At 71.9% G+C, this 57,671-nt stretch carries 50 protein-coding genes and 2 tRNA genes (1 of these 52 running past the window's edge); 34 read left to right on the forward strand and 18 right to left on the reverse strand.

All coding sequences use genetic code 11. The features are described 5' to 3' along the window. Positions 1–569 precede the first annotated feature (569 nt). Positions 570–2,858 (reverse strand): transglycosylase domain-containing protein, encoded by a 2,289-nt coding sequence (locus tag AH6_RS30480; RefSeq protein ID WP_157431820.1) that lies wholly within the window; start codon positions 2,856–2,858, stop codon positions 570–572. Between the two features lie 687 nt (positions 2,859–3,545). Continuing rightward, positions 3,546–3,950, reverse strand: a complete 405-nt coding sequence (locus AH6_RS46965) for a DUF5318 family protein (protein ID WP_307190403.1) — start codon at positions 3,948–3,950, stop codon at positions 3,546–3,548. Between the two features lie 38 nt (positions 3,951–3,988). On the opposite strand from AH6_RS46965, the gene AH6_RS30485 reads away from it, so the two are divergent. From AH6_RS30485 to AH6_RS30500, 4 genes are all read left to right on the forward strand, one after another. Further along, positions 3,989–4,612 carry a PadR family transcriptional regulator gene (locus AH6_RS30485; RefSeq protein ID WP_067486885.1) on the forward strand — a complete coding sequence of 208 codons (624 nt, stop codon included), beginning with the start codon at positions 3,989–3,991 and terminating at the stop codon, positions 4,610–4,612. A gap of 74 nt (positions 4,613–4,686) precedes the next feature. Further along, complete coding sequence (locus tag AH6_RS30490) at positions 4,687–5,766, forward strand: inositol-3-phosphate synthase (protein ID WP_067486888.1); 1,080 nt, start codon at positions 4,687–4,689, stop codon at positions 5,764–5,766. Positions 5,767–6,010: 244 nt separating this feature from the next. After that, a complete protein-coding gene (locus AH6_RS30495; protein ID WP_083983629.1) occupies positions 6,011–7,795 on the forward strand; it encodes an ABC transporter substrate-binding protein in 1,785 nt (594 codons plus the stop codon). Positions 7,796–7,840: 45 nt separating this feature from the next. Then, positions 7,841–9,127, forward strand: a complete 1,287-nt coding sequence (locus AH6_RS30500; protein WP_067486891.1) for an MFS transporter — start codon at positions 7,841–7,843, stop codon at positions 9,125–9,127. Positions 9,128–9,196: 69 nt separating this feature from the next. On the opposite strand, the gene bioA is transcribed toward AH6_RS30500, so the two are convergent. Then, complete coding sequence (gene bioA, locus AH6_RS30505; RefSeq protein ID WP_067487014.1) at positions 9,197–10,495, reverse strand: adenosylmethionine--8-amino-7-oxononanoate transaminase; 1,299 nt, start codon at positions 10,493–10,495, stop codon at positions 9,197–9,199. 20 nt (positions 10,496–10,515) lie between these two features. Continuing rightward, complete coding sequence (locus AH6_RS30510) at positions 10,516–12,048, reverse strand: CCA tRNA nucleotidyltransferase (protein WP_067486893.1); 1,533 nt, start codon at positions 12,046–12,048, stop codon at positions 10,516–10,518. Between the two features lie 452 nt (positions 12,049–12,500). Here AH6_RS30510 and AH6_RS30515 point away from each other — a divergent pair, with 452 nt between their 5' ends. The 6 genes from AH6_RS30515 to AH6_RS30540 all read left to right on the forward strand — a co-directional run bounded on the left by AH6_RS30515 (position 12,501) and on the right by AH6_RS30540 (position 20,912). Then, positions 12,501–13,040, forward strand: coding sequence for an aminoacyl-tRNA deacylase (locus AH6_RS30515; RefSeq protein WP_067486896.1), 540 nt, complete (start codon positions 12,501–12,503; stop codon positions 13,038–13,040). A gap of 184 nt (positions 13,041–13,224) precedes the next feature. Next, positions 13,225–15,759 (forward strand): DUF6049 family protein, encoded by a 2,535-nt coding sequence (locus AH6_RS30520; protein ID WP_067486899.1) that lies wholly within the window; start codon positions 13,225–13,227, stop codon positions 15,757–15,759. Next, positions 15,683–17,446: a murein biosynthesis integral membrane protein MurJ gene (gene murJ / locus AH6_RS30525; RefSeq protein WP_083983630.1), complete on the forward strand. Its 1,764-nt coding sequence runs from the start codon at positions 15,683–15,685 to the stop codon at positions 17,444–17,446. Before AH6_RS30520 ends, murJ begins: the two co-directional genes overlap by 77 nt. A gap of 197 nt (positions 17,447–17,643) precedes the next feature. Next, entirely contained in the window at positions 17,644–19,230 is a 1,587-nt protein-coding gene (locus AH6_RS30530; RefSeq protein WP_067486905.1) for a protein kinase family protein, read from the forward strand. A 243-nt stretch (positions 19,231–19,473) separates the two neighbouring features. Further along, the gene (sigM, locus tag AH6_RS30535) at positions 19,474–20,097 is read left to right on the forward strand and encodes an RNA polymerase sigma factor SigM (RefSeq protein WP_067486908.1); all 624 of its coding nucleotides are present in this window, start codon (positions 19,474–19,476) and stop codon (positions 20,095–20,097) included. Continuing rightward, the gene (locus AH6_RS30540; RefSeq protein ID WP_067486911.1) at positions 20,094–20,912 is read left to right on the forward strand and encodes an RsmA family anti-sigma factor; all 819 of its coding nucleotides are present in this window, start codon (positions 20,094–20,096) and stop codon (positions 20,910–20,912) included. Before sigM ends, AH6_RS30540 begins: the two co-directional genes overlap by 4 nt. A 79-nt stretch (positions 20,913–20,991) precedes the next feature. Here AH6_RS30540 and AH6_RS30545 read toward each other — a convergent pair whose 3' ends face one another. Then, complete coding sequence (locus AH6_RS30545; RefSeq protein WP_067486914.1) at positions 20,992–21,567, reverse strand: dienelactone hydrolase family protein; 576 nt, start codon at positions 21,565–21,567, stop codon at positions 20,992–20,994. A 204-nt stretch (positions 21,568–21,771) separates the two neighbouring features. Between AH6_RS30545 and trxB the strand changes: the two genes are divergently transcribed. Next, positions 21,772–22,749, forward strand: coding sequence for a thioredoxin-disulfide reductase (gene trxB / locus AH6_RS30550; RefSeq protein WP_067486918.1), 978 nt, complete (start codon positions 21,772–21,774; stop codon positions 22,747–22,749). A gap of 74 nt (positions 22,750–22,823) precedes the next feature. Then, positions 22,824–23,138 (forward strand): thioredoxin, encoded by a 315-nt coding sequence (gene trxA, locus AH6_RS30555; RefSeq protein WP_067486921.1) that lies wholly within the window; start codon positions 22,824–22,826, stop codon positions 23,136–23,138. 87 nt (positions 23,139–23,225) lie between these two features. Here trxA and AH6_RS30560 read toward each other — a convergent pair whose 3' ends face one another. Further along, a complete protein-coding gene (locus tag AH6_RS30560; protein WP_245679533.1) occupies positions 23,226–23,828 on the reverse strand; it encodes a GNAT family N-acetyltransferase in 603 nt (200 codons plus the stop codon). 259 nt (positions 23,829–24,087) lie between these two features. Here AH6_RS30560 and AH6_RS30565 point away from each other — a divergent pair, with 259 nt between their 5' ends. After that, on the forward strand, positions 24,088–25,323 hold the full coding sequence (locus AH6_RS30565) for an aminotransferase-like domain-containing protein (RefSeq protein ID WP_083983635.1): 1,236 nt from the start codon (positions 24,088–24,090) through the stop codon (positions 25,321–25,323). 71 nt (positions 25,324–25,394) lie between these two features. Beyond that, a complete protein-coding gene (locus tag AH6_RS30570) occupies positions 25,395–26,360 on the forward strand; it encodes a D-alanine--D-alanine ligase family protein (protein WP_067486930.1) in 966 nt (321 codons plus the stop codon). A gap of 517 nt (positions 26,361–26,877) precedes the next feature. Here the strand turns inward: AH6_RS30570 and AH6_RS30575 are convergent. The 3 genes from AH6_RS30575 to rsmG all read right to left on the reverse strand — a co-directional run bounded on the left by AH6_RS30575 (position 26,878) and on the right by rsmG (position 29,680). Then, complete coding sequence (locus AH6_RS30575) at positions 26,878–27,891, reverse strand: ParB/RepB/Spo0J family partition protein (protein WP_067486933.1); 1,014 nt, start codon at positions 27,889–27,891, stop codon at positions 26,878–26,880. Continuing rightward, positions 27,888–28,709: a ParA family protein gene (locus tag AH6_RS30580; protein ID WP_067487017.1), complete on the reverse strand. Its 822-nt coding sequence runs from the start codon at positions 28,707–28,709 to the stop codon at positions 27,888–27,890. The genes AH6_RS30575 and AH6_RS30580 overlap by 4 nt, the downstream gene beginning before the upstream one ends. Positions 28,710–29,026: 317 nt before the next feature. Next, on the reverse strand, positions 29,027–29,680 hold the full coding sequence (gene rsmG / locus AH6_RS30585; protein ID WP_067486937.1) for a 16S rRNA (guanine(527)-N(7))-methyltransferase RsmG: 654 nt from the start codon (positions 29,678–29,680) through the stop codon (positions 29,027–29,029). Between the two features lie 169 nt (positions 29,681–29,849). Between rsmG and AH6_RS45080 the strand changes: the two genes are divergently transcribed. Beyond that, positions 29,850–30,305 carry a DUF6458 family protein gene (locus AH6_RS45080; RefSeq protein WP_067486940.1) on the forward strand — a complete coding sequence of 152 codons (456 nt, stop codon included), beginning with the start codon at positions 29,850–29,852 and terminating at the stop codon, positions 30,303–30,305. Positions 30,306–30,781: 476 nt separating this feature from the next. Here AH6_RS45080 and AH6_RS30595 read toward each other — a convergent pair whose 3' ends face one another. The 5 genes from AH6_RS30595 to rpmH are packed head-to-tail and all read right to left on the reverse strand — an operon-like array spanning position 30,782 to position 33,203. After that, positions 30,782–31,267 (reverse strand): Jag family protein, encoded by a 486-nt coding sequence (locus AH6_RS30595; protein WP_067486943.1) that lies wholly within the window; start codon positions 31,265–31,267, stop codon positions 30,782–30,784. Positions 31,268–31,304: 37 nt separating this feature from the next. Further along, positions 31,305–32,261 carry a membrane protein insertase YidC gene (yidC, locus tag AH6_RS30600; RefSeq protein ID WP_067486946.1) on the reverse strand — a complete coding sequence of 319 codons (957 nt, stop codon included), beginning with the start codon at positions 32,259–32,261 and terminating at the stop codon, positions 31,305–31,307. Further along, positions 32,254–32,667 carry a membrane protein insertion efficiency factor YidD gene (gene yidD, locus AH6_RS30605; protein WP_083983631.1) on the reverse strand — a complete coding sequence of 138 codons (414 nt, stop codon included), beginning with the start codon at positions 32,665–32,667 and terminating at the stop codon, positions 32,254–32,256. Before yidD ends, yidC begins: the two co-directional genes overlap by 8 nt. Further along, a complete protein-coding gene (gene rnpA / locus AH6_RS30610; protein WP_067486952.1) occupies positions 32,664–33,053 on the reverse strand; it encodes a ribonuclease P protein component in 390 nt (129 codons plus the stop codon). Before rnpA ends, yidD begins: the two co-directional genes overlap by 4 nt. Positions 33,054–33,065: 12 nt before the next feature. Further along, positions 33,066–33,203 carry a 50S ribosomal protein L34 gene (gene rpmH / locus AH6_RS30615; protein ID WP_019633682.1) on the reverse strand — a complete coding sequence of 46 codons (138 nt, stop codon included), beginning with the start codon at positions 33,201–33,203 and terminating at the stop codon, positions 33,066–33,068. Between the two features lie 972 nt (positions 33,204–34,175). Here rpmH and dnaA point away from each other — a divergent pair. The 10 genes from dnaA (at position 34,176) to AH6_RS30665 (ending at position 48,490) form a co-directional block, all read left to right on the forward strand. Further along, positions 34,176–36,290: a chromosomal replication initiator protein DnaA gene (gene dnaA / locus AH6_RS30620; protein WP_067486955.1), complete on the forward strand. Its 2,115-nt coding sequence runs from the start codon at positions 34,176–34,178 to the stop codon at positions 36,288–36,290. 570 nt (positions 36,291–36,860) lie between these two features. Continuing rightward, positions 36,861–37,988, forward strand: coding sequence for a DNA polymerase III subunit beta (gene dnaN / locus AH6_RS30625; protein ID WP_067486958.1), 1,128 nt, complete (start codon positions 36,861–36,863; stop codon positions 37,986–37,988). 91 nt (positions 37,989–38,079) lie between these two features. Then, the gene (gnd, locus tag AH6_RS30630; RefSeq protein ID WP_067486961.1) at positions 38,080–39,000 is read left to right on the forward strand and encodes a phosphogluconate dehydrogenase (NAD(+)-dependent, decarboxylating); all 921 of its coding nucleotides are present in this window, start codon (positions 38,080–38,082) and stop codon (positions 38,998–39,000) included. Positions 39,001–39,267: 267 nt separating this feature from the next. Continuing rightward, positions 39,268–40,392 (forward strand): DNA replication/repair protein RecF, encoded by a 1,125-nt coding sequence (gene recF, locus AH6_RS30635; RefSeq protein ID WP_067486964.1) that lies wholly within the window; start codon positions 39,268–39,270, stop codon positions 40,390–40,392. Between the two features lie 28 nt (positions 40,393–40,420). After that, on the forward strand, positions 40,421–40,960 hold the full coding sequence (locus AH6_RS30640) for a DciA family protein (RefSeq protein WP_083983632.1): 540 nt from the start codon (positions 40,421–40,423) through the stop codon (positions 40,958–40,960). Between the two features lie 425 nt (positions 40,961–41,385). Beyond that, complete coding sequence (gyrB, locus tag AH6_RS30645) at positions 41,386–43,326, forward strand: DNA topoisomerase (ATP-hydrolyzing) subunit B (protein ID WP_083983633.1); 1,941 nt, start codon at positions 41,386–41,388, stop codon at positions 43,324–43,326. Between the two features lie 181 nt (positions 43,327–43,507). Then, positions 43,508–46,036 carry a DNA gyrase subunit A gene (gyrA, locus tag AH6_RS30650; protein ID WP_373861820.1) on the forward strand — a complete coding sequence of 843 codons (2,529 nt, stop codon included), beginning with the start codon at positions 43,508–43,510 and terminating at the stop codon, positions 46,034–46,036. Next, positions 46,033–47,025: a DUF3566 domain-containing protein gene (locus AH6_RS47210; RefSeq protein WP_067486972.1), complete on the forward strand. Its 993-nt coding sequence runs from the start codon at positions 46,033–46,035 to the stop codon at positions 47,023–47,025. The genes gyrA and AH6_RS47210 overlap by 4 nt, the downstream gene beginning before the upstream one ends. 81 nt (positions 47,026–47,106) lie before the next feature. Next, positions 47,107–47,180, forward strand: a tRNA-Ile gene (locus AH6_RS30660). 107 nt (positions 47,181–47,287) lie between these two features. Next, complete coding sequence (locus AH6_RS30665; RefSeq protein ID WP_083983638.1) at positions 47,288–48,490, forward strand: RNA-guided endonuclease InsQ/TnpB family protein; 1,203 nt, start codon at positions 47,288–47,290, stop codon at positions 48,488–48,490. An 86-nt stretch (positions 48,491–48,576) separates the two neighbouring features. Here AH6_RS30665 and AH6_RS30670 read toward each other — a convergent pair whose 3' ends face one another. After that, positions 48,577–48,843 (reverse strand): cell division protein SepF, encoded by a 267-nt coding sequence (locus AH6_RS30670; protein WP_169807944.1) that lies wholly within the window; start codon positions 48,841–48,843, stop codon positions 48,577–48,579. Between the two features lie 412 nt (positions 48,844–49,255). Between AH6_RS30670 and AH6_RS30675 the strand changes: the two genes are divergently transcribed. Further along, entirely contained in the window at positions 49,256–50,461 is a 1,206-nt protein-coding gene (locus AH6_RS30675) for a GDSL-type esterase/lipase family protein (protein ID WP_218005971.1), read from the forward strand. A 51-nt stretch (positions 50,462–50,512) separates the two neighbouring features. Continuing rightward, positions 50,513–51,223: a bleomycin resistance protein gene (locus tag AH6_RS30680; protein ID WP_067486976.1), complete on the forward strand. Its 711-nt coding sequence runs from the start codon at positions 50,513–50,515 to the stop codon at positions 51,221–51,223. A 551-nt stretch (positions 51,224–51,774) separates the two neighbouring features. On the opposite strand, the gene AH6_RS30685 is transcribed toward AH6_RS30680, so the two are convergent. Next, positions 51,775–52,410 carry a methyltransferase domain-containing protein gene (locus AH6_RS30685; RefSeq protein WP_067486978.1) on the reverse strand — a complete coding sequence of 212 codons (636 nt, stop codon included), beginning with the start codon at positions 52,408–52,410 and terminating at the stop codon, positions 51,775–51,777. Here AH6_RS30685 and AH6_RS30690 point away from each other — a divergent pair. The 4 genes from AH6_RS30690 to AH6_RS30705 all read left to right on the forward strand — a co-directional run bounded on the left by AH6_RS30690 (position 52,409) and on the right by AH6_RS30705 (position 55,155). Next, the gene (locus tag AH6_RS30690) at positions 52,409–52,900 is read left to right on the forward strand and encodes a helix-turn-helix domain-containing protein (protein WP_245679534.1); all 492 of its coding nucleotides are present in this window, start codon (positions 52,409–52,411) and stop codon (positions 52,898–52,900) included. The two genes, AH6_RS30685 and AH6_RS30690, sit on opposite strands and share 2 nt — an antisense overlap. A 78-nt stretch (positions 52,901–52,978) precedes the next feature. Further along, complete coding sequence (locus AH6_RS30695; protein ID WP_067486981.1) at positions 52,979–53,212, forward strand: hypothetical protein; 234 nt, start codon at positions 52,979–52,981, stop codon at positions 53,210–53,212. Continuing rightward, the gene (locus AH6_RS30700; protein ID WP_245679535.1) at positions 53,169–54,149 is read left to right on the forward strand and encodes a helix-turn-helix domain-containing protein; all 981 of its coding nucleotides are present in this window, start codon (positions 53,169–53,171) and stop codon (positions 54,147–54,149) included. The genes AH6_RS30695 and AH6_RS30700 overlap by 44 nt, the downstream gene beginning before the upstream one ends. Before the next feature lie 37 nt (positions 54,150–54,186). Further along, positions 54,187–55,155: a DMT family transporter gene (locus tag AH6_RS30705; RefSeq protein WP_067487033.1), complete on the forward strand. Its 969-nt coding sequence runs from the start codon at positions 54,187–54,189 to the stop codon at positions 55,153–55,155. On the opposite strand, the gene AH6_RS30710 is transcribed toward AH6_RS30705, so the two are convergent. Together AH6_RS30710 and AH6_RS30715 are read right to left on the reverse strand one after the other, a co-directional pair. Further along, entirely contained in the window at positions 55,145–56,014 is an 870-nt protein-coding gene (locus AH6_RS30710; protein ID WP_067486987.1) for an aldo/keto reductase, read from the reverse strand. The genes AH6_RS30705 and AH6_RS30710 overlap by 11 nt on opposite strands. A gap of 161 nt (positions 56,015–56,175) precedes the next feature. Next, complete coding sequence (locus AH6_RS30715; RefSeq protein WP_067486989.1) at positions 56,176–56,382, reverse strand: hypothetical protein; 207 nt, start codon at positions 56,380–56,382, stop codon at positions 56,176–56,178. Positions 56,383–56,609: 227 nt separating this feature from the next. Between AH6_RS30715 and AH6_RS45460 the strand changes: the two genes are divergently transcribed. The 3 genes from AH6_RS45460 to AH6_RS30725 form a co-directional block, all read left to right on the forward strand. Further along, on the forward strand, positions 56,610–56,729 hold the full coding sequence (locus AH6_RS45460; protein WP_218005972.1) for a DLW-39 family protein: 120 nt from the start codon (positions 56,610–56,612) through the stop codon (positions 56,727–56,729). 210 nt (positions 56,730–56,939) lie between these two features. Next, positions 56,940–57,012 (forward strand) — tRNA-Ala (locus tag AH6_RS30720). A 232-nt stretch (positions 57,013–57,244) separates the two neighbouring features. Further along, positions 57,245–57,671: the 5' portion of a glutamate ABC transporter substrate-binding protein gene (locus tag AH6_RS30725; protein ID WP_067486992.1), read on the forward strand. Its footprint extends 389 nt past the window's final position; 427 of the gene's 816 nt are visible here — the first part of the coding sequence; the start codon lies at positions 57,245–57,247; its stop codon lies beyond the right edge, outside the window.

Consider the following 57,671-nt stretch of genomic DNA (forward strand, 5'->3'; position numbering starts at 1 on the left):
GGGCGGCCACCGCGCTGGGGCGGTCGCCCGCCGGGCCGGGCCGGGCGGCCGGGCGTGGGCGAACCGCCGGGAGCCTCGCCTTGCGCTCCCCTGCCACTGCGGGGCGTGCCTGACCCGCCGGGTCGGCGCGGGCCCCCGGAGCGGGGGCCGTCTCCGTTTTCCGGTCCGTACTGGCTTGGGTAACTCACGCGTCCTCATCAACTGGGGGTACGGCTGTGCGTCGTCCGAGAGTACTGCTCACGTCGGGGCGTGGGGGTCGGCAGCGGCCGGTGCGCGGGCGGCCCGGGGCGGCGCGGCCGGACCGGCGGGGGCCGCTGCGGCGTGTCGCACCTTATCCGGCATACCGGTACAACCAGCAGAAACGTGCGTCGTGCGGCCTCCAGCGCGTCGCTATGGAGGCGAGCGGCGCGCGAGGCGATCAGGACGACGGCGAGGGAGCGCCGCACGACCGGCGCCGCGCCGCCGCGCACCTGAAGGAAACCCGCACAATCTCTGCACAACACCGGCCGGAACGGCGGCGGCCGATCCCCCCGCCTGGGAGAGACCGGCCGCCGCCGTACCGCTGGACGTCAGTCCCGTGGTCTGCTCGGGCTGAACGCTATGCGCGAGCGTTCGGGAAGGGAGTTCGGCGTCACCGGCTCGTTCTGCCCCTGCTCCTGATTGTCGCGGCCGTTCTTGCGGCACGCCGGGTAGTCCGGGTGCATGCGGCACCACCAGCCGTTCTTCGGCGGGTTCGGCTGCGGCGGCTTGTTGGGGTCGCAGGTGGGGTTGGCGATCGGGCTCTGGCACGGCGGCTTCTCGCCGCCCGGCTTCGGCTGCTCGGGCTCGTTGCCGTCCTTGCACTCGGGGCGGTCCTTGAACATGGGCAGCCGGCAGTACCTGGGCTTGTCCTTGTTCTCGTCCTTCTTCTCTTCCTTCTTCTCCTTCTTCACCGGCGGCTTGGCCCACAGTTCGATCCGGCCCGCGTTGGCGGGCGGCGGGAACTGCTTGACCTCCATGCCCTTGGTCGCGTCGACCATGTAGGCCCGCCAGATGCGCGCCGGCACGCTACCGCCCTCGACCTCGCCGATGCCCGGCAGGATCAGCGACTTCTTGCGCTTGGCGACCTTGTCGAACTCGTCGTTGTAGAGCGTCACCGCCGTGGAGAGCTGCGGGACGTAGCCGACGAACCAGGTCGCCACGTTGTGGTCGGTGGTGCCGGTCTTGCCGGCCACGGGACGGTCGGGCAGCGCCGCCGCCTGCGCGGTGCCGCGCAGGACCACCTGCCGCATGGCGTGGGTGGCGTCCGCGGCGACGGCGGAGGAGAAGACCTGGCGCTCCTTCTTGAACTTCAGCCCGGAGAACTTGGGCGTCCGGTACGGGATGAGCTTGGTCTTCTTCTTGTCCTTGTTGTTCTCGTCGCGGACCATCACCTTGCGCAGCACGCGCGGCTCGTGCCAGGTGCCGCCGTTGGCGAACGCCTGGTACCCGGCGGCCTGCTCGACCGGCCGGATGTTGTTGATGCCGAGCGCGATGCCGCCCTGCCCCTTGTAGGGCTTCACCAGGTCGGGGGAGATGCCCGCGTCGGTCTCGGTCTTGATCAGCGCCTCGTGGCCGACCTTGAAGCCGAGCTGCACGAACGCGGTGTTGACCGAGTCGGCGGTGGCCTCGGTCATGGTGACCGTCGGGCCGCTGGTGTGGCCGTTGGGCACCTTGATGACGCCTGGGGTGTTGGGCGACACCACGTTGCCGTTGCCGTCGATCGGGGCCATCGACCGGCCTTCCAGCCGGCTGTTGAGGTTGTAGCCCTGCTTCAGCGCGGTGGCCAGCACGTACGGCTTGACCGCCGACCCGGCCTGCGCCGAGCCGCTCCAGACGTTGTCGAACGCCTGGGTGAGGTAGTCGGGGCCGCCGTAGAACGCCTCGACCTCACCGTTCTCGGTCCGGACCGAGATGAGGCCGACCCGGATCTTCGACTTGCGCGCGAGCTGCTTGGGGTGCACCTGCGGGACGGAGTGCTCGGCCGCCTGCTTGGCGTCCCTCATCTTCTGCTCGTCGAAGGTCGTGGTGATGCGCAGGCCCTTGGTGGTGAGCTCCTGCTCGGTGATGCCCTGGCGCATCAGCTCGGTCTTGGCCCGCATCAGCATGTAGCCGCGCTGCCCGGCGTAGAGCTGGCCGCGCTTGCCCGGCTTGTTGATGGACGGCAGCTTCGTCTTGAGCGAGTCGGCCTCGGCCTGGGTGATGGTGTTCAGCCCGACCATGCCGTTCAGGGTGTAGGCGTAGCGCTCCTTGAGCCAGGGCTGGCTCTCCTTCTTGGTGATCTCCCGGTTGGGGTCCTGGATCATCCCGCCCAGCACCGCCGCCTGGCTCTTGTTGAGCTGGTCGACGTTCTTGCCGAAGTACTCGCGCGAGGCGGCCTGGATGCCGTAGGTGTCACGCCCGAAGTAGATGGTGTTCAGGTAGAGCTTGAGGATCTCTTCCTTGTCGTACTTGTCCTCGAGCTTGATGGAGATGAACATCTCCTTGACCTTGCGGCCGTAGGTCCGGTTGAACGGGTCGGAGTAGTAGTTCTTCGCCAGCTGCTGGGTGATCGTCGAGCCGCCGCCCTTGCCGCCGGTCAGGTTCAGCCAGACGGCGCGGCCGGTGCCCTTGACCGAGATGCCGCCCTTGTCGGTGCGGAAGGTGCGGTTCTCCGCCGCCAGCACCGCGTCCTGGACGTGCCGGGGCACCTTGGCCAGCTCGACGCTCTCGCGCGCCTTGCCCATCCGGCCGATCTCGGTCTTGCCGTCGGAGTAGTAGAAGATCGACGCCTGGTCCTCCACGCCCTCGACCGAGGGCTCCTCCGGCACCGGCGTGCCCGCGTAGGCCATGCTGACCATCGCCGTGAGGCTGCCGAACAGCAGCACGAACAGGGCGGCGACGACCTTCCACGACGGCAGGAAGCGGCGCCAGCCGGTCGTGCGCGACAGGAAGTGGCGCTTCCAGCCCCGCTTCGACGGGTCCTGCGCGCCGCGCCGCCCGCGGCCTCCGCCGCCAGGGCCACCCGGACCACCGGGACCGCCGGGGCCACCCGGTCCCCCGGGCCCGTTCGGGCCGCCGGGGCCGCGTCCACCCGGGCCGATGGGGCCGCCCGGTCCTCCCGGGCCCTGTCCACCGAATCCGCCCGGACCGCCCGGACCGCCGGGGCCACCGGGACCGCCTGGGCCCCCCGGCCCGGCCGGTGCTCCCGGTCCGACGGAGCGGTGCGCCCCGGGTACGTTGCGCTGCCCGCCCGGGGCGCCTGGAGGCACGTCCGGACGGCCCGGCGCCGGGGACCCCTGCGGGGGTCCGGAGGGGCCGGGACCGTTGGACGGACCGGGACGGGAGAAGTTCTGCCCGCCCGGCCGCGGCGACCCGGGTACCGGTCGGGGCTGGCTTGGATGACTCACGCGACCTCGATCAACAGGGGACTGGATTTCCCGAAGATTACTGTGCGGGGTGGTGAGCGGGGGAGGGACGGGCCTTGCGGGGCCGCCGGAGGCAGTGTGCCACGAACCCGCCCATCTCGCCCGCACCGGGGCGTGTCCTCACAGGTCAGAGGGCTGATCCCGCAGGCCGAGGACAGCGGACACCGTCAGGTGGTTCCAGCCGCAACCTTGGCACACTTCCACCACATACACCCTGAATTCACCGTATTCCTGCGCCATCCGCACAAGCTCCGCAGGGCCCGCGCGCCCTTCGTGACGGCCCGGTTCCGCCCCGTAGGTGTAGGTCGCGCGGGTGGCCGCCCGCGCCGACGGACCGAGCGGGCGCGCGCCCGGCGGGTTCACCGTGGCACCGGCCCACATAACAGCAGGCCAGGCCGCCCGCACCCGCCGAGAGAGGTAGCGAAAAGGGCGTACCAGGAGCCTTCGTGACGAGGCCGACTTGCCAGGAGCGATCGCGGTACGTATCTTGGCGATGTATCGAACCGATACATTCGCTCGATACATCAAGACGAGACATCGGCTCTGCGGAAGTGGGACGCGGCATGGCGGGCAAGAAGGGCGCAGGCGTTCTCGAACTCGCCGTCCTCGGCCTGCTGCACGAGTCCCCGATGCACGGGTACGAGCTGCGCAAGCGGCTCAACACCCTGCTGGGGATGTTCCGCGCCTTCTCGTACGGCTCGCTCTACCCGTGCCTCAAGCTGCTCCTCGCCAAGGGGCTCATCGTCGAGGACCGGCCCGAGGAGCCGAACGTGCCGCTGGCGCTGCAGAGCCGCCGCTCGAAGATCGTCTACAAGCTCACCGCCGAGGGCAAGGAGCGGCTCCAGCAGCTCCTGACCGAGGCCGGGCCGGCGTCGTGGGAGGACGAGGGGTTCGGCGTGCACTTCGCCTTCTTCTCGCACACCCGCGCCGACGTGCGGCTGCGGATCCTGGAAGGCCGGCGCAGCCGGCTGGAGGAGCGGCTGGAGCGGCTGCGCGCCGCGCTGGCGCGCACCCGCGAGCGGGTGGACAGCTACACCCTGGAGCTCCAGAACCATGGGCTCGAATCCGTCGAACGCGAGGTCCGCTGGCTCAACGAGCTGATCGGGCGCGAGCGGGCGGAACAGGAACTGCAAGCCAACAAGACTTCTAATACGACTCAGGACATGCCTCGGGAGACGGGCCGCTGACGCAAGGCGGCCCACCCCCCTCGGGGTCGGGTGACGAAACACCACATGTTCCGCAAGAGAGAAGGAGCAACCGGATGGGTTCGGTGCGCGTAGCCATCGTGGGTGTGGGCAACTGCGCCTCTTCACTCGTCCAGGGTGTCGAGTTCTACAAGGACGCGGCGCCCGAGACCCGCGTCCCCGGCCTGATGCACGTTCAGTTCGGCGACTACCACGTGGGCGACGTCGAGTTCGTGGCGGCCTTCGACGTGGACGCCAAGAAGGTCGGCATGGACCTCTCCGAGGCGATCCACGCCAGCGAGAACAACACCATCAAGTTCGCCGACGTGCCGCCGAGCGGCGTCGTCGTGCAGCGCGGCCACACCCTGGACGGGCTCGGCGAGTACTACCTCGACATGGTCGAGGAGTCGGACGCCGAGCCGGTCGACGTGGTGCGGGCCCTCAAGGACGCCGAGGTCGACGTCCTGGTGTCGTACCTGCCGGTGGGCTCGGAGGAGGCCGACCGCTTCTACGCCCAGTGCGCCATCGACGCCAAGGTCGCCTTCGTCAACGCGCTGCCGGTGTTCATCGCCTCCGACCCCGAGTGGGCCCAGAAGTTCACCGACGCCGGTGTGCCGATCGTCGGCGACGACATCAAGTCCCAGGTCGGCGCGACCATCACGCACCGCGTGATGGCCAAGCTGTTCGAGGACCGCGGCGTCGAGCTGCTGCGCACCTACCAGCTCAACTTCGGCGGCAACATGGACTTCATGAACATGCTGGAGCGCAAGCGCCTGCAGTCCAAGAAGATCTCCAAGACCCAGTCGGTCACCTCCCAGATCCCGCACGAGATGGCCAAGGCCGACGTGCACATCGGCCCGTCGGACCACGTGCCGTGGCTGGACGACCGCAAGTGGGCCTACGTCCGCCTGGAGGGCCGCTCCTTCGGCGACACCCCGCTGAACCTGGAGTACAAGCTGGAGGTCTGGGACTCCCCGAACTCCGCCGGCGTCATCATCGACGCGGTGCGCGCCGCGAAGATCGCCAAGGACCGCGGCGTCGGCGGCCCGATCCTGTCGGCCAGCTCCTACTTCATGAAGTCGCCGCCGGAGCAGTACAACGACGACCAGGCCCGCGAGGCCGTCGAGGCGTTCATCCGCGGTGACATCGAGCGCTGAGCGAGCGATGGGTGCTGAGCGCTGAGCGAGCGATGCGCGCTGAGCGCCGGGCCGGTGAGCCGCCCCGGACGGTAAACATCTGAGAGCCTGCTCACAAAAGCTCGCCAAGGAAGCCCTGACAGTGGACACACTGTCAGGGCTTCCTTATTCCTAGACAAGAAATGGTGATGTAGCGGCCGTTGTCACGTTCTGGCCCTACTCTGACACCTCCAGTGACGGTCGGATCGCCGAGCGGAGGAGATGCATGGCACCGGTGGCGCTCAGGCTGACGGCGGGGTTCGCGGGAGCCGTGGTGACCGCGGCGGGCCTGTCCGCGTGCGGCGGGGACGACCGTTCGGTGGGCGCCGCGACCGGGCCGCCGCGCGACGGCGGCACGCTGCGCGTCGTGGGCTCCGCCGACGTCGAGCACCTCGACACCGCCGCCGTCAACAGCGTCGGGTCCTACGGCCTGACGCGCGTCTTCGCGCGGGCGCTGTTCGGCACCCGCGCGTCCAACGTGTTCAGCGAGACGATCCCGGTGCAGGCCGACGTCGCGGCCGAGATCCCGACCCGCGAGAACGGCGGCATCAGCAAGGACCGCCGCACCTACACCGTGCGCCTGCGGCAGGGCGTGCGGTGGAACACCTCCCCGCCGCGCGCGGTCACCGCGCACGACTTCGTCCGGGGCCTCAAGCGGCTGTGCAACCCGGCCGCCCCGTCCTCCAGCAAGGGCTACTACATCTCCACGATCAAGGGGATGGACTCCTACTGCCGGGGCTTCGCCGGCGTGGCCGCCAAGGACGCCGCCGCGCAGGCCGCCTACCAGGACCGGCACGAGATCGAGGGGCTGAGCGCCAAGGACGACGACACCCTGGTCTTCAAGCTGCGCCAGCCCGCCAGCGACTTCCTGAACCTGCTGACGCTCCAGCCGTCGGCCGCCGCGCCCAAGGAGTACGACAGGTACGTGCCGGACTCGGCCGAGCTGCGGCGCAACACCGTCTCCAACGGCCCGTACCAGATCACGGGCTACCGGCCCGGCCAGTCCTACACGCTGGGCCACAACCCGGCGTGGCGCGCCGGGAGCGACCCGCTGCGGTCCCGGCACGTCGCCAAGATCGAGATCACGCTCGGGCAGGACTCGGCCGAGGCCGTGCAGCGCCAGATCGAGCAGGGCGGCGCCGACCTGGCCTGGGACCAGCCCGTGCCGACCTCGGCGCTGCCCCGGTTGCGCCGCGACGCCCGGTTCGCCATCCGCGACGTGCCCAACACCAATCCCTACCTGGTGTTCAACACCCGCAGCCCCAGCAACTCCGGCGCGCTCGGCAAGCGCGAGGTGCGGCAGGCGCTGGAGTACGCGGTGGACCGCTCCGCCCTCATCAAGATCGTCGGCGGGCCGGACGTGGCGCAACCACTGCACACGGTCATCCCGTCCGGGCTGCCCGGCTACTCGGCGATCCCGCACTACCGCACGCCCGGCGAGGCGGGCGACGCCGCCAAGTGCCGCGACCTGCTCGCCAAGGCCGGGCACTCCGGCCTCAAGCTGCGCTTCCCCTACCGCACCAACGGCCTGCACAAGCTCATCGCGCAGTCGATCGCGGCCGACCTCGACGCGTGCGGCGTCGAGACCGAGCTGTCGGCCGACGCCGGGAACACCTTCTACAGCGGCACCATCTCCGACCCCGGCAGGGCGCGGGCGGGCCAGTGGGACATCGCCGCACCCGGGTGGACGCCGGACTGGTACGGCAACAACGGCCGCTCGGTGATCCAGCCGCTGTTCGACGGCCGGCTGTACGGGCCGGGCTCCACCAACTACGGCGGCTACGACAACTTCCAGGTCAACGGCACCATCGACGCCGCGCTCACCGCGAGCGACCCCAACCAGGCCGCCGGGTACTGGCAGCAGGCCGACCAGAAGATCATGGAGGACGCGGCCATCGTGCCGCTGATGGAGCGCGCGGTGACCACCTACATGTCGGCGCGCGTGCGGGGCCTGCGGTTCCTGCCGACGGCCGCCTCCTACGACTACACGCACGTGTGGCTGGCCCCCTGACGCACGACCGGCGAAGGTTCTCGGACGGCCGCATAGGGTGATCGGGTGAGAGCGAGCGAACTGCGTGCGATCGTGCGGGGCCGGGACTTCCGGCGGCTGTACGCGACGCGGCTGACCTCGCAGCTCACCGACGGCGTGTTCCAGGTCGCGCTGGCCGGTTACGTCTTCTTCTCCCCCGAGCGGCAGGCGTCGGCGGGCAAGGCGGCGGCCGCGTTCGCGGTGACGCTGCTGCCGTACTCGGCGCTGGGCCCGTTCGCCGGGGTGCTCATCGACCGCTGGTCGCGGCGGCGCATCCTGATCTGGACGCCCGTCCTGCGGGCGGCGCTGGTCGCGGTGGTGGCCGCGCTGGTCGCCGGTGGGTACGACGGCGCGGGGTTCTTCCTGATGGTGCTGCTGGTGCTGGGAGTGAACCGCTTCTTCCTGGCGGCGCTGTCGGCGGCGCTGCCGCACGTCGTGCGGCGCGAGCACCTGGTGACGGCCAACGCGTTCGCCGTCACCTCCGGGACGGTGATCGCGTTCGTGGGCGCGGGCGTCGGCTACCTGCTGCGCGCGGTGTTCGGCGCGGGCGGCGACGGGACGGCGCTGATCCTGCTGTGCGGGGCGGCCCTGTTCCTGCTGGCCGGGCTGACGGCGACGACGCTGCCGCGCCGCACGCTGGGCCCGCACCTCGCCGAGGCCCCCGAGCAGACCCGGCGGGCGCTCGGCAACGTGCTGCACGGCCTGGCGGACGGGGCGCGGCACCTGGCCCGGCGGCGGCAGGCCGCGCTGGCGCTGGGCGCGATCTCGGTGCATCGCTTCCTGTACGGCGTCATCCTGATCATGACGTTGCTGCTGTGCCGCAACCGCTTCACCGCCGACGCCGAGGACGGGCTGGCAGCGTTCGCGATGATGCTGGGGGTGTCGGGCGCGGGTTTCTTCGCCGGCGCGCTGGCGACCCCGCTCGTCGTGCGGCGGATCAGCAAGCAGGCGTGGGTCACGCTGCTGCTGGGGGCCGGGGCGGTGTCGCTCCTGCTGCTGGCGACGCCGTTCGCCGAGCTGCCGTGGGCGGCGGGCGCGTTCGCGCTGGGGGTGGTGTCGCAGGGCGTGAAGTTGTGCGTGGACACCGTGCTCCAGGAGTCGATCGACGACGCCTACCGGGGCCGGGTCTTCGCGGTGTACGACATGTTGTTCAACGCGGCCTTCGCCGCGGCGGCGGCCGTGGCGGCGACCTGGCTGCCCGCCGACGGCGTCTCCTACGCGACCCTCGCGCTGGTGATCGCGGCCTACGCCGCGAGCGCGCTGGTGTACCGGACGTTGTCGGGCCGCGCCGGAGCGGCCGTCCCGGCGCACTGAGGCGGCCAGACGCAGCACGACGGCAACGACGGCGCGACGCCCAGCGGCGGCGCGGCGGCTCCCGCCGCGTCAGTCCTCGGTCAGCGAGACGGCCGCGGCGTACATGGCGTCGGCGATGTGCTCAAGGTCGTCCTCGGTGCTGACGTACGGCGGCATCGTGTAGATCAGCCTGCCGAAGGGCCGCAACCACACGCCGTGCTCCATCACGACCTCCTGCACGGCCGCCACGTCGACCGGCTCGCGGGCCTCGATGACGCCGATGCCGCCGAGCACCCGCACGTCGGCGACGCCCGGCAGCTCGCGCGCGCCCTCCAGCCCGGCGGTCAGCACGGCCTCGATGGTGTCGACCTCGGCGTGCCAGTCGCGCGACAGCAGCAGATCGATCGACGCCGCCGCCACGGCCGTCGCCAGCGGGTTGGCCATGAAGGTGGGCCCGTGCATCAGCACCTGGGCCTCCCCGGTGGAGATGACGCGCGCCACCTCGTCGGTGCAGAGCGTGGCGGCGAGCGTCATGTAGCCGCCGGTCAGGGCCTTGCCGACGCACATGATGTCGGGCACGACCTCGGCGTGGTCGCAGCCCCAGAACTCGCCGGTGCGGCCGAAGCCGGTGGCGATCTCGTCCAGGACCAGCAGCAGCCCGTGCTCGTCGGCGATCTCGCGCAGCGCGCGCAGGTACTCGGGCGCGTAGAAGCGCATCCCGCCCGCGCCCTGCACGACCGGCTCGACGATGATCCCGGCCAGCTCGCCGGAGTGCTCGGCGGCCAGCCGCTTCAGCTCGGCGAGGTACTCCTCGTCGGGCTCGTCCAGGTAGCCGCCGGGCGGGCGGGGCGCGAACACGTGCCGCGCCAGCACGTCACTGAACAGGTGGTGCATCCCGTTGACCGGGTCGCACACGGCCATGTCGCCGAAGGTGTCGCCGTGGTAGCCGCCGCGCACCGTCAGCAGCCGGTGCCGTTCGGGCCGCCCCTGCGAGCGCCAGTACTGGAGCGCCATCTTGATCGCGACCTCGACGGCGACCGACCCCGAGTCGGTGAAGAACACCTTGGTCAGCGGCGCGGGCGTCAGCTCGACCAGCTTCTCGGCCAGCCGCACGGCGGGCGGGTGGGTCAGCCCGCCGAACATGACGTGCGCCATCTTGCCGAGCTGGGCGGTGACCGCCGCGTTGAGCTTGGGGTGGTTGTAGCCGTGGATCGCCGACCACCACGACGACATGCCGTCGATCAGCTCGCTGCCGTCGGCGAGGGTCAGGCGCGTCCCGGCCGCCGACACGACCGGTTGCACGGGATCGGTGGCGGGCATCGGCGCGTAGGGGTGCCAGACGTGCTCGCGGTCGAACTCCAGCAGCCGTTCGGCCTGCTGGGGGCTCATCCGGCCCAGCCTGAGGTCGATCACGCCGCACCGCCGCCCGTGCCGGAGTCCGTGCCGGAGTCCGAGGCGTCGCCCGTGCCGCCGTCGGCCGCCGTCAGCCCCTCCTCGGCGGCCCAGCGGCGCAGCTCGGCCGCCGCCGCCTCCTTGCCGACCATGCCCTGGTCCAGGCGCAGCTCCAGCAGGAACTTGTAGGCGCGGCCCACCGCCGGGCCGGGCCTGATGCCCAGGATCTCCTGGATCTCGTTGCCGTCGATCTCCGGGCGGATCGAGGCCAGCTCCTCCTCCTCGGCGAGCCGGTCGATCCGCACCTCCAGGTCGTCGTAGGTGCGGCGCAGGCGGTCGGCCTTGCGCTTGTTGCGGGTGGTGCAGTCCGCGCGGGTCAGTTTGTGCAGCCGCTTCAGCAGCGGGCCCGCGTCGCGCACGTACCGGCGCACCGCCGAGTCGGTCCACTCGCCCGTGCCGTACCCGTGGAACCGCAGGTGCAGCTCCACCAGCCGCGACACCTCCGCGATGACCTCCTTGGGGTAGCGCAGCGCGGTCAGCCGCTTGCGGGTCATCTTCGCGCCGACGACCTCGTGGTGGTGGAACGACACCCGGCCGCCCGCCTCGAAGCGGCGGGTGCGGGGCTTGCCGATGTCGTGCAGCAGCGCCGCCAGCCGCAACACCAGGTCCGGGCCGTCCTCCTCCTGCGCGATCGCCTGCTCCAGCACGATCAGCGAGTGCTCGTAGACGTCCTTGTGCCGGTGGTGCTCGTCGATCTCCAGCCGCAGCTTGGGCAACTCGGGCAGCACGTGCGCGGCGAGGCCGGTGTCCACCAGCAGCGCCAGGCCCTCGCGCGGGTGCTCGCCGCAGACCAGCTTGGACAGCTCGTCGCGCACCCGCTCGGCCGACACGATCTCGATGCGGTCGGCCATGTCGGTCATCGCCCGCACCACGTCCGGGGCGACCGCGAAGCCGAGCTGGGACGCGAAGCGCGCCGCGCGCATCATCCGCAGCGGATCGTCGCTGAAGGAGTCCTCGGGGCGGCCGGGCGTGCGCAGCACCTTGCGGTGCAGGTCGGTGAGGCCACCGAACGGGTCCACCAGCTCATAGCCGGGCAGCCGCGCCGCCATCGCGTTCACCGCGAAGTCGCGGCGGCGCAGGTCCTCCTTCAGCGAGGTGCCGTAGGACACCTCGGGCTTGCGCGACTTCGGGTCGTAGGACTCGCTGCGGTAGGTGGTGATCTCCAGCTGGTCGTCGCCCTTGCGCAGGCCGACCGTGCCGAACTCGATGCCGATCGTCCACACCGCGTCGGCCCAGCCGTCGATGATCTCCAGGATCTTCTCCGGCGGCGCGTCGGTGGTCAGGTCCACGTCCTTGGTGGGGCGGCGCAGCAGCGCGTCCCGGACCGGGCCGCCGACCAGGGCGAGCTCGTGCCCGGCGGCCGCGAAGCGGGCCCCCAGCTCGTCGGCGACGGGCGCGACGCGGCGCAGCAGGTCGGCGACGGCGGCGCGCTGGGCCGTCGAGGGGGCAGCCTGCGGCTCGGGGGACACGTTCTGGTTGGGCACGGCCATCGAGCGTATTTCCTTGGTGGTTCGCTGACAAAGGACTTTGCGCGCGCGGGCGCGCGTCCGCCCGAAGACGGGATTGAAGGCTCTTCACATCCCGCGATCCCCGGGTTACGTTCTGGATATCCCGGTGAACACCCGCGCGGCCGCCGGCCGAGCCTCCCCTGACCCCCAACGGTAGCGGGACGCCGCCGCAGCTCGGGCCACCGCCCGGCCGGGCCGGCCCGCGGCGGGGGTGCCGGAGCGCGCACGGGACACGCGGCGGGCGACGGAGGCGACCGGCGCGCCCCCCATGGATGATCTCCGTTTCGGCGGGTATGTGACCAGACCCGCCGTGCGGGGGCCACGCGACAGGGGGGACGGCCGGGGGACGGCCGGTGGCGCGGCACGGCCACGGGGCGCGGAACAGCCAACGGGGGTTGCGAGCGGGGTCACGACCCCGCGGAACGGAGCCGGACATGAAGGACGCCCTCACCATCCACCGGACGTTGCTGGAGCAGGAGACCCTGCACGAGATCGTGCGGCTGCCCCTCGCGATCGCGCACGCCGACGAGCTGCCCCGCGCGCTCGGCCTGCCGGCGGACCGGTGCCTGGTGACACGCGTCTACGCCTGCAACGACGTGTACCGGGGGCAGCGCTTCCTGGCCGGGGTGATCGTCGCGGCGGGGGTGCGGCCGCCGACGGAGGTCGTGCGGCACGCCGTCGGCGCGCGGCTGATCCGCCCGGCCCGCGCCGACCTGGTCAACAAGGTCACCGCCTACGCGGCGGGACTGGTGTGCCCGCTGCTGCTGCCCCAGGGCATGCCGCTGCTGGTCGACCAGCGCGTCATCGACGGGTTGCCGTCCGACGAGGTGGTGTACACCGCGACCGGCGAGGCGTCCACGGCGCTGGGCATCCGGGCGCTCGACCTGTACGCGCTGAGCGGGGCCAAGCCGGTGGAGCTGTTCGGCCCGGGACGGCTCCCCGACCGTTCCGGCGCGGGCTCGGCCTCCTTCTGACGCCCGCCCCGCGCCCCGGGAAGATCGCCGGACCGCTGCTGGGCGGAGGTTTCGGACGCGCGGACGCCCGGGAGGGGTCCGAGGGCGGCGGCGACGCGACTACCATCGAGCCCGTGGTGCGGGAATACGACGCCCGCCGCCCCCAAGCGGTCCCGGTAGCGGGCCGCCCCCGGGCGGGCATGGCGTGAGACGGGTCGAACGCACGGCCGCGCTGGCCGCTCTCCTCCCCTGCCTCCTGGCCGCCATGACGCCCAGAACCGCCGCCGCGGCCGCCACCACCGTCGCGGTCCCCGGCACCTCCGTGGCGGCACTGGCGGTCCCCGACACCACCGTGGACGCCGCCCTTGCCGCCGCGCCCGACGTGGCGCTGCCCGACGAGCCCGCGACCGCCGCCGCGCCGCACCGCGACCGCCAGCAGGTCGCCCTCTCGCTGACGTACATGTCGGCCAAGGCCGACCCCAAGTCCAAGATCACCGTCAGGGGCGTGGTGCAGAACCGGTCCGGCCAGGCGCTGCCCGGCCTGTCGGTGCGGCTGCGCTACAACGGCACCCCGGTGTCCAGCCGGGGCGAGCTCGACCAGTACGCCGCCGCCCCGCCCGGCAACCTGAACGGCCAGCCGCCGAACGCCGTCTGGCAGCTCCCGCAGACCGCCGCCGCCAACGGGCGGCAGACCTTCTCGCTGAGCGTGGACACCGCGGTGATGGGCCTGGAGCGGTACGGGTTCGGCGTCTACCCGGTCGGTGTCGAGGTGGTGGACGGCTCCGGGCAGGCGCTCGCGGGCGTCACCTCGTTCGTCACCTACGTCCCCAAGCAGAACAGCTTCAAGCCGGTGCAGGTCAGCTGGGTCTGGCCGCTGGTCGACCGCATGCACCGCGCCGACGACCGCACCTTCACCGACGACAAGCTCGCCACCGACATGGCCGCCGGGGGGCGGCTGCGCGGCCTGGTGGACGCCGCGCAGAGCACCAGGACGCCGGTCACCTGGGCGATCGACCCCGCGCTGCTGGACGACGTCACCACGATGACCGCCGCCGGCGGCTACAACGTGCAGGAGCAGCGGCCCCGCAAGACCGTGCACAAGCAGAAGAGCCAGACGGCCGTCGACTGGCTGAAGTCGCTGCGCGAGGCGTCCAAGGGCGACCCGTACTTCACCCTCCCCTACGCCGACCCCGACGTGATGGCGCTGGTCCGCTACAAGCAGATCGGCCCCCTCAACCAGTCCTACGCCCACACCGGCGTCGCCGCCGACGTCCTCGGCCGCAAGCCCACCACGCAGATCGCCTGGCCGCCGTCGGGCCTGGCCGGGTACGGCACGCTCGGCCAGCTCGCCCGGCTGAACCTCAAGGGCGGCGGGTCGTTCCTGCTGAGTGACACGATGTTCGAGCCGCAGAACGTCACCACCGTCGCCCGCACCAACGTGCAGACGGGCCTGGGCGTCAAGCCCGTCCTGGCCTACGACCAGAAGCTCAGCACCATCGTCTCCCAGAGCAGCGCCAAGTCGCCCGGCGGCGAGCTGCTGGCCCAGCAGCGCTTCCTCGCCGAGACCGCCATGATCACCATGGAGAGCCCGAACGCGCAGCGCACCGTGGTGGTCGCGCCCAACCGGCACTGGAACCCCTCGCCCAAGCAGGCGCAGATGTTGCTGGACTACACGCAGAAGGCGCCCTGGCTGGCCGAGAAGCCGCTGGCCGCCGTCGGCGCGACCGCGGCGCAGCCGCGCGTCTACCGCGGCTACCCCGACGAGTACCAGCGCTTCGAGCTGGGCGACCGGTACCTGGACCAGGTGTACGCGATCGGCCACCGGGCCCGCGGCTTCGCCGCGATCATGGTGGCGCCGATCACCATGAGCTACGACCGGGCCGTCCTGCGCCTGCAGTCGGCCGCCTGGCGCGGCCGTCCCGGCCCCGCCCAGCGGGCCCGCCAGGAGCTGGCGCTGGAGCTCAAGGAGCGGATGGACAAGATCCGCCTGCTGTCCAAGAGCGCGCCGCTGGCCGGCGGCTCGGGCCGGCTGCTGCTCACCCTGGCCAACGACCTGCCCGACCAGAAGGTGCGGTTCCGGCTGCGGGTCAGCGCCGAGTACCCCGCCAAGCTGAAGGTGGGCGAGCTCCAGGCCAAGGACGAGGTGATCGAGCTCGGCCCGGACCAGAAGGAAACCCCGCGCGTCCCGGTGCAGGCGATGGGCAACGGCTCGTTCCGCCTGCACGTGGAGCTGCTGACCGTCGACGACGGCAAGAAGTACGGCGACACGCAGGTCATCACCGTGCGGACCACGGGGTACGGGCGCGTCGCGGTGCTCATCACCGGCGGTGGACTTGCCGTACTCTTCGTGGGCGTCGGAGTGCGGGCCATCAGAGCAAGGCGCCGCCGGGAAGCGGAGGCAGCCGGTGTCGGAAGCGGAATGGAACCAGCGGCGGCCGGAGCCATGGGACCAGGGACCCCCGGCGCCGGATCGGCGGGGTTCTGGCCGACCGGCCAACCCACCGGGCCCGCCTCCCCAGGGCCCGCCCCCGGCGAACCCGCAGGGACCTCCCCCGGGACACCCGCAGGGACCGCCCCAGCGGCACCCCCAGGGGCCACCCCCGTCGCGGTACCAGGGCCCGCCGACGGGTCCGCCCCAGACGCCTCCGCCGCCGAGGGCCCCGATGCCGGCGCAGCCCCCGTACCCGGGGACCCCGCAGACCGTGCCGGGGGCGAATATCGCGGCGGAAACAGCGGTTGACCTGCCCCTCCCCGACGCCGTAGCCCCGCCTTCCGCTCCGGAGGGCGGCGGTAAGGGCGGCGGCGCGTCGGCGCTGCTCCGGTCGAGCGCGGTGATGGCCGTGGGCACGCTGGCGTCCCGCGTCACCGGCTTCCTGCGCACCGCGATGCTGGTGGCGGCGCTCGGCGTGGGCGCGCTGGCCGACGCCTACAACACCGCCAACACCGTCCCGTTCATCGTCTACGACCTGCTGCTCGGCGGCGTCCTGACCGCCGTGGTCGTCCCGCTGATCGTGCGGGCCCGCGACCGCGACGCCGAGTACGGCGCGCGGTACGAGCAGCGGCTGTTCACCCTCGCCGTGCTGGGCCTGGCGGTGATGACCGCCGTGGCGGTGGCGCTCGGTCCGGTGTTCATCAGCATCTACGGGGGCAGCTTCCACGGCGCGCAGCGCGACCTCGCCGTGCTGTTCGCCCGCCTGTTCGCGGTGCAGATCTTCTTCCTGGGCGTCAGCGCCTTCTCCGGCGCGATCCTCAACACGCGCAAGCGGTTCGCCGCGCCGATGTGGGCGCCGGTGCTCAACAACATCGTCATCTGTTGCACGGCCGGGGCGTTCTGGTTGCTGGCCACCGGCGAGGTGAGCCCCGACAACATCTCCGACGGGCAGATCGCGCTGCTGGCGGGCGGCACCATCGGCGGCATGGCGCTCCAGACCGTGGCGTTGTGGCCGTCGCTGCGCGGCTCGGGCTTCCGCTGGCGGCCCCGGCTGGACTTCCGCAAGGGCGAGCTCGGCCAGATCGGCCGGATGGCGGTCTGGACGTTGTCCTACGTGGTGATCACCCAGATCGGGTTCGCGATCACCACCCGGCTGGCCAACGCGGCGGGCGTGCGGGGCCGCGCCGAGCACCTGGGCGACGTCGGCTACACCCCCTACTTCAACGCCTACCAGCTGTTCCAGCTCCCCTACGCGATCATCGGCGTCTCGGTGATCACCGCGCTGCTGCCCCGGATGAGCGAGCACGCCGCCGCCGGGCGCATGGCCGAGGTCCGCGACGACTTCTCCGGCGGCCTCCGCCTGTCGTCGGTGGTGATCCTGCCCGCCGCCGCGCTGATGGGCGTGCTGGCCCCCGAGATCACCACGGTGCTGTTCGCGCACGGCAACACCAGCGTCGCCGACGCGCACGTCATCGCCGAGGTGTTGCGCATGTTCGCGATCGCGCTGGTGCCGTTCGCCGCCTACCAGCTCATGTTGCGGGTCTTCTACTCCATGCAGGACACCCGCACCCCCGCCTTCGTCAGCGTCGCGGTGGTCGCCGCCAACATCGCCGCCGCGCTCACCGTCTCGGCCGTGCTGCCCACCGACAAGGTCATCGTGGGCATCGCCGGGGGCTTCGCGCTGGCCCAGACCGTCGGCGCGCTGGTCGGCTGGCTGGTCCTGCGCCGCCGCCTCGGCGGGATGGACGGCCGCCGCGTGCTCACCAGCTACGTCAAGCTCGCGATCGCGCTGTGGCCGCTGCTCGGCTTCGGCTACGCGGTGCACGCCGTCGTGGAGGCCGGGCTCGGCGTCGGCCTGTGGCAGGGACTGGTCGCGCTGGTGGTCGGCAGCGCGGGCGGCTTCGCGCTGTACCTGCTGTTCGCCAAGCTGCTGCGGGTGGGCGAGGTGCAGACGATGATCTCGACGTTCGCGCGGCGCATCCCCGGCCGGGGGTGATCTGCGATCGGCCGGGTAAAGCGTGGCAAAGTACTCGGGACGCGCGGCGATAAGGGGGCCGCCCCTCCGCGGAACCACTACCATGTGGGAGACCACGGCTTGCGGGGCGACACCCTGGGGAACGCAAAGAGGAGGGTCGGAGGCGTAAGCTGCCACGCCACGAACATGGGACCTGACCACCTGCGCAGGACGGTGCCGTGAGCACGTCTGTCATCGAGCCCGGCACACGACTCGCCGGCCGCTACCGCCTCGAAGAACGCATCAGCGACTCCGGCGGCTCCTCGCTGTGGAAGGCCGTCGACGAGATCCTCGCCCGCGCCGTCGCCGTGCGCACCTTCGACCCGGAGTTCCCGCGCATCGCCGAGGTGATCACCTCGGCGCGCGCCGCCAGCCGCCTCACCGACCCGCGCCTCACCCAGGTCTTCGACGCCGACGACTCCGGCGAGAACGCCTACGTGGTCAGCGAGTGGGTGGTCGGCGAGACCCTGGAGCAGATGCTCGGCAAGGGCCCGCTGGAGCCCGGCCGCGCCGCCACCCTGCTGTACGAGGCCGCCGAGGCCATCGCCGCGGCCTACACCGCGGGCCTCACCCACCTGTGCCTGTCGCCGCGCGACCTGGTGTGGACGACCGGCGGCACCGTCAAGCTGCTGGGCATCGCCACCGACGCCGCGCTGCGCGACTGCCGCGCCGACGACCCCGACGTCCAGGACGTCCGGGGCCTCGGCGCGATGTTGTACGCGGCGCTGACCGCGCACTGGCCGGGCGACCCGGCCCGCTCCGCGCTGCCCGCCGCGCCCGCCACCGACGACGTGCCGCACGCGCCCCGCCAGGTGCAGGCGGGCATCGCCCAGGGCGTCAACGACATCGTCTGCCGCTGCCTGGGCATCGGCGACGGCGAGCCCATCACCACCCCCGCCGGCCTGGCCACGGCGCTGCGCGGCGTGCCGCGCACCCCGCTGCCGCTGTTCGCGGGGCTGGGCGGCGGCACCCCGCCGCCGCCCCGGCGCACGGCCGTGCGGCCGGCTCCGGCCCGCCCCGCGCCCCGGCCGCACGAGTCGCAGCCCCAGCCGCACTCCCAGACGCGCTCCCAGCCCCAGGCGCACCACACCCCGGCCCCGCCCGCGACCGCCCCGGTGGGCGCCCACCGTTCCGGCGGCAAGGGCAAGGGCGGCCGCGGCCTGCTGCTGGGCGTCGCCGCCGCCGCGCTGACCGTGATCGTCGGCCTCGGCGCGTGGGCCCTGGCCGGCGACGACAAGGACGACCCGGGCACCGGCGGGAACACCGGCGCCCGCGGCCAGACCGGCGGGCAGCCCGCGCAGCCCACGGCCAAGCCGTCGGTCGACCGGCTGAAGGCCGACAACGCGATCGCCGCCGAGGACCCCATCGGCGGGCACCTCGACCCGACGATCAAGAAGAACCCCGGCGCCGTGATCGACGGGCGCGACTCCACGGTCTGGAGCACCCAGACCTACGCCGACGTCAACTTCGGCCGCTACTCCAAGGGCCTCGGCGTCGTGCTCGACATGGGCCGCCCGGTCAAGGTGCAGAGCGTCAAGGTGGCCGGCGTGGAAGGGGGCGGCACCCTCCAGGTCCGGATCGGCGACTCGCAGACCCCCACCGACCTCACCTCGATCGGCCGCAACGACACCGTGTCCGGCGAGACCACAATCAACGTCTCGGCGCAGAAGGCCGGCCGGTACGTGCTGGTCTGGTTCACCAAGCTGCCGCGCTCCTGCAAGGGCAGGATGAGCGAGATCACGGTCCTCGGCGCCTCCGCGGGCTGATCTTCCAGGATCGTTCCGCTGGTCGCGGGCCGGTCACCGGGCGCGCCACGACCAGCGTCACAGGTCGGTGGCGATCCGGTCACCGGCGAACGGGCTGTGACGTGGGGCTGGATCAGTCTGTATCGTGCCTGTGAGCAGAATTGTCCCCTCCCCCCAGGAATCTGTGGTGCGCACCCCAGCAGGCGTTTCCGGCCGACGACGTCCGCCGCTGAACGGCCCCGCCGCGCTCGAAGGCCGTCGCCCATGGCGTCGGTGAGCACGCGCCCGGTGGACGAGACCCCCGACAAGGAACTGCTCGCCCGGCACGCGGCGGGGGACCCCCATGCCTTCGCCGAGCTGGTCAACCGGCACCGCGACCGCATGTGGGCCGTCGCGGTGCGCACGCTCGGCGACCCCGAGGAGGCCGCCGACGCGCTGCAGGACGCCTGCCTGTCGGCCTTCCGCGCCGCCGGCCGGTTCCGCGGCGACGCCGCCGTCACCACCTGGCTGCACCGGATCGTGGTGAACGCCTGCCTGGACCGCATCCGCCGCAAGTCGGTGCGGCCCGCCACGCCGATGGGCGACGACGCCACCTTCGACGCCGTCGCGCCCAAGGCCCCCGACCCCACCGACGCGCACGGCGTCGCCCTGGACGTGCGCAGCGCGCTCGCGGTCCTGCCGTTCGAGCAGCGGGCCGCGCTGGTCCTGGTCGACATGATGGGCTACTCGGTCGACGACGCCGCCCGCGTGCTGGAGGTGCCGCCCGGCACCATCAAGAGCCGCTGCGCGCGCGGCCGCGCCCGGCTCGCGCCGCTGCTGACCCACCACCGGAACCGTCCGGGGCCCCGGAACGTCGGAGGTGTGGAAGGAGGTGGCACACCCAGATGAAGAACCCCGCACATCTTGACTACGACACCCTGGCCGACCTGGCCGAGGGGCTGCTCGAAGACGACCACGCCGCCTCCGTCAACGCGCACCTCGAATCCTGCGCCGACTGCCGGGACCGCTCCGCCGACCTTGCGGACGTCTCCCGGCTCCTGGCGGAGGCACCGACACCGGCCATGCCCGCCGACCTGGCGTCGCGCATCGACTCGGCCATCGCGGCCGAATCGTTGCACAGCGCCCAGGTGGTGAGCCTGGAGCAGCGGCGCGGACGACGGCATTGGCGGCTCCTGTCGGCGGCGGCCGCCACAGCGATCGTGCTCGGCGGCGGAGCGATGGTCGGCAAGGCCGCGCTGGAGGGCTCCGACGGCGACGCCAGCACCGCGGCGAAGACACCCGTGATGGACGGGAGCGACGGCGGCGCCGCCATGCGCAGCTCCGCGCGGGCGCCCGGCGCGGCGACCGAGGGCTCGGGGCCGCGGCGCGACACCCTGGCCGCCCCGGTGACCTTCACCGTGGCCGCCAGCGGCACCGACTACCGCGCCTCGTCCCTGGGCCCGCAGGTCGGCGACCTGCTGGGCAAGGGGGGCGAGTCGCGCACCGAGGGCCGCGCTCCGGACGCGCGCCTGTCGGAGTGCGTCGCGAGCGTCACCCGGGGCAAGACCCCCGCGCTGGTCGACTCGGCCAGGTACGAGGGCGGCCCCGCGACGGTGATCGCCGTCAGGGCCGCCAAGCCCGACGCCTGGGAGATCTGGGTCGTCGGCCCGGACTGCTCGGCCCAGGACACGCGCGAGCTGAAGCACACGGTCGCCGGCGGCTGACGAACGCCCGGCCTGCACACATATATACGGAAGGGCCGCTCCCGGCCGGGAGCGGCCCTTCCGTGCGTCCGGTCCGACGTCAGCCCAGCTCGCGCAGGAAGTCCTCGACGATCGCCCACGCCTTCTCGGCGGCCTCGGCGTCGTGGTCGGGCAGGTCGGGGTCGGTGAACAGGTGGCCCGCGCCCCGGTAGCGGAACACCTCCACGTCCGCGCCCGCGCGGCGCATCCGCAGGTACCAGGCGTTCAGCCAGTCCACCGGCTCGTAGGTGTCGGGGTCGGCGACGTGGAGCTGCACCGCGATCTCGGTGGCGGCGTCGTCGGCGATGTCGGAGGTGCCGTGCATCAGCAGCAGCCCGCCCGCCTTCTCGTCGGCCAGCGCCAGGTTCTGCGCGATGGCGCCGCCCAGCGAGAAGCCCGCGTAGACCAGGCCGCCGTCGCCGACCAGGGGGGCGGCCGCCGCCACCGCGCGGCGCAGCAGCTCGTCCCGGCCGATCTCTTCTTTGATCTTGAGGCCGGCCTCCTGGCTGTCGGCGACGCGCCCGTCGTACAGGTCGGGGGTGTGCACCTCGTGCCCGGCCGCGCGCAGCCGCTCGGCGGCCTGGTGGACGGCGGGCCGCAACCCGTACATCGAGTGGAGGAGAAGGATTCGCGCCATGGGGACAAGCTTATGACCGGCCCTGTGACCGGCACGGCGACGGCCCGGGAATCCCTGGGGCCTAGGATCGGTTGACGCCACCGACAGGGCGGGCTGAGCCGGAGGCGGCGAGGCGCCGAGCGGTGAGGCGGCAGGGCGGAGGCGTCCCGGCGTGGGCCGTGGCGGGCCTTGGCACCGAAGGCGAACAAGGAGAAGGACAGTACTGTGAGCGACGTCCGCAACGTCATCATCATCGGCTCGGGCCCCTCGGGCTACACGGCCGCGATCTACGCCGCCCGGGGCGACCTCAAGCCCCTGGTGTTCGAGGGGTCGGTGACCGCCGGCGGCGCGCTGATGAACACCACCGACGTGGAGAACTTCCCCGGCTTCCCCGACGGGATCATGGGCCCGGACCTGATGGACGGATTGCGCAAGCAGGCCGAGCGGTTCGGCGCCGAGCTGATCACCGACGACGTCACCGAGGTCGACCTGACCGCCGACCCCAAGATCGTCAAGGTGGGCGAGGACGTCTACCGCGCGCACGCCGTGATCGTCGCCACCGGCTCGGGCTACCGCGAGCTGGGCCTGCCCGACGAGAAGCGCCTGTCGGGCCGCGGCGTGTCCTGGTGCGCCACCTGCGACGGCTTCTTCTTCCGCGAGCAGGACATCGTGGTCGTCGGCGGCGGCGACACCGCGATGGAGGAGGCCATCTTCCTGACCAAGTTCGCCCGCTCGGTCACCGTCGTGCACCGCCGCGACGAGCTGCGCGCCAGCCGCATCATGCAGGACCGCGCGTTCGCCAACGAGAAGATCCGGTTCGTGTGGGACAGCGAGGTCGTGGGGATCCACGGCGAGGACCGCGTCCAGGGCGTGCAGCTGCGCAACCTCAAGACCGGCGCCGAGTCCCGCCTCGACGTCACCGGCCTGTTCATCGCGATCGGCCACGACCCCCGCAGCGAGCTGTTCGCCGGGCAGCTCGACAGCGACGCCGACGGCTACCTGCTGGTCCGGCACCCGACCACCGCCACCAAGATCCCGGGCGTGTTCGCCGCCGGCGACGTCGTCGACCACGTCTACCGGCAGGCCATCACCGCGGCCGGCAGCGGCTGCTCGGCCGCCATCGACGCCGAGCGCTGGCTCCAGGACCGCGGCGAGGCCGAGATCGTGCCGCAGCCCGCCAAGGAGCTGGCCGGCGAGGGCTGACCGGCTGTCCGCAGTACCCGACCAGCGCGCGGCGGCGGGCACCTCCGCCGCCGGGGGAACACGAAGGAGAAACCATGAAGGCCGTGACCGACGCCGACTTCGAGGCCCAGGTCCTCAAGAACGACAAGCCCGTTCTGGTCGACTTCTGGGCGGAGTGGTGCGGCCCGTGCCGGATGGTCGCCCCCATCCTGGAGGAGATCTCCAAGGAGCACGGCGACAAGCTCGACATCGTCAAGCTCAACATCGACGAGAACCCGCAGGTGCCGGCGCAGTACGGCGTCATGCAGATCCCGACCATGAACGTCTACCAGGGCGGCGAGGTCGTCAAGCAGATCATGGGCGCCAAGCCCAAGGCCGCCCTGCTGCGCGACCTGGCCGAGTTCCTCTGACCCGGCCCGCCCACCCCCGTTCCACGGGAAACGGCCCGCACCTCGCCGAGGTGCGGGCCGTTCCGCTCTCCGGGCTCTGACGGCGCCTCACACGGGCCGGAGCGCGCCCTCCGGGGTCATGGAGCCCAGCAGCCGCTCCAGGGCCACCTCGACGTCCTCACGCCACGACAGGGCCGACTTCAGCTCCAGCCGCAGCCGCGGGTAGCGGTGGTGGGGCCGCACTGTCTTGAACCCGACCGACAGCAGGTAGTCGGCCGGCACCATGCAGCCGCCCTCCTCGCCCTTGAGGTCGCCGAACGCCTCGATGGCCTTCACCCCGCGCCGGGTCAGGTCCTTGGCCACGCCCTGCACCAGCATCCGGCCGAGGCCGCCGCCGGTGAAGTCGGGCAGGATGTGCGCGGTCATCAGCAGCACCGCGTCCGCGCTGACCGGGCTGGTCGGGAACGCCACCGAGCGCGGCACGTACAGCGGCGGCGCGTAGAGCACGAACCCGGCCGGGACGTCGTCGACGTACACGAGCTTCCCGCAGCCGCCCCACTCCAGCAGGGTCGAGGAGATCCACGCCTCCTTCTCCAGCTCCGGGGCGCCCGCCTCCACCGCGCGGTCGCGGCTCACCGGGTCCAGCTCCCAGAAGACGCAGCGCCGGCAGCGGCGCGGCAGGTCGTCCAGATTGTCCAGCGTGATGTTCACGAGACGACGCGACACCTGTTCGGCACCCCCAGGGCGGTACGCCACTTCGCAGAAAATCCCGGAACAGACCGGGACCCTCGGGCATCGTATCGGAGAGGGGACGCGGTCCCCGGCAGGCGAGGCGCGGGGGTTCCACGCACCCCGCCGACGGCGATGCCGTAGTTTGCAGAGACATTCCGAACACCCCTGGAGGTGCCTCGTGGAACAGCACACGCGCACGGATGCCTACACCGATCGCTACGCCGCCCGTGCCGCCGGCATGGTGGCCTCGGAGATCCGGGCTCTGTTCGCCGTGGCTGCCCGCCCCGAGGTGGTCTCCCTGGCGGGCGGGATGCCGTACGTGTCGGCGCTGCCGCTGGACGAGGTCGGCCGCATGGTCGGCGACCTGGTGGCGCGCAACGGCGCGGAGGTCCTCCAGTACGCCTCGGCGCAGGGCGACCCGGTGCTGCGCGAGCGCATCTGCGAGGTGATGGCCCTCGAAGGCGTGCAGGCGTCGGCCGACGACGTCGTGGTGACGGTGGGCGCGCAGCAGGCGCTGGACCTGGTCACCCGGATCTTCGTGGACCCGGGCGACGTGGTGCTGGCCGAGGCGCCGTCCTACGTGGGGGCGCTCGGCACCTTCGCCTCCTACCAGGCCGACGTCGTGCACGTGCCGCTGGACGAGGGCGGCCTGATCCCCGCGGCGCTGCGCGAGACGCTGGAGCGGCTGCGCCGCGAGGGCCGCACCGTCAAGTTCCTGTACACCGTCCCCACCTTCCAGAACCCGGCCGGCGTCACCCTCACCACCGCGCGCCGCGCGCAGATCCTGGAGATCGCCGCCGAGTACGACGTGCTGATCATCGAGGACAACCCCTACGGCCTGCTCGGCTTCGACGGCGACCCGATGCGGGCGCTGCGGGCCGACGACGCCGAGCGCGTCGTCTACCTCGGCTCGTTCTCCAAGACCATCGCCTCGGGCCTGCGGGTCGGCTGGGTGCTCGCGCCGCACGCGGTGCGCGCCAAGCTCGTGCTGGCCGCCGAGTCGGCGATCCTGTGCCCGTCGAGCTTCTCCCAGCTCGCCGTCCGCGAGTACCTCACCACCCAGCCGTGGCGCGAGCAGATCAAGGACTTCCGCGAGCTGTACCGCGAGCGGCGCGACGCGATGCTGGAATCGCTGGACGCCTTCATGCCGGAGGGCTGCACGTGGACGCGCCCGGCGGGCGGCTTCTTCGTGTGGCTGACCCTGCCCGAGGGCCTGGACGCCAAGGCGATGGCCCCGCGCGCGCTGGCCGAGCGCGTCGCCTACGTCCCCGGCACCGGCTTCTACGCCGACGGCGACGGGCGGCGGCACATGCGGATCTCCTACTGCTACCCCGAGCCGCACCGCATCCGCGAGGGGGTGCGCCGCCTGGCCGGCGTCGTCGAGCAGGAGATCCGGCTGCGCGACACCTTCGGGGGAGTCGAGCACCAGCGCTCCCCCGGCGGGGTCCACACGCCGGGGCCCGACACGGTCTGAGACGCTGGACGCGACGCCCGGCCTCCCATCGGGGAGCCGGGCGTTTCCCATCTCACAGGAAGGCAGGGGTTGTGGAACTCGGTCACGTCGTCGTGCTCGCCGGGGGACTGTCGCACGAACGGGAGGTCTCCCTGCGTTCGGGCCGCCGCGTCGCCGACGCGCTGCGCTCGGTGGACGTCCCGGTGGAGCTGCGGGACGCCGACGCGACCCTGCTCGACTCCTTCACCAGCGACCCGCCGGACGCGGTGTTCCCGGTGCTGCACGGCGCGGCGGGGGAGGACGGCGCGATCCGGGGCGTCCTGGAGCTGCTCGGCATCCCGTACGTGGGCGCGCGCCCGGACGCGTGCCGGGTGGCGTGGGACAAGCCGACGGCCAAGGCGGTCGTCCACCGGGCGGGCTTGCGGACGCCCGCCTCGGTCGCCCTGCCGAAGGAGGTCTTCCACGACCTGGGTGCCTCCGCCGTCCTGGAGCGGATCCTGAACCATCTGGGCCTCCCCCTGTTCGTGAAGCCGACGCAGGGCGGCTCGGCGCTGGGCGCGTCGGTCGTCCGGGAGGCGGGGGACCTGCCCGCCGCGATGGTGGGCTGCTTCGCCTACGGGGACGCGGCTCTGGTGGAGCAGTACGTGGCGGGCACGGAGATCGCCGTCAGCGTCATCGAACGCGGCGGCGAGCCCCACGCCCTGCCCGCCGTGGAGATCGTGGCCCCTGGGGGCCGCTACGACTACACGGCCCGCTACGACGCGGGCGACACCGAGTTCGTCACCCCGGCGAGGCTGAGCGACGAGGCGACCGCGCGGGCGACGGCGGCGGCCGTGACGGCCCACCGCGCGCTGGGGCTGCGCGACCTGTCCCGTACCGACCTGATCGTCTCCCCAGACGGCGAGGTGCACTTCCTGGAAGTGAACGTGGCCCCGGGGATGACGGAGACGAGCCTGCTCCCCCGGGCGGTGAGCGCCGCCGATCTGGACCTGGGCGAGTTGTGCCGCGACCTGATCGAGCGCCGCCTGACGTCCCGGCGCGAGGATAGCCGGGACTGACGGGCTGAGACGTTTCACGGGAAACCACGAGTCTCCGCAGGCGCAGTTTCCCGTGAAACGTCGATGCGCCCCGAGAGCAGCCTCAAGGTTTCTCGTGAAACGTTGGCGCGCCCCGAGATCAGCGCCAGAAAGCGTCGCCGCAGCCCGGCAGGGGCCGCCCAGGTTTCCCGTGAAACCCTCACTCCCCAAGAGCGCGGCCCCTCGGTTTCCCGTGAAACGTCGGCCGCCAACCCCACGGATCGATTCCCGGCCGGGCGGATGTTTCGCCGCCGGACGGCGGGAAATACATGATCACGAAGTGGCCGCCCGGGGGAGTGCACGGGCTCGGCCGAGCGAGGCACGGCTTCCGGCCGCCGTCACGGGCGGGTGCGGTGGTCCCCCGGGTCCCGGGACCGTCCCCCGGCGATGACGGCACCGGCGACGCCCGCTCGGCGCCGGCCCCCGGTGTTCATCCGCACATGCGAACGCCCCGGCCCTGCGAGGGGACCGGGGCGTTGGCAAAGCCTGGGGACGGGGGTCACTCGTCGAGGTCGCCGCGCACGCCCTCGTCGTCGGGGGCCATCGACTTGATGATGCGGTCCAGGTCCTCCATCGAGGCGAACTCCACCACGATCTTGCCCTTGTTGCGGCCGAGGTCCACGCGCACCTTGGTCTCGTAGCGGTCCGACAGCCGGTCGGCCAGGTCGCGCAGGGCGGGCGCGACCTGCTTCTTGGCGCGGCCCTGCCGGGGCTCGGGCGGCCCGTCCTCGACCTCGCGCAGCGCGATGATCTCCTCGACGGCGCGGACCGACAACCCCTCGGCGACGATGCGCTTGGCGAGGTGCTCCTGCGCCTCGGCGCTGTCCAGGCCCAGCAGGGCGCGGGCGTGCCCGGCCGACAACACCCCCGCCGCCACGCGCTGCTGCACGTTCGGCGGCAGGTTCAGCAGCCGCAGCGTGTTGGTGATGTGCGGGCGGGACCGGCCGATGCGCGCGGCCAGCGCCTCGTGCGTGGTGCCGAAGTCGTCCAGCAGCTGCCGGTAGGCGGCGGCCTCCTCCAGCGGGTTCAGCTGCTGGCGGTGCAGGTTCTCCAGGAGGGCGTCCCGGAGCATGTCGTCGTCGCCGGTGTCCCGGATGATGGCCGGGATGACCTCCAGGCCCGCCTGCCTGGCGGCGCGCAGCCGCCGCTCCCCCATGATCAGTTCGTAGGGGTGCTCGGCGTCGGCGTTGCGGCGCACCACGATCGGCTGGAGCAGGCCGACGATGTGGATCGACTCGGCCAGCTCTTCGAGCGCCTCGTCCTCGAAGTGCCGGCGCGGCTGCCGGGCGTTGGGCCGGATCTCGTGCAGGGGGAGTTCGGCGAAGTGCGCCCCGGCGACCGGCGCGAGGCCCGGGACGGACGCGGCCGCGCCGTCCGAGCCCGCCGGGTGGGCGCCGCCGCCGTGTCCGTTCCCGGGGCCGCCCGGCTCCGGTTCCGGCTGCGGGGGCGGCGGCGGGGCGGTGGGGATGAGGGCGCCCAGGCCCTTGCCCAGGCCGCGGGGACGCTGGCTCACGTGGCGGCTCCGGCGTTGCGGTGGGCCATCTCCGACGCGGCCTCGCTGTAGGCGAGCGCGCCGCTGGAACCCGGGTCGTAGGTGATGACGGACTGGCCGTAGCTGGGGGCCTCGGAGACGCGCACGCTCCGGGGGATCACGGTCTTCAGGACGATGTCTCCAAAGTGCTGCCGCACGTCCTCGGCGACCTGCGCGGCCAGCCGGGTCCGGGCGTCGTACATGGTGAGCAGGATGGTGGAGACGTTCAGCGCCGGGTTCAGGTGCGCCTTGACCAGGTCCACCGTCCGGATGAGCTGGCCGAGGCCCTCCAGCGCGTAGTACTCGCACTGGATCGGGATCAGCAGCTCGTCCCCGCCCACCAGCGCGTTGACCGTCAGCAGGCCCAGCGACGGCGGGCAGTCGATCAGGACGTAGTCGAACTTGTCGGTCTCGTAGGCGTCCAGCGCGCGGCGCAGCCGGGACTCGCGGGCCACCTTGGAGACCAGCTCGATCTCGGCCCCGGCGAGGTTCAGCGTGGCGGGCGCGCAGAACAGGTTGGGGATGTCGGGCGCGGCCACCACGATGTCGGCCATCGGGGTGTCCTCGATCAGCACGTCGTAGATCGACGGGATCTCCGCGTGGTGGTCCACGCCCAGCGCCGTGGAGGCGTTGCCCTGCGGGTCCAGGTCCACCACCAGCACCTGGGCGCCGTGCAGCGCCAGCGACGCGGCGATGTTCACCGAGCTGGTGGTCTTGCCGACGCCGCCCTTCTGGTTGGCGATCGTGATGACCCGGCACGCGCCGGGCCGGGGCCACTCCCGCTCCCGCCGCCCCGCCATCGCCTTGAGTGCGGTCACCGTCGTTTCATGTGAAACCTTGGCGTCCTTGAGCGCCTCGCGCACCAGTTCCGACTCCCCCTGAGATGAACGTCCCGGCGGCTGCGCGCCGCCGCTGCCCCCGGTCGGGACGTAGCCGACGTTGTCGGCGGTCCCCGACGTCGTGTCCGCCCACATCGCGTGCCCGGACGGAGCGCTCGCGGCCCCCGCCGCGCCGCCCTCCCCCGCCTCCGGCGCCTGCTCCGGCCGCTCCGGGCCGGAGGAGGAGTCGTCGGGGGATTCACCGGCGCGGTCAGGCCGGTCCACTCCTGGTCCCGTGCTCATGAAGACCTCTTCTTCCTCGACCCTTGAGCGCGCCGGGGCGCGCTATCGGCGACCACACGGACAAGCGTTGTCGGCGGGTCGACCTTACCGCGCCCGACTTGCAGCAGTTCGGTGGTCCGCACCCCGAACCGCGACAGAACGGGACGGGCCTCCTCCAGCTCCACGGCGGCGCGCTCTCCCTTGAGGGCGAGCAGTTCCCCACCCGGACGCAACAGGGGAAGCGCCCACTTGGCCAGCCGCTCCAGCGGGGCGACCGCGCGGGCGGTGACCACGTCCGCCGCGAAGTCCTTGGCGACCTCCTCGGCGCGGCCCCGGCGGACCTCGACGTTCTTCAGTTCGAGCAGCGCCACGGCCTCGTCGAGGAACGTGGTCCGGCGCAGCAGCGGCTCCAGCAGCGTGATCCGCAGGTCGGGGCGGACGATCGCCAGCACCAGGCCGGGCAGCCCGGCGCCCGAGCCGACGTCCACCACGGTGGCGTGCTCGGGGATCGCCTCGGCCACCACCGCGCAGTTGATCAGATGGCGCTCCCAGAGGCGGTCGACCTCGCGCGGGCCGATCAGCCCCCGCTCCACCCCCGGCCCGGCCAGGAAGTCCGCATAGCGCTCCGCGATGGGCAGTGTGTCACCGAATACCTCACGTGCAGTCCCCACCGAACGAATCGTTCCACAAAACCACCCGGCGACGTACTCGCGAAACGGGGCGATGACCTTGGGGAGGGCGGCCCCGGGCACAGCCGTGCCCGAAGGCGCGCATATTCGGCGCCACCGGGGTAGAGGGAGACCAGTGCTGCCCGCCCTTCACGGAAGGAGGCTCCGAGCCATGGGTATCGGAGTCAGTCTGGCTTTCATCGCCATCGGCGCGATCCTCGCCTTCGCCCTCAACGTCGACGTCAGCGGCGTCAACATCACCATGGTCGGCCTCATCCTGATCCTGGTGGGGGCCATCAGCATGGCCTTCACCCTGCTGTACACCCGGCCGCGCCGCCGCGCCGGGCAGATCGTCGGCGCCGACCCCGCCTACGGGGACGAGGGCGCGCCCGTTGAGACGGTCATCAAGGAGGAGCGCATCATCGAGCGCCCCGTGGACGCGGCGACCGGCGCCCCCGTCGAGCGGGTCGAGCGGGTCGTCGAGCGCCCCGCGACGCCCCGGCACCCCGGCGGCCACAGCGGCCAGGACCCGGCCATCGCCCAGGATCCCGCCTACGCGCAGGACCCCGCCATCCAGAACGTGACGCCGATCCCCGCCGAGCGGCGCGTTCCCCGCGAGCGGGACTGACCCACCGGCGCACCGATCGCCCACCGGCCACCCGTCGTGACGATCGCAACCGAACGGACTGAACGCTCGTGCGAGCAGCGCACCCTAAGACCACCACCAGGACCACCGCCCCCCACGACGGACCCGGGACCGCCGGCCACCAGCGCCGGAGACCGGCGCGCCCCGGCGCCCAGATGACGAAACCGGTCTGAACCGCCGCCGACGGCCGGTTTCCAGAACGCTCGGTGTGCTACGGCGGCGGTGCACACCGAGCCCCCGCAGAGGCCCCGCACCCCGGATTTTGGGGGCGGGGTCTCTGCCCGTCCAGGTCCGTGGACCGGGCTCAAGAACCTCAACTGGCGCGCGAGAGACTAACCGGCCCGGGGAAGCAACGCCGAAGGCGAGCTTCCCCGGGCCGGATCGCGAAGCGATGTGGCTCTCGCCAAGACACGGTCAGGGGCGAGCCGCCAGACGAGCCCCTGGGCCGGGGCTTCAATTCAAGAAGGGTGGACGACCACGTAGCGGTCGGGCTCCTCGCCCTCGGACTCGCTGCGCAGGCCCGCCTCGGCGACCGCGTCGTGGACGATCTTGCGCTCGAACGGCGTCATCGGCGCCAGCGGCTTGGCCTGGCCGCCCCGCTTGACCTCGTCGGCCACGTCCTGGCCGAGCTTGGTCAGCTCCGCGCGGCGGCGCTCGCGGTAGCCGCCGATGTCCAGCATCAGCCGGGTGCGGTTGCCGGTCTGGCGGTGCACGGCCAGGCGGGTCAGCTCCTGGAGGGCCTCCAGGACCTCGCCGCGCTTGCCGACCAGCTCGTCCAGGGAGCCGCCGACCACCGCGACCATCGCGCGCTCGCCCTCGACGTCCATGTCGATGTCGCCGTCGTAGTCACCGATGTCCAGCAGGCCCTCGATGTAGTCGGCGGCGATCTCGCCTTCCTGTTCGAGCGCCTGGACGTCGACCTCGGTGGTGTCGGTCTGGCTCAACGGGGATCTCCTTCTTCGGCGCGGACCGGGGTCAAAACTAGCGCTTCGGGGTGCCGCTGCGCTTGCTGCGCGGCTTGCGCGTCGGCTGGTTGCGGACGGCCTTCGGCTTGTCCTCGGGCTCGGGGACCGGGTCGGCGTCCTTCTTCAGCTTGGCCTTGATGCCGGTCGGGGCGGGGGCGGCCTTGCCGCCCTTGCCCGTGGCCGTACCGGCGGCGGGCTCCCCGTTGGCGCCCAGCGGCGGGTACTTGGAGTAGATGTAGTGCTGCTGCACCAGGGTCCAGCTGTTGGAGGTCACCCAGTACATCAGCACGCCCAGCGGGAAGCCGAGGCCGAACAGGCCGAACAGCGGGGCCAGGAAGACCATCATCTTCTGGGCCTGCATCATCGGGTTGTTCTCGTCGGTGACCGGCTGGCGCTTCATGCTGGCCCGCACGGTGAAGAAGGTGGTGCAGGAGCTGATCACCACGGCGATGCCGGTGATGACGATCGCGCTCCAGCTCTTCGGGTCGGCGCCGAAGGCGTTCAGGAAGGTGTCGGGGATGTGCGCCCCGAAGATGTTGGCCTTCTGCGCGCTGGACACCAGGTCCGGGGTGACGGCGAACACGCCCTCGCCCGGCTTGGCGTCGGAGATGCGCTTCAGCACCTGGAACAGGCCGATGAACACCGGCATCTGCACCAGGATCGGCAGGCAGCCCGACAGCGGGTTGGCGCCGTTCTCCTGGTAGAGCTTCATGACCTCCTGGTTGAGGCGCTGCTTGTCGTTCTTGTACTTCTTGCGCAGCGCCTGAACCTTCGGGTTCAGCTCCTGCATCTTCCGGGAGGCGTGGATCTGTTTGACGAACAGCGGCACCAGCAACAACCGCAGCAGGACGGTGAGCAGGATGATCGAGCCGCCCCACGCCCATCCACTGTCCTTGTCGATGCCGACGGAGCTCAGCCCCGTGTGAATCCACACGATCAGCTGGGCGACGATCGAGTACAACCAGTCAAGCACCGGGCAGCTCCTTGGGCTCTGCTAGGGCGGGGCCGCTCTCCTCGCGGCCGGAGGTGTGGGTGGGTGCCGCGTCCCTGTTCCGGCGCGGCGGCACGGGATCGTGCCCGCCGCGGTGGAACGGGTGGCACCGGCCGATCCGGCGGGCGGTCAGCCAGGTGCCGCGCAGCGCGCCGTGCGTCTGGAGGGCCTCCAGGCCGTAGGCGCTGCAGGTGGGCTGGAAGCGGCACTGCTGCCCGAGCAGGGGGCTCAAGAAGCGGCGGTAGGCACGGACCAGCAGGATCAGCGCGCGGGCCGCCGGGCTCGGCGACGCGTCGCGCCCGTCGGCGTCCGGGGCCGGCCCGGCGACCGGGCTCGGCACGCCGGCCGCCTGGTCACCGGGGGCGGGCGCCCCAGGCCGATCGGTCATCTGTGCCCCTTGGACGTGGGCCGCAGCAGCCGGTCGAGCGCCGACTCCAGATCCGCGGCCAGGTCGTCATGGCGCGCCGTTCCCGCGGCGGGGTTGGCGCGCACTACGAGCAGGCTACCCCCCGGCAGTCGATCGAGGTGCGCGCGCACCAGGTGGCGCAACCGGCGCTGGACGCGGTTGCGCACCACGGCGTTGCCGACCGCCTTGGACACGATGAAGCCCACCAGCGACGCCGCGCCGGTTTCCCGGTCGGGCCCCTGGTCGGCCTGGGCGTCCTCACGGCGCAGCAGGTGCACGACGACAGTTGGCCGTCCGGCGCGGCGACCGCGCCGGACGGCCAACGTGAACTCGTCCCGCCGCCGCATCCGGTGTCCGGACGGCAGCATGTGAGGGGTCTGTCAGACCGCGATGCGGGCGCGGCCCTTGCCGCGCCGCGCGGAGAGGACGGCGCGGCCGGCGCGGGTGCGCATGCGCAGCCGGAAGCCGTGCTTCTTGTGGCGACGACGGTTGTTCGGCTGGAAAGTACGCTTGCTCACTTGAGGCTCCAGTGCTGCGGTCGGGTTGTCTTAGGCGCGATGTGTCGCATCGAGGGCCGCGTCCGGTCCCCCGCAGCGGGGGCCCACCCGGGCGATGGAGGCGGGCACGCGTCATCTCCGTCGATGCGACTCGACCTCAGCACGTTACGGGCTGGCTGCCCATCAGGTCAAACGGAGACCTTCTCCGCCAGAGGGCGCGCCGGGGCCGCGCGCCTTTCCCCGGGACGGTGCCCGGCGGGCCTCGGGTGTGCGCTATTGCACTTCCTCCCCGCGTTCTCCACAAGAAGGGGTGCAAGACCGCTTTGTCACCCGAGTCGAGGCCGAGATCCCAGCGCGCGGCCGTTCTTCGCCCTCAGCGAATCCGGGACGTGGATATCCCTGTGGACAACTGTGCACAACCACCCTTCGCCGGGGGACTGTCGGCGCCCTCCGTCGGCTCCTTTCCACCGCCATTCGCAGGGGGCCCCGGCTTCGTCCCGCTCCCTCCCCGGCGCGACGGCGGCGGCATTCCGAGAACGCGCGGGCGAACTGCCCGGCCGTCCCCGTTCCGCTCCCCGCGCAAGCATTCCCAGCTCGCGCGCGTGAGGGGATGATCTTGCGCGGGTAGGGAGGTGACCGGGGGTGATGGACGATGACCTTGGGGCGAATCCCGTTCGTGTTGCGGGGGGCCGACGGCAGCGGCTAGGGTTCTGGCCGTAGCCGACCCGTCTGTGCGTCGGCCTTCTTTTTCGGGTACCGCGGACGGCGGCATCCGGGACTCCCCTTAGAACGGCACCGAGCGATCCCGTGCGCCCTCAGGGCTTTTGCACAGGGATCTCGTGCTCATGCACAGCATGTGGACAACTCTGTGGACAACTCGTGAGAGAGTAAGTCCCTCGCGGCGCCGCCGTGCTCACTGGGACGGGCCTCGCGCGCAGGCGATCCGGGCGGTCCGGTGTGCCGGTCTACAGAGTTTGGGGAGGGACCTTGCGCATGGACGGACAGGATCTCGGATCGGTCTGGGCCCGCACCCTCACGGCGCTGTCGGACGGGGACCTCCCGATCAGCTACCGCGCCTGGCTCCCGCTGGTCCGTCCGCTCGCCCTGGTGGAGGGCACCGCGCTGCTGGCGGCCCCCAACGAGTTCGCCAAGGACGCGCTGGAGACGCGCCTGCGCAACCTCATCACGCAGGCGCTCTCGCGCGAGCTGGGCCGCGAGATCCGCGTCGCGGTGACCGTCCAGCCCGAACCCCCGGCCTCCCCCGGTGAGCAGCACCACGAGCGAGGCCCCGAGGCTTACGGAGAGCGCCCCTCCTACGGGGAGCAGCCCTACGAGTCGTACGAGGACCGGCCGTTCGAGGACCGCCCCTACGAGGAGCGTCCTTCCTTCGAAGACCGCTCGTACGAGGAGCGTTCCTTCGGGGAGAAGAAGTACTCCGAGCGTCCCTACCCCGACCAGTCCTACGGAGACCAGGGCTACGGCGGGCGGCCGCAGCCCGGGGTTTCCCACAGCCCCGGCGGTTATCCCCAGGCTGAGGAAGAGCGCGGTTGGCCGCAGCGCGACAGCGACCACGGCGGCAGTTTTCCGGCCGCTCCCCGGCCGCCCGCCTATGGCGCGGGCCCTGGCGGGCGTTCCCCTTTCGAGGGGCGCGGGCAGCAGAACGGCTATCCCGGCCCCGGTCGCGGGCGTCCCGGGCCGGGCTCCGGCTTCGGCGATCCCGGCTTCGGTGACTCCGGCAAGGGCGGCTTCGGCGGCGAGCCGGGCGGTTCCGGCCCGTCCCCCAACGGCGGCGACGGCTACGACGCCCTCGGTGGCCGTCCGTCCGACATGCCCCCGGCGCCCCGCGGGCACGCCCCGTCGCACCTGAACGACCGCACGCTGGGCGCACAGCGTCCGGGAGGCGGTCCGGGCCGTCCCGACGCGCCGGGGCGCGAGGAGCGGCAGCACGAGGCCCCCAGCCGTTCGGAGGACTCCTACCAGCCGGCCGACCAGTACCGGGGCGACCGGGGCGGCGGCGAGGAGGAGGGCGCCGAGCCCCGTCCACAGGGTGGGGGCGGCGGTTCCGCCGAGCACGCGCGGCTGAACCCCAAGTACACCTTCGAGACGTTCGTCATCGGCTCGTCCAACCGGTTCGCGCACGCCGCCGCCGTGGCGGTCGCCGAGCAGCCCGCCAAGGCGTACAACCCGCTGTTCATCTACGGCGACTCCGGCCTGGGCAAGACGCACCTGCTGCACGCCATCGGCCACTACGCGCAGAACCTGTTCAACGGGGCGCGGGTGCGGTACGTGAGCTCGGAGGAGTTCACCAACGACTTCATCAACTCCATCCGCGACGGCAAGGCCGACGGGTTCCGCCGCCGCTACCGGGACGTCGACATCCTGCTGGTGGACGACATCCAGTTCCTGGAGGGCAAGGAGCAGACGCAGGAGGAGTTCTTCCACACCTTCAACACCCTCCACAACGCCAGCAAGCAGATCGTCATCTCCAGCGACCGGCCGCCCCGCGAGCTGGTGACGCTGGAGGACCGGCTGCGCAACCGCTTCGAGTGGGGCCTGACCACCGACGTGCAGCCGCCGGAGCTGGAGACGCGCATCGCGATCCTGCAGAAGAAGGCTCGGCAGGAGGGCCTGGCCGCGCCGCCGGACGTGCTGGAGTTCATCGCCTCGCAGATCGCCTCCAACATCCGCGAGCTGGAGGGGGCGCTGATCCGCGTCACCGCGTTCGCCAGCCTCAACCGCCAGTCCGTGGACATGAAGCTGGCGGAGATCGTGCTGAAGGACCTCATCCCCAACGAGTCCGGGCCCGAGATCACCGCCGCGATGATCATGGCTCAGACTGTGGAGTACTTCGGCACCACGATCGAGGACCTCTGTGGACCGTCGCGCTCGCGCATGCTGGTGACCGCGCGGCAGATCGCGATGTACCTCTGCCGGGAGCTGACCGACCTGTCGCTGCCCAAGATCGGGCAGCAGTTCGGCGGCCGCGACCACACCACGGTGATGCACGCCGAGCGGAAAATCCGCAGCTTGATGGCCGAACGCCGGGCGATCTACAACCAGGTCACCGAGCTGACCGGGCGCATCAAGCACCAGGCGCGCAAGCGCTGAACCACCCCCCGAGCGCATCGGACACCCCTTCCCAGCGGGAGATCAACTCACACAGCCTGTGGATAACCCTGGGTCATTCCGTGGACAACCCGGGGGACAACCTGCGGAGAACTTGGGGACAACTCGTGGATGGATTGGGGACAGGTTGGGGACGGCCACCCGGCATCATGGGGACGACTCCGTGGACGACCTGGGGAAGACCTGGGGACGGGCTGGGGACGAAGCCGTCGCGCACACCCGCCGGCCCGCCACCCCGGGAGAACCTGCGGAAAACTCGTGGACAACCGGGGGAGAACGTGGGGATGAGCTGTGGGGACAGATTCTTCGTCCTCAGGCGGCGCCGCGTCGTCCACCGTCCATGCACAGCCCCGGTGGACAGAAATCCGCGGGTTCACCTGCGGAAACGGGGTCTGTCCACACTATCCACCGCCCCTATTACTAGTACTACCTCTGTGTTCTAACCAAGAAAAGATCCAGATCAAATCAGGGCCTGGGGACAACGCGCTCCGAGCGCGCGACCGGGCCCGGCGAACGTCACCGTTGTCCGACACCTGCAGGAGGCGGGTCCCCTTGAAGTTCCGCATCGACAGAGACGCCCTGGCCGACGCCGTGGCCTGGACGGCGCGCACCCTCCCGGTGCGGCCCCCGGTGCCCGTCCTGGCCGGCATGCACATCGAGGCGAGCGACCGGCTGAAGTTGTCGGCGTTCGACTACGAGGTCTCGGCGCAGGTGTCCACCGACATCGACACCGAGGAGCCGGGCACCGCGCTGGTGTCGGGCCGCCTGCTCGCCGAGATCTGCCGCAGCCTTCCTCCCCACCCTGTGGAGGTGACCACCGACGGCGCGAAGGTGATGCTGCGCTGCGGCAGCGCGAAGTTCACCCTCCTCACCATGCCTGTGGAGGACTACCCGACGCTGCCGGAGATGCCGCCGGCCGCGGGCGCGGTGGGCAGCGACGAGTTCGCCGCCGCCGTCGCGCAGGTCGCTATCGCCGCGGGCCGGGACGACACCATCCCCATGCTCACCGGCGTGCGCGTGGAGATCGAGGGCGAGACCGTCACGCTCGCCTCCACCGACCGCTACCGGCTGGCGGTCCGCGAGCTGCACTGGAAGCCCGAGCGCCCGGACTTCTCCGCGGTCGCCCTGGTGCCCGCCCGCACGCTCGCCGACACCGCCAAGTCGCTGACCTCCGGCGCCGAGGTGTCGATCGCGCTGGGCGGCGCGGGCGGCGCCGGCGAGGGCATGATCGGTTTCGCGGGCGGCGGGCGCCGCACCACCTCGCGGCTGCTGGACGGCGACTTCGTCAAGTACCGGTCGCTGCTGCCCAGCGAGTACGCCGGCCTCGCCGAGGTCTCCACCGCCCCGTTCATCGAGGCGGTCAAGCGCGTCTCCCTGGTCGCCGAGCGGAACACCCCCGTACGGCTCTCGTTCCGCCAGGGAGAGGTCGTGCTGGAGGCCGGGACCGGGGACGAGGCCCAGGCCGTCGAGGCGCTGGAGGCCAACCTGGAGGGCGAGGACATCGAGATCGCCTTCAACCCCGGCTTCCTGCTGGACGGGCTGTCGGCGATCGGCTCGGACGTGGCGCGGCTGTCGTTCACGACCCCGACCAAGCCCGCGGTGCTCACCGGCAAGCCCCCGCAGGACGGGGAGAACCCCAACTACCGGTACCTGATCATGCCGGTGCGACTGACGGGGTAAGTACCGTCAAAGGGGCATACCAGGGGGGACCCGCCCGCACGGGAGACGCCCGCGCGGGTGTGCACAGGGACCTATCCACAGGGGAGTGAGCATGGAACTGGGGATCATCGGGCTGGGCAAGATGGGCGGCAACATGGCCGAACGTCTGCGCCGCGGCGGCCACACCGTGGTGGGCTACGACCGCGACCCGAAGGTCAGCGACGTCGCCTCGCTGGAGGAGCTGGTGGAGCGCCTGGCCGCGCCGCGCGCGGTGTGGGTGATGGTGCCCGCCGGCGGCCCCACCCAGGAGACCGTCAACAGGCTGGGGGAACTGCTCCAGCCCGGCGACCTGGTCGTCGACGGTGGCAACTCACACTATGTGGACGACCAGAAGCACGGCGAGCAGCTGGCGGCCAAGGAGATCGGCTTCGTCGACTGCGGCGTGTCCGGCGGCGTGTGGGGCCTGGAGAACGGCTACGCGCTGATGGTCGGCGGCGACAAGGAGAACGTCGAGCGGCTGATGCCGATCTTCGAGACCCTCAAGCCGGAGGGCGAGTTCGGCTTCGTCCACAGCGGCGAGATCGGCGCAGGCCACTTCGTGAAGATGGTCCACAACGGCATCGAGTACGCGATGATGCAGGCGTTCGGCGAGGGCTACGAGCTGATCGAGGCGTCCGACGTCGTCACCAACGTGCCCGAGACCTTCCGTTCCTGGCAGGAGGGCACGGTCATCCGCTCCTGGCTGCTGGACCTGATGAACCGCGCCCTGGCCGAGGACCCGCAGCTGGACGAGCTGCGCGGCTACGCCAACGACTCGGGCGAGGGCCGCTGGACGGTCCAGGCGGCGGTGGACCACGCGGTGCCGCTGCCGGCGATCACGGCGTCGCTGTTCGCCCGCTTCGCCTCGCGCCAGGACGACTCGCCGGCGATGAAGGTGGTGGCGGCGCTGCGCAACCAGTTCGGCGGCCACGCGGTGGAGAGCGCGAAGGGCGCCGACTCCCCCGGCGCGGACGTGGACCCGCCGAAGGTCTGACCCCGCGGCGGTTCCGCCCCTGGAATCCCGGACCCCTGTTCCACAACACGCCTCACGTGGGCCGCCTCTTCGGGGGCGGCCCGCGGCGGGTTATCCACAACCAGTGGACACTTTCCCCACGGCCTTGGCAGGGCGGTGGACAATGGAAGTGGGGTCGCCCCCCTGGGCGGGCGGGGGTTGGGTGTGCGGGTTTTTCGCGGGCCCACAGGCGGCTCCTGTTCCCGCAGTGGCAGCCGTGGCGGCTCGGAGGCCCTACCCTCGTGTCCCGTGCACGTCGCCCACCTTTCGCTCCAGGACTTCCGGTCGTACGCCACCGCCGAGGTGCCGCTCGAACCGGGCGTCACCGCGTTCGTGGGCCCGAACGGCCAGGGCAAGACCAACCTCGTCGAGGCCGTCGGGTACGTCGCCACCCACGGCAGCCACCGCGCCGCCACCGACGCGCCGCTGGTCAGGCAGGGCGCGCCGCGCGCGATCGTGCGGGCCGGGGTCGTCAAGGACGACCGCAAGGCGCTGATCGAGCTGGAGATCAACCCCGGCAGGGCCAACCGCGCCCGGCTCAACCGCTCCCCCGTCCCCAGGCCCCGGGAGATCCTGGGGATGGTCCGCACGGTGCTGTTCGCGCCCGAGGACCTGGCCCTGGTGAAGGGCGACCCCGGGGAGCGCCGCCGGTTCATGGACGAGCTGCTCACCGCGCGCGCGCCGCGCTTCGCCGGAGTGCGCGCCGATTACGAGCGTGTCCTCAAGCAGCGCAACGCCCTGTTGAAATCGGCCGCCGCCCACCGTCGCGCGCCCGGCGCGGAGGTCCTGGCCACCCTGGACGTGTGGGACTCGCACCTGGCTCGTACGGGAGCCGAGTTGCTGGCCGCGCGCCTCGATCTGGTCGCCGGGCTGCGTCCCCTCGTCGCGCGCGCGTACGAGGCGCTCGCCCCGAACGGCGGCGCGGCCGACCTCATCTACAAGAGCTCCCTGGGTGCGGCGGAGTTGTCCACAGATCGTGCACAACTCGCCGAGCAGTTGCTGGCGGGTGTGGGCGAGGCCCGCAAGCAGGAGCTGGAGCGCGGCGTCAGCCTCGTCGGCCCGCACCGGGACGAGCTGGTGCTGCGGCTGGGGGAGCTGCCCGCGCGCGGTTACGCCAGCCACGGCGAGTCGTGGTCGTTCGCGCTCGGATTGCGCCTGGCGGCGTTCGACCTGCTGCGCGCCGACGGCGACGACCCCGTCCTGATCCTGGACGACGTGTTCGCCGAGCTGGACGCGGGGCGCCGCCGGCGGCTGGCCGGGATGGTCGCCCCGGCCGAGCAGGTGCTGATCACCGCCGCGGTGCCGGCGGACGTGCCGGGGGAGCTGACCGGCGCGTCCTTCACGGTCTCCGGCGGCCAGGTCGTCCGGGACTGATCCGGGCTTCGCGGAGGGAGGAGCGCCCATGACCGACGATCCACAGGATGTGCACGACGCCGCCGGCGCGGCGGACGCCTCCGACGGTGCGGCTCCCCCGGCCAAGACCGGCGTCGAGCTGGCCCGCGAGGCCCTCGCCCAGGCCAAGGCCGACGCCCTCAAGCGCGGCACCCTGCCCGGCCAGGGCGGCAAGAAGAAGCGCGGCGCCCGGCCCGCCCCCGTCCGCGACCCCGGGCGCGGCGGCGACCCCCGGGCGTTCGGCTCGGCGATCCGCGACCTGCTGGCCACCCGGGGCTGGGAGCAGCGGGCCGCGGTCGGCGGCGTCTTCGGCAACTGGCCCGGCATCGTCGGCCCCGAGCTGGCCGAGCACACCCGCCCGGAGAAGTTCGAGAACGGCGTGCTGACGGTCGCCGCCGACTCCACGACCTGGGCGACGCAGCTCCGCCTGCTGGCCGCGACGCTGGTCCGCCGGCTGAACGAGGAGCTGGGGCAGGGGACCGTCCGCCAGGTGAAGGTGACGGGCCCCTCGTCCGGGCCGCGCCGCACCGGCGCCTGGCGGGTCCGCTGACCTGCGCGGACCTCTCGCTGCGCCCGCCGGGGGCGGTCTTCGCGCCCGGCTGAGCACGCGCGCACGCCCCGCCCCTGTGGGCGTCCCGCGATTTGTCAGTGGTCGGTGGGAACATCTGTTCGGGGCGTTCGGCACGGTGTTCCGCGTCGAGCGCCCCGTAGGCCAGAGAAGCCCCTAGGGCGAATGGGGGGATGTGCCTCCGAGGCTGCCGAGCCGCCACACGGCCACACAGCGTCCGTCAGTGCCACTTTTCGGCGCATCACCCGGTAGAATGAATTCGGGTTCAGGATGCTGTACCGCCATGGGTCGCCCGGGTTCTCTGTCCGACATGACCAGAGCACGTGGGCGCCCTTACGTGTGTTACGGGGCACACCGCGTTCACCACGACGCGGGGCGGCGACGCGTCCCCGGCAGGAGGATCTCCTTTGGCGTACGACGCTAGTTCGATCACTGTCCTCGAAGGTCTCGAGGCGGTACGCAAGCGCCCCGGCATGTACATCGGATCGACCGGGGAGCGCGGCCTTCACCACCTCGTCTACGAGATCGTCGACAACTCCGTCGACGAGGCGCTCGCGGGCTACGCGGACGCCATCGAGGTGACGCTGCTGGCCGACGGCGGGGTCCGGGTCGTCGACAACGGCCGCGGCATCCCGGTCGGCGAGCACCCGGTCGAGAAGAAGCCGGCCGTCGAGCTGGTGCTGACCACGCTGCACGCGGGCGGCAAGTTCGACGGCAAGTCCTACGCGGTCTCCGGCGGCCTGCACGGCGTCGGCTCGGCCGTCGTCAACGCGCTGTCCACCCGGCTGGACGCCGAGATCAGGACCGACGGCCACTACTGGCGGCAGTCCTACACCTGGGAGGGCGCCACCGGCCCCCTGGAGAAGGGCGACCCCACCGACGAGACCGGCACCCAGATCACCTTCTGGCCCGATCCCGACATCTTCGAGACGCTCGACTGGAACTTCGAGACGCTCTCGCGCCGCATGCAGGAGATGGCCTTCCTCAACCGCGGCCTGTCGATCACGTTGCGGGACGAGCGCCCCGACCACCTGGTCAACGACGAGCCGACCGTGGTGGTCTACCACTACGAGGGCGGCATCGAGGACTTCGTCCGCTACATCAACGCCAAGAAGGACCCCGTCCACGAGTCGGTGATCTACTTCGGCGACGACACCGAGGGCATGTCGGTGGAGATCGCGATGCAGTGGAACGCCTCCTACGCCGAGTCGGTCCACACCTTCGCCAACACCATCAACACCGCCGAGGGCGGCACGCACGAGGAGGGCTTCCGGGCGGCGCTGACCACCATCGTCAACCGGTACGCCAAGGAGCAGAAGCTCCTGAAGGAGAAGGAGGACAACCTCACCGGCGAGGACGTCCGCGAGGGCCTGACCGCGATCATCTCGATCAAGCTGGCCAACCCGCAGTTCGAGGGGCAGACCAAGACCAAGCTCGGCAACTCCGAGGCCAAGCGGTTCGTGCAGCAGGCGTGCAACGAGCACCTGCGCGACTGGTTCGAGCGCAACCCCGGCGAGGCCAAGGAGATCATCCACAAGGCCACCCAGGCGTCCCGCGCCCGGCTGGCCGCCCGCCAGGCCCGCGACCTCACCCGGCGCAAGAGCCTGCTGGAGTCGACCTCGCTGCCCGGCAAGTTGTCGGACTGCCAGTCCACCGACCCGGTGAAGTCCGAGCTGTACATCGTGGAGGGCGACTCGGCCGGCGGCTCGGCCAAGGGCGGCCGCGACCCGATGTACCAGGCCATCCTGCCGATCCGCGGCAAGATCCTGAACGTCGAGAAGGCGCGGATCGACAAGATCCTCAAGAACAACGAGGTCCAGGCGATCATCACCGCGCTGGGCACCGGGGTGCACGACGAGTTCGACATCGAGAAGTTGCGCTACCACAAGATCATCCTGATGTCGGACGCCGACGTGGACGGCCACCACATCAACACCCTGCTGCTGACGCTGCTGTTCCGCTTCATGAAGCCGCTGATCGAGGCCGGGCACGTCTACCTGTCCCAGCCGCCGCTCTACAAGATCAAGTGGGACACCCGCGGCACCGACGTGGACTACGCCTACTCCGACCGCGAGCGCGACGCGATCATCGAGGCCGGCGTCGCCGCCGGCAAGCGCGACCCCCGCCCCCGCGACCTGATCCAGCGCTTCAAGGGCCTCGGCGAGATGAACGCCAACGAGCTGTGGGACACCACCATGGACCCCGACAACCGCGTCCTGCTCCAGGTCCAGCTCGACGACGCCGCCCAGGCCGACGAGCTGTTCAGCGTCCTGATGGGCGAGGAGGTCGAGCCGCGCCGGGAGTTCATCCAGCGCAACGCCAAGGACGTGCGCTTCCTCGACATCTGACGCGGCCGGTGCGGCCGGCCGCCGCGCGTCCCGCCGGAGCCCCGCTCCGGCCCGGACGCCGGACGGCCGCCGCGGCGAGACGAGAGCGCCGGACGGGCGCCCGCGCGGGCACGGCCCGACAGCGTTGAGACCCGGCCGGCGAGTTCCCACTACGTAGAAGAGGACTTCCACAGTGACGGACATGACCACCGAGGGCGAGCGGCCCACCGACCGGATCGAACCGGTCGACATCCAGGTCGAGATGCAGAAGAGCTACCTCGACTACGCGATGTCGGTCATCGTCGCGCGCGCGCTGCCCGACGTCCGCGACGGACTGAAGCCGGTGCACCGCCGCGTCATGTACGCGATGTACGACGGCGGATACCGCCCCGACCGCGGCTACTTCAAGTGCGCCCGCGTCGTCGGCGACGTCATGGGCAACTACCACCCCCACGGCGACTCGCCCATCTACGACGCCCTGGTCCGCCTCGCCCAGCCCTGGTCGATGCGCTACCCGCTCGTCGACGGCAACGGCAACTTCGGCTCCCGCGGCAACGACCCCGCCGCCGCCATGCGCTACACCGAGTGCCGCATGGCCCCCCTGTCGATGGAGCTCCTGCGCGACATCGACAAGGAGACCGTCGACTTCTCACCGAACTACGACGGCCGCTCCCAGGAACCCGACGTCCTGCCGTCGCGCTACCCCAACCTCCTGGTCAACGGATCGGCCGGCATCGCCGTCGGCATGGCGACCAACATCCCGCCGCACAACCTGCGCGAGGTCGCCGAAGGCGTGCGCTGGTACCTCGACAACTACGGCGCCACCGACGAGGAACTCCTCGAAGCCCTCATCGAGCGCGTCAAGGGCCCCGACTTCCCGACCGCCGGCCTCATCGTCGGCCGCAAGGGCATCGAGGACGCCTACCGCACCGGCCGCGGCTCCATCACCATGCGCGCCGTCGTCGAGGTCGAGGAGATCCAGAACCGCACCTGCCTGGTCGTCACCGAACTGCCCTATCAGGTCAACCCGGACAACCTCGCCCTCAAGATCGCCGAATCCGTCAAGGACGGCAAGCTCGACGGCATCGCCGACGTCCGCGACGAGACCTCCGGCCGCACCGGCCAGCGCCTGGTCATCGTCCTCAAGCGGGACGCCGTCGCCAAGGTCGTCCTCAACAACCTCTACAAGCACACCCAGCTCCAGGAGACCTTCGGCGCGAACATGCTCGCGCTGGTCGACGGCGTGCCCCGCACCCTCCGCCTGGACCAGTTCATCCGCAACTGGGTCGCGCACCAGATCGACGTCGTCGTGCGCCGCACCCGCTTCCTGCTCCGCAAGGCCGAGGAGCGCGCCCACATCCTGCGCGCCCTCCTCAAGGCCCTCGACCGCATCGACGAGGTCATCGCCCTCATCCGCCGCTCCCCCTCCGCGCAGCAGGCCCAGCAGGGCCTGATGTCGCTGCTGGAGATCGACGAGATCCAGGCCCAGGCCATCCTCGACATGCAGCTCCGCAAGCTCGCCGCCCTGGAACGCCAGGCCATCATCGACGAGTACGACAAGCTCATGGCCGAGATCGCCGACTACAACGACATCCTCGGCTCGCCCGAACGCCAGCGGCGCATCGTCGCCGACGAGCTCGCCCCCATCGTCGAACGCTTCGGCGACGACCGGCGCACCCAGATCATCCCCTTCGACGGCGACGTCTCCTACGAGGACCTCATCGCCGAGGAGGACGTCGTCGTCACCATCACCCGCGGCGGCTACGCCAAGCGCACCAAGACCGACCTCTACCGCGCCCAGCGCCGCGGCGGCAAGGGCGTGCGCGGCGCCCAGCTCAAGCAGGACGACATCGTCGACCAGTTCTTCGTCACCACCACCCACCACTGGATCCTCTTCTTCACCAACAAGGGCCGCGTCTACCGCGCCAAGGCCTACGAGCTGCCCGACGCCGGCCGCGACTCCCGCGGCCAGCACGTCGCCAACCTCCTCGCCTTCCAGCCCGACGAGCACATCGCCCAGGTCATGGACCTGCGCGACTACCAGGTCGCGCCCTACCTCGTGCTCGCCACCAAGGGCGGCAAGGTCAAGAAGACCGCGCTCACCGACTTCGACTCGCCGCGCTCGGGCGGCATCATCGCCATCAACCTCGCCGACGACGACGAGGTCATCGCCGCCCGTCTGGTCTCCTCCGAGGACGACCTCCTCATGGTCTCCACCGGCGCCCAGGCCATCCGCTTCCGCGCCGACGACGACTCCCTGCGCCCCATGGGCCGCGCCACCTCCGGCGTCATCGGCATGCGCTTCGAGGAGGACCAGGAGGTCCTCAACATGCTCGTCGTCCAGGACCAGACCCAGAACGTGCTGGTGGCCACCGAGGGCGGCTACGCCAAGCGCACCCCCGTGGACCAATACCCCGTCCAGGGTCGTGGGGGTAAGGGCGTCCTCACCGCTAAGATCGTTGAATCTCGCGGCAGGTTGGTAGGGGCCCTGATGGTGGGCCAGGACGACGAGGTCTTCGCGATGACCTCCAACGGGGGCGTCATCCGCACCAGTGCGGAGGAGATCAAGCAGTCCGGCCGGCAGACCATGGGCGTGCGTCTGATGAGCCTCGCGGACGGGGGCAGCATCGTCGCCATCGCGAGGAACGTAGAGTCCATGGAGGACTCGGACGCCGACACGGACGAAGGGGGCACGGCGAGTGACGTTCCCTCAGCCCAGGAGGACACGTGAGCACGCAGCCCGGTAAGAGCAAGGGCGGGTCCGACAAGGGCGCCGAGACCGCCAAGCCCAAGAAGACCGTGGCCGCATCCGCCAAGCCCGCCCGGGACGAGGCGACGGTCGAGATCACCCCGGTGGTCTCCGACGCGACCACGCCCGACCTGGAGGCGGTCAAGGACACCGGCACCGGCCCGGCCGACGACAAGGCGATCGCCCCGGTCAAGGACACGGCCAAGCCCGAGGCGCCCGCCAAGCCCGAACCGGCGAAGAAGGACTGGGCCAAGCCCGCCGAACCCGCCGGCTCGGTCTCCAGCGGCCGCACCGACACGCCGTTCCAGCGCGACCCCGCCGCCTCCCCGGCGGCGGCCGCCGGCGGCGTCCCCACGACCGGGACGCCCCCGGCCGGGACCACCCCGGCAGGGGCCACCCCGATCGGGACCACCCCGGCAGGGGCCACCCCGATCGGGACCACCCCGGCCGGACCGCCCCCGGCGGGGACGACCCCGCCGGGACCGGCCCCGGCGGGCAACAACTCCGGCGGCTTCGCGGGCACCGTCCTGAAGGACCGCCCGGCGGCCAACTCGACCAAGCCCGGCGCCAAGCCGCCCGCGGCCGGCGGCAAGCCCGCCCGCAAGGCGCAGCTGCAACTGGCGCGCCTGGAGCCGTGGTCGGTGATGAAGTTCAGCTTCGTCATGTCGCTGGTGTGCTTCGTGGTCCTGCTGGTCGCCGTGATCGTCCTGTGGGCGCTGCTGTCCGGCCTCGGCGTCTTCACGGCCATCAGCGACACCGTGAACGAGCTGACCAAGCAGCAGGGCCAGACCGAGGGCGGCCTGGACGCCGGAAGCTGGTTCTCCTTCACCCGCGTGCTCGGCTACACGGTCCTGGTGGGCGCCCTGAACGTCCTGCTGGTCACCGCCCTGTCCACGGTCGGCTCGGTCATCTACAACCTGGCCGCCGACCTGGTGGGCGGCGTCGAGGTGACGCTGAAGGAGGCGGAGTAGCCGCCGGTTTTAAGGATTACCGGTCCGGTCACGAGATGCGGTAATCTCTCCATGCGCCGCCCGGAGCGGCGGCGCAGGTGAGGGCGTATAGCTCAGTCGGTTAGAGCGCATCCCTGATAAGGATGAGGCCCCAGGTTCAAGTCCTGGTACGCCCACATCGCTATATTTCGGACATAAGACCCACTTCTGGAGAAGTGGGTCTTATGCATTTCTATCGTCGAACCGCAGACCGGGCCGCGCCCAGCTCGCCATTATGTTCGACATGAAGCTGATGGTGCAGGTGAAGCTGCTGCCGTCGCCCGAGCAGGAAGCGGCGCTGGCGTCGACCCTGCACGCTTGCAACGAAGCCGCCAACCGGGTTTCCGAGCGGGCTTTCCAGCAGCGCGTCTATGGCCGCGTCCCGCTGCAGAAACTGGTGTACGCCGACCTCAAAGCCACCGGACTGGCGGCACAGGCGTCACTGCACGTCATCCGCAAGGTCGCCGACGCGTACACGGTGCTTCATGCCCAGGTGAGTGGCGGCCTGATGCGGGAACGCGGACGCAGGCGCGCGCAGAGCAAGCCGGTGACCTTCCGGCCGAAGGCTGCGCAGCCATTCGACGACCGCTGCTTGTCCTGGTGGTGGGAGAACAACACGGTCTCCATCTGGACGGTCCAGGGCCGCATCCGTGGAATCCCATTCACCGCCACGGCCCGGCAATTGGAGATGTTGACCCGCTACCGAAAAGGAGAGACGGACCTCGTCCACCGTGCGGGCAAGTGGTTCCTGATTGCGACCTGCGAGGTCCCCGAGGCGCCCTTGAACGATGAGCCGTCGGACTGGATCGGCATCGACCGCGGGATCGTCAACCTGGTGACGACCAGCGACGGGCGTGATCACCAAGGTTCCGGGCTGACCAGGTACCGGCGACGGATGGCCAGGGTTCGGGCCGAGATGCAGTCCAAGGGGACCAAGTCGGCCAAGCGGAAGTTGCAGAGCCGGGCGCGCCGGGAGGCTCGGCACGCGTCGTGCGTCAATCACAGAATCGCCAAAGAGATCGTGGCCGATGCCCAACGCACCGGGCGCGGGATCGCCGTGGAGAATCTGCGCGGCATCCGCGACCGGATACGGCTCAGGCGGCACCAGCGGGCCATGCTCTCTCGATGGCCGTACCACCAGATCGTGGCCTACCTGGCCTACAAGGCACTCCGGGCGGGTGTGCCGTTCGTTCAGGTGGATGCGGCCTACACGTCCCAGACCTGCCCGAGATGCGGGCATGTCTCCCGCCGGAACCGTCCTCGCCGGGACGACTTCCGTTGCCAGGTCTGCGGGCTCGCTGGCCCGTCGGACCACATCGCCGCTGTCAACGTGCGCCAACGCGCCAGAGTGGCCTGGGTTTTTGTCAATGCGCCTGATGCAGCCGAGGAATCGGGGCGCGAGCCCCGTCGAGCCGCAAGCACGCAACCGCCAGTTGCGAGCAGTTGACGTCCACGTACGCCCTACCGAGCAGTTTCTACTGCGCAGATGAATAACAGGAGGTTGATCGTGCCGTCGAGGTTCAGGATGGGCCGCTAGAAGGCGCCGGGCTCGCCCTGTTCGGGGACGACGGCGGGCCTGGTGAGGCCCGCCGGGACCAGCAGGAACACCTTGGGGCCGAGCCGGTCCATGTCGCCGCCGCGCCCGAACACCAGTCCTGCGGCGAAGTCGATGAACTGCCTGGCCACGTCGTCGGGCAGGGCGGTGAGGTCCATGACGACGGGGACCCGTTTGTTGCGGAAGAAGTGGCCGACGTGCAGCGCCTCGTTGTAGTCGCGAGGCCGGAGAGTCTTGACGATCACCTGGTCAGTCTCCCCCAGCGCTCCCGCACGTCAAGGCCGTTCGGCCGACATCGTTGTCGGTGGGAGCCGAAGAGCGACGGGCGGAAGACCGGCGCGCTGGACCCGCTGGCGGCCGGTCAGGTGGTGGACTTGTCCTCGGCATGGGGCGGGTGTTGATGGGTGGGGATGGGCGTGGCGCACGCTTACGGGAATGGTTGTTCTTCCGCTGGTAGGGCCAGGGGCAGAATTCGTCCACAGGGTGTGGATAAAAGGCGGTGGCAGGCATTGTGCTTTCTCGCGACGGCGGGCACGACCGACACTGGGCGGCTGCATGAGGAGTCCCGCCCGTAGGGGAAAGGTAGGGGTGTCCCTACCTCGGTTCGGGGGCGTTCCCTGATGTCTTGGCGCCTGCTCCGATGGTGCGATCGGATGCATGATGTTCCTGCGGGCGGCGAAGATCTCGGTCGGGGCGATGGTGGGCGCGGCGTTGGTCGCCGGCATGGTCCAGACGTCTCCGGCGCGGCACGCCGCCGCACGGCTGGGGGCGTCCGAGGAGCACTGGACGGCCGTGTGGGGTGCGGCTCCGCAGCGGCCCGGCGCGGTGGGCGGTGGTTGGGCGCGCGCGGGGTTCGTCGACGTGTCGGTGCGTCAGGTCGTGCGGGTCTCCGCCGGGGGCGAGCGGCTGCGGTTGCGGTTGTCGAACCGCTACGGCGACCGGCCGCTGCGCGTGGCGGGGGTCATGGTCGGCCGGTCGGCGGGTGGTTCGGCGGTGCGGCCGGGGGCGGCGGCGGTGACGTTCGGGCGTGCGGTCGAGACGGTGGTCCCGGCGGGGTCGGAGGCGCTCAGTGATGCGGTGCCGCTGCCGGTCGCGCCGCTGGAGCGGCTGGCGGTGACGGTGCGGTTCGTCGGGGCGGCCTTCCACGAGCGGGCGGCCGCGCCGTCCTACCGGGCCGCTGGCGATCATCTGGCGGACATCGCGGGCGACGCCTATCGCGCGTCGTCGCCCTCCTGGTACTTCCTGGCCGGGGTCGAGGTCGCGGGCGGGCCGCGCAGCGCGGCGGTCGTCCTCGGTGACGCGCCGGCCGACGGGGCGGGGTTCCCCGACCACCTGGCCGAGCGGGTGGCCGCCGAGCGCCGTTCGTGGGCCGTGGTGGACGCGGGGATCGGGGCGAGTCGGCTGCTGGACGGTCCGGAGTGCGGCGGGGACGGCGGGCTGGACCGGTTCCGGCGGGACGTGCTGGCGCGGCCCGGGGCGCGGGCGGTGCTCGTCCAGCTCGGGGCCGGTGACATCGTCGATCCGTGCCCGGGGGCGGAGGCGGGCGCTCGGGAGCTCATCGCGGCGCACCGCGAGCTGATCAAGACGGCGCGAGCGCACGGTGTGAAGGCGATCGGCATGACGTTGCCGCCGCTGGAGGGCGCGCCGAGGTGGACGCCTGGGCGGGAGCGGGTGCGGCGGGAGCTGAACCGCTGGATCCGCGAGGGCGGCGAGTACGACGCGGTGGTGGACGTGGCCGGGGCGCTGGCCGACCCCGATGATCCGCAGCGGCCGCGGCCCGGCTACGTCGGGTCCGACGGCCTGACGCCCAACGACGCGGGCCGCCACGCGATCGCGGGCGCCATTGATCCGAAGATGCTCTGACCTAGCTATTCAAGTTTGACTAGTGAGGCGGACGCGGCCTACGCTCCGGGCATGGCGGAGCGGACCATCCCGATCTTTCCCTGCGTGTCCATCCACGAGACCGAGGAGTTCTACCGGGCCCTCGGCTTCGCGACGACCTCCAAGCAGACCAGCCCCAACCCCTTCATCCAGCTGAGCCGCGGCGGCCTGGTGCTCCAGTTCTACGGCTGGAAGAAGCATGATCCGGCCGCGTCCATGCACATGTGCTACGTCGTGACGACGGATGTGGACGAGCTGTACGAGGCGTTCCGGTCCGGCCTGAAGGAGGCGCTGGGCCGGGTCCCGGCGCGGGGGCTGCCGCGGATCGGCGTCCTCAAGGACATGACCTACGGCGTGCGGCAGTTCCTGATGACCGACCCCAACGGCGTCCAGCTGCGCGTCGGCCAGCCGATCTCCGACGTCTTCGATCACGGGCCGGTCCCCGAGGAGCGGGTCGCCCGCGCCCTCCACATGGCCGTCCTCATGGCGGACTCGAAGGAGGACCTGCGCTCGGCGACCACGATCTTGGACCGCCTGCTGGCCTCCGGCGACCCGCTGACCGGTCCACAGCGTGTGCAGGCCCTGGTGATGAGCGCCGAGGTGGCGCTGCGGCGGGAGGACGAGGGCAAGGCGCGGGCCGCGCTGGCGGAGGCGCGTGCCGTCCCGCTGGACGACAAGGAGCGGGAGGGCCTGCGCGACGAGCTGCGGCGCCTGGCGGACCTGGAAGGGGCCGTCGCGGGCTAGGGCGGCGGTCGCCGGGCGCATTGTCGGGTCCGGACGGTCTCGGGCCCTTGTCCGGTGTGTCGACTGGAGTGCGGGGTCCGTCGCCCACGAAGGTGTCGTGCACAGGACCGGGCCTTCCTGGGGACAGCCTGGGGATGTCCGGTGGGCAACCTCCGTCCACCGGACGCGGCCGGTTGTGGAGGCGAGTTGCCCACAGGTTGTGCACGGCCTGTGAGCAATGATGTGCGGAGGGCGTCTCAGCCCCTGCTCACAGGGTTTTCCACGGGGTGGACAACTTCTGGAGGGCCTGGGGAACACCTGGGGAAAGGGCGGTGGACACCGGCGCGGCGCACGAATCACAGGCTGTGCACAGAAGTTATCCACAGCCTGTGGATTCTGTGGACGGAGCGGGAGCGCCGACCGGGCGGGTCAAGGCTGGGGAAACGTGGTGGACAGCGTGTGCGAAACACCCGTGCAGCTGGGGATTCCGCTGTGGAACAACAGGGCGTCCGGCCCCTCCCGCGCTGGTCATCGGCTGTGCATAGCGTTGCCCCCAGCCTGTGGATATCTCCCTAGGGACGGGTCGCCGCCGCCGCGAAGCCGCCGAGCATCGCCGTCGCCTCCGGGCCCGGCAGGAGCAGGGTGTGCACCTCGACCGTCACGTCCGCGAACCCCGCGTCCAGCAGCAGTGCCCGGTAGGCGCGGGCCGAGCGCGGCGCGGTGACGCGGTCGGCGCGGGCGTGCACGACGGCGCGGGTGAGGGCGCCGTCCGCGGCGTCGATCACGAGGGTGTCCCAGTCCTGGCCGATCAGGACGGCGCGGCCGCCGCGCGCCAGGACGCGCCGCGCCTCGGCCAGTGCCGCCGCCGGATCGGCCAGGTCGTGGAACACCTTGTCGGCGCGGTAGCCGCCGGCCTCGCCGTCCGCGAGGGGCAGCGCCCCGGCGTCGCCGACGCGCAGGTCGGCACCGGGGTGGCGGGACCGGCCGGTCGCGATCATCTGCTCGTCGCGGTCGACGCCGATCGCGGGCACGCCCCGGGCCGACAGTTCGGCGACCGCCCGGCCCGCGCCGCAGCCGACGTCCACGACGGGGCGGTCGCCCGTCCCGAGGAGGTCGTAGGTGCGGGCGCGCAGTTCCGGAGCGCCGGGCAGCGTGTCGAAGACGTCCAGCAGGGCGGCGAGGGGCGTGGTGTTCTGGGATATGGACATGTCCGCGATGCTGCGACTTAATGTCGACATGAAGTCAAGCTCCCTGGGCATCGGCGAGGTCGCCGGGCGCTTCGGGCTCGCCACGCACGTGTTGCGGCACTGGGAGTCGGTGGGGCTGCTCGCGCCCGCGCGGGCGGCGGGCGACCGGCGGCGGTACGGGGAGGGCGACCTCTACCGGATCGCGACGATCCTGCGGGCCAAGGAGGCGGGGTTCGGGCTGGACGACATCCGCGAGATGTTCGCGGTGCCCGCCGAGCGGCGCGAGGTGCTGCGCCGTCGCCGCGCCGCGCTCGTCCGGCGGATCGACGAGGCGCGGGCGTCGCTCGAACTGATCGAGTGCGCCCTGGGGTGCGAACACGACGACTTCACCCGCTGCGCCACCTTCCGGGCGATGCTCGACGCGTCGGTGGCGGCGCGTCCGGACGGCGCGCGGCGGACACGCCCGGAAGGCGCCCCGCCGACCGCGCGGCCATCTGCGGAGCTGCCGTGAAAAGGGCCTCTGACCTGCGACGGAACCGTCTTGCATGCAGGGAACAGGCGTTCGAGCCGCTGCTAGGGTCGGGGCCCCATGGGGCACCTTCTGAACGAGCCGATCCGCGCCGAGCACGACCCCGCCGGACGGCTCACGGCGTACGAGTGGCGCGGCGCGCGCTACACCGTGGACGCGGTCCTGAAGACCTACGGCGCGGCGGCCGACACCCGGATCTACCGGGTGCGGATCACCGGCGCGGCCGGGCCCGCCGTGGCGGAGCTGGGCCGTGACGCCGACCGCTGGCGGCTCCGGCACGTCTTCTCCGCCTGACGGTCCGCCGCCCGACCGCGACGCCTCCCCGCCGCGCGGGGAGGCGTCCCGCTCCGATCGTGTGTCCTCCCCGCCCCACCCGGCGCCGGGCGAGACGGCCGCCTCGCCCGACCGGGCCGTCTGGGCGCGCGTCGAAGGCGTCCAGGGCACGCCGCTGGACCTGATGACCGCCCGGCTCCGGCGGCTGCACTACGCCCCGCACGCGCACGAGGAGTTCGCCATCGGCGTCACCACCGCCGGGAGCGAGGTCATGCGCTACCGGGGCGGAATGGTCGGGTCCGGTCCGGGCGACCTGGTGATCGTCGAGCCGGGCGAGCCGCACACCGGCGGCCCGGCGGGCGCGGAGGGCTTCGCCTACCGCGTGATGTACCCGAGCCCGCGGTTGCTGGCGGAGGTCGGCCGCCGGATGCCGCACTTCCGCGACCCGATCGTGCGCGACCCGATGCTGGGATGCGAGTTGTGGCGGGCGCACCGGGAGCTGATGCGGGGCGACGACCCCCTGGAGGGCGAGTCGCGCCTGCTGTGGACATTGTCGGCGCTGGTCGGGCGGCACGCCGAGACCGCCGCGCGGTCCGTCGCGGCCACCGGACCCGGCGGCGAGATCGCGCGGCTGGTCGCCGCCCGCCTCGCCGACGAGCTCACCGCGCCGCCCGCCCTCAGCGACCTGGCCGCCGGCCTCGGCCTGTCGCGCTATCAGGTGCTGCGCGCGTTCCGCGACGCGATGGGCATGCCGCCGTACGCGTGGCTCGCCCAGTACCGGGTCGGGCGGGCCCGCGCCCTGCTGGAGGCGGGATGGCGGCCCGCCGAGGTCGCCACCGCCGTCGGGTTCGCCGACCAGGCGCACCTGACGCGCTGGTTCCGGCGCGTGCTGGGCGTCACGCCGGGGGTGTACCGCAACAGCGTTCAAGACGGGCTCCGGCGGCCGTCCCCATACTGAACCGGCGCGCCAGGGCGGCGCACGAGTGGAGGACGCGGTGAGCCGGCGGGGCTGGGTGCTGTTCGCGCTGATGAGCGTGTTGTGGGGCATCCCCTATCTGTTGATCAAGGTGGCGGTGGAGGACGGCGTCTCGGTGCCGATGGTGGTGTTCGCGCGCACCGCCCTCGGCGCGTTGTTGTTGCTGCCGCTGGCGGTGCGGGCCGGTGGGCTGGCGGCGCTGCGCGGGCACTGGCGGTGGTTGCTGGCGTTCGCGGCGGTGGAGATCCTCGGGCCGTGGGCGCTGCTGTCGGACGCCGAGCGCACGTTGTCCAGCGGCATGACCGGGCTGCTGATCGCGGCCGTCCCGATCGTCGCGGTGGTGCTCGGCCGGGCGAGCGGCGACGCCGAGCGGCTCGGCCCGGCGCGCCTGGCGGGGCTGCTGCTCGGCCTGGTCGGCGTCGGGGTGCTGGCCGCGCCGCACCTGGACGGCGGCAGCGCGTGGGCGATCGGGGAGGTCGCGCTGGTGGTCGTCGGCTACGCCGTCGGGCCGCTGATCATGACGCGGAAGCTCCGGGAGGTGCCGAGCCTGCCGATGACCACCGCGTGCCTGGGCGTGGCCGCGCTGATCTACGCCGTCCCGGCGGCGGTGACCCGACCGGCCGAGCTGCCCGACGGCCGGGTGCTGGTGGCACTCGCGGTCCTGGGCGTGGTGTGCACGGCGGTGGCGTTCGTGGTGTTCTTCGAGCTGATCCGCGAGGTCGGCGCGATCCGCGCGCCGGTGTTCACCTACGTCAACCCGGCGGTGGCGGTCGCGGCGGGCGTGCTGCTGCTGGGCGAGCCGCTGGACGGGACGATCCTGGCGGCGTTCGCGCTGATCCTGGGCGGGTCGGTGCTGGCGACCGCGCGGCCTCCGGCGGCGGCCGGGGCGACGCCCGCGCCGGAGACCGCGTTCGCGGCCGGAGAGGTGGCTGAAGAGACGACGGGCGACGCGGCCGGGGCCGCCGAGCCGGAGCGGCTCAGTCCGTGACCACCAGGTCGGTCAGCTCGGCGACCTCCTCGTCGGACAGCGTGATCGTGGCGGCGGCGATGTTGTCCTCCAGGTGCGCGACCTTGGAGGTGCCGGGGATCGGCAACATGACCGGCGAGCGGTGCAGCAACCACGCCAGCGCGAGCTGCGCGGGGGTGACGCCGTGCCGCCCGGCGGCCTTGGCGAGCACGCCGTCGGACGCGGCGAGCCTGCCGACCGCCAGCGGGAACCACGGGATGAAGCCGAGGCCCTCGCGCTCGCAGTACTCCAGGACGTCCTGGGACTTGCGCTCGGTCAGGTTGTAGAGGTTCTGCACCGACACGATCGGGACGATCTCGCGGGCCGCCTCGATCTCGGCGACCGACACCTCCGACAGGCCGATGTGCCGGATCTTGCCCTCGTCGCGCATGTCGCGCAGCACGCCGAGCTGCTCCGCCAGCGGCACCTCCGGGTCGATGCGGTGCAGCTGGTAGAGGTCGACGCGCTCCAGCCCGAGGCGGCGCAGGCTCATCTCCACGCACTGCCGCAGGTACTCGGGGCGGCCGACCGGGACCCACTCGTTGGGGCCCTGCCGGGTGAAGCCGCCCTTGGTGGCGATCACCAGGTCCGCCGGGTAGGGCGCCAGCGCCTCGGCGATCAGCTCCTCGCTGACGAACGGGCCGTAGGAGTCGGCGGTGTCGATGAGCGTGACGCCCAGCTCGACGGCCCGGCGCAACACGCGCAGCGCCTCGTCGCGGTCCTGCGGGCCGCCCCACACGCCCGGCCCGGTGATCCGCATCGCGCCGAACCCGAGGCGGTGGACGGGCAGGTCGCCGCCGATCCGGAAGGTGCCACCGGCCGCGGCCTCGCTCGTGGGAATCCCCCTCGTCTCGTCAACGCCCCCATTTGACCACCACGGGCGGCGCGGCGCGTCGGGCGGGGTCGGGGCCGGTCGGCGCGCGCCACGCCGGGCCCGGACGCGGTGGCGCGGTGGGGCGAGGGGCTGGCCGGAAGCGGTCCCGCCCCTCGGGGATCATCGCATCACAGCCCGATCCGCCACAGGAAAAGGATCAACGCGGCCAGCGTCAGCCCCGCCACGCCCAGCCGCACGTCGCCGAGGACGATCAGCAGGACGCACCCGGCCGCCGTCCCGGCCGCGACCACCACCATGCCGCCGCCGCGCTCCTCCTCCGGCGCCGGGCCGCGCAGCTCGCGCTCCCAGAGGCCGAAGTCGTCCTCTACGCTCACCCCTGCGATTATGCGGCGGCTCCGGGCGTCCGGCGAGGTGGCGCGAGCGCCACACCACCCGCACCACCGCCCGTCCGGATTGGACGTTGAGTCCGATACCGGCGAGGGGGTGCGGAGCGCCGCGGCCGGGTTGCTAGGCTGCGCGAAGAACCTGGGGGAACTCTCGTACACGATCCGGACGTTCCCTCGGGCATTGGCTTCATAGTCGAGGTGAAGGGGTCCCCACCGTGAAGAAGCTGCTCGTTCTCGCCGTTGTTGGTCTTGGCGGCTTCGCTGTCTGGCGTCGGCTCCAGCAGGACCGCGCCGAGCTGGACCTGTGGACCGAGGCCACGTCCTCCGACAGCTGAGCCGTCTGTGAAGAGGGCCCCGGCGTGACCGGAGCGGAGCCGACCGACGTCGCCCGCCTCGATCCCGCCGGGTCCACTGTCTCCACCGCCTGACGCGGGCCGGCGAGACCCGCCGCGCCCGCTCTCCGCCCCGCACTCGCATTCGTGCCCGCGTGCGGGGTTCCGCGCAGCGCGCCGACCACGGGTAAGCTGGTCGCGCTCGATCTGCGGGGGGCCATAGCTCAGTTGGCAGAGCACCGGCTTTGCAAGCCGGGTGTCCGGGGTTCGAATCCCCGTGGCTCCACCCCTGGTCAGCGCCCTGTCCCACACGGGAGAGGGCGCTGGCACTCCCCCCGAGTGGGGGAATAGTGGAGATCAACTCCGAATTCAAGGGCCTTGGCCATGCGGCCGGGGCCCTTGGTGTTTCCGCCTTGGACGGCTGTGCGGCTCGGGGTGGGGGATACGGACCGGGGTGCGTTGCCGGGGTGTGGTCCGGCGTTCATCTAGTGGCCGTTTCGGTCTCCTATCCCTGATTTGTGGCATCTGTCGGCGTGCGCGCGGTCTGCTGTCTGGCCTTCGTCCTGGGGCTGCTGGGGTGCTCCGCGGACGGGACGGACTCGGTGGCCGGGCGCGGTGAGCTGGTGGTCGGCGTCAAGGCCGACCAGCCCGGACTCGGCATGCGCGGGCCGGGCGGCGTGTTCCAGGGGTTCGAGGTCGAGGTCGGACGCTACGTCGCCCGCCGCCTCGGGGCTTCCAAGGTCACCTTCCGCGCCGTCACCTCGGACGACCGCGAGCGGCTGCTGGAGTCGCGCGCCGTGGACCTGGTGCTGGCCTCCTACTCCATCACCCCGGAGCGCGCCGTCCAGGTCACCTTCGGCGGCCCCTACTACCTCGCCCGCCAGGACATCATGGTCCGGCGGGACGAGCTGCGGATCAGGGGCGTGCGCGACCTGGCCGGGCGGC

The organism is Actinomadura hibisca NBRC 15177, from assembly GCF_001552635.1.
GTDB classification, from domain to species: Bacteria; Actinomycetota; Actinomycetes; order Streptosporangiales; family Streptosporangiaceae; genus Spirillospora; species Spirillospora hibisca.

Bases quoted from the DNA above. Each gene is read 5' to 3' on its own strand.
- AH6_RS30480 (WP_157431820.1), bottom strand. From the start codon at position 2,858: ATGGTCAGCATGGCCTACGCGGGCACGCCGGTGCCGGAGGAGCCCTCG.
- AH6_RS46965 (WP_307190403.1), bottom strand. From the start codon at position 3,950: ATGTATCGAGCGAATGTATCGGTTCGATACATCGCCAAGATACGTACC.
- AH6_RS30485 (WP_067486885.1), top strand. From the start codon at position 3,989: ATGGCGGGCAAGAAGGGCGCAGGCGTTCTCGAACTCGCCGTCCTCGGC.
- AH6_RS30490 (WP_067486888.1), top strand. From the start codon at position 4,687: ATGGGTTCGGTGCGCGTAGCCATCGTGGGTGTGGGCAACTGCGCCTCT.
- AH6_RS30495 (WP_083983629.1), top strand. From the start codon at position 6,011: ATGGCACCGGTGGCGCTCAGGCTGACGGCGGGGTTCGCGGGAGCCGTG.
- bioA (WP_067487014.1), bottom strand. From the start codon at position 10,495: ATGAGCCCCCAGCAGGCCGAACGGCTGCTGGAGTTCGACCGCGAGCAC.
- AH6_RS30510 (WP_067486893.1), bottom strand. From the start codon at position 12,048: ATGGCCGTGCCCAACCAGAACGTGTCCCCCGAGCCGCAGGCTGCCCCC.
- AH6_RS30515 (WP_067486896.1), top strand. From the start codon at position 12,501: ATGAAGGACGCCCTCACCATCCACCGGACGTTGCTGGAGCAGGAGACC.
- murJ (WP_083983630.1), top strand. From the start codon at position 15,683: ATGCCGGCGCAGCCCCCGTACCCGGGGACCCCGCAGACCGTGCCGGGG.
- sigM (WP_067486908.1), top strand. From the start codon at position 19,474: ATGGCGTCGGTGAGCACGCGCCCGGTGGACGAGACCCCCGACAAGGAA.
- AH6_RS30540 (WP_067486911.1), top strand. From the start codon at position 20,094: ATGAAGAACCCCGCACATCTTGACTACGACACCCTGGCCGACCTGGCC.
- AH6_RS30545 (WP_067486914.1), bottom strand. From the start codon at position 21,567: ATGGCGCGAATCCTTCTCCTCCACTCGATGTACGGGTTGCGGCCCGCC.
- trxA (WP_067486921.1), top strand. From the start codon at position 22,824: ATGAAGGCCGTGACCGACGCCGACTTCGAGGCCCAGGTCCTCAAGAAC.
- AH6_RS30565 (WP_083983635.1), top strand. From the start codon at position 24,088: ATGGTGGCCTCGGAGATCCGGGCTCTGTTCGCCGTGGCTGCCCGCCCC.
- AH6_RS30580 (WP_067487017.1), bottom strand. From the start codon at position 28,709: ATGGCGGGGCGGCGGGAGCGGGAGTGGCCCCGGCCCGGCGCGTGCCGG.
- AH6_RS45080 (WP_067486940.1), top strand. From the start codon at position 29,850: ATGGGTATCGGAGTCAGTCTGGCTTTCATCGCCATCGGCGCGATCCTC.
- yidD (WP_083983631.1), bottom strand. From the start codon at position 32,667: ATGACCGATCGGCCTGGGGCGCCCGCCCCCGGTGACCAGGCGGCCGGC.
- rnpA (WP_067486952.1), bottom strand. From the start codon at position 33,053: ATGCTGCCGTCCGGACACCGGATGCGGCGGCGGGACGAGTTCACGTTG.
- dnaA (WP_067486955.1), top strand. From the start codon at position 34,176: ATGGACGGACAGGATCTCGGATCGGTCTGGGCCCGCACCCTCACGGCG.
- gnd (WP_067486961.1), top strand. From the start codon at position 38,080: ATGGAACTGGGGATCATCGGGCTGGGCAAGATGGGCGGCAACATGGCC.
- AH6_RS30640 (WP_083983632.1), top strand. From the start codon at position 40,421: ATGACCGACGATCCACAGGATGTGCACGACGCCGCCGGCGCGGCGGAC.
- gyrA (WP_373861820.1), top strand. From the start codon at position 43,508: ATGACCACCGAGGGCGAGCGGCCCACCGACCGGATCGAACCGGTCGAC.
- AH6_RS30665 (WP_083983638.1), top strand. From the start codon at position 47,288: ATGAAGCTGATGGTGCAGGTGAAGCTGCTGCCGTCGCCCGAGCAGGAA.
- AH6_RS30675 (WP_218005971.1), top strand. From the start codon at position 49,256: ATGATGTTCCTGCGGGCGGCGAAGATCTCGGTCGGGGCGATGGTGGGC.
- AH6_RS30680 (WP_067486976.1), top strand. From the start codon at position 50,513: ATGGCGGAGCGGACCATCCCGATCTTTCCCTGCGTGTCCATCCACGAG.
- AH6_RS30690 (WP_245679534.1), top strand. From the start codon at position 52,409: ATGTCCGCGATGCTGCGACTTAATGTCGACATGAAGTCAAGCTCCCTG.
- AH6_RS30685 (WP_067486978.1), bottom strand. From the start codon at position 52,410: ATGTCCATATCCCAGAACACCACGCCCCTCGCCGCCCTGCTGGACGTC.
- AH6_RS30695 (WP_067486981.1), top strand. From the start codon at position 52,979: ATGGGGCACCTTCTGAACGAGCCGATCCGCGCCGAGCACGACCCCGCC.